Below are 57,671 nucleotides of genomic sequence, written 5' to 3'. Positions count from 1 at the left end.
GGCTCGGCGTTCCGATGCGGCTATCACGATCAGACCTCCTGGATGCGCACAAAGATCGAAAAAGTGCCCCTCACCCCATTGCGCAGATAGTCAGATTGTCTGACACTGTAGTGTGAGACGCACGCCACAGGAATCCACCGCCGACGAACCGCAGACAAACCATCGGTTAAACACCGACGCCCCCAGAACGACACGTTCGCGGTGTCCTGACCGAACTCGAGGAGATCAGTCCCATGTCCGCTGATGAGCTACCTGTCGAATATGGAGCCGCCGACAAACACCTGAAGAGATCCATCGGCCTCGTAGGCCTGATCGGTCTCTTCGTGAGCATCCAGGTCGGTTCCGGATGGCTCCTCGCCTGCCTCGCCGCGGTGTCCAAGGCAGGTCCGGCAGCAATCATCTCCTGGATTGTCGGCGCGTTGTTCTTCGCCGTGATCGGAGTGGCCTGGATGGAACTGGGCACGTCCATCCCCCGATCAGGCGGCGGCGTGCGGTACCCCCGCATGAGCCATGGCGCCTTCCTCAGCTGGACGAACGCCTGGGGATACATCATCTCGATGATCGCCCTACCGGTGATCGAGACAATGGCCGTCCTCACCTATTTGGGAGGCCACTGGCCGCAGCTGGGGTTCTTGAAAGAGGTCGACGGACAGAAGATGCTCGCATGGCCCAACGGCATTCTCGCCGGCTTCGGCGTGATGCTCGTCTTCCTCGCTCTCAACCTGTTCGGCGCCAAACTTCTGAGCGAATCGAACAAGATCGTCACAGTGTGGAAGCTGGTCGTCCCCACGATCACGTTCCTTCTGATGTTCACCGTATTCAAGATCGAAAACTTCACGCAGTACGGAGGATTCGACCCGATGGGCGTCGGAGCCATCTTCGGGGCAGTCTCCGGCGGCGGTATCGTGTTCGCCTACGCAGGTATCCGTCAGATCATCGACTTCGGCGGTGAGGTCATCAACCCCAAACGCAACATCCCGATCGCGATGATCGTCGGCGGCCTGATCTTCCCCCTGACGCTGTATTTATGCCTGCAGATCGCCTTTATCGGCGCGATCGACTGGCAGGACGCCGGAGTGACGCCCGGCGACTGGGCAGGCATGATCGAAAGCACATGGCAGGCCTCTCCGCTTCTGGACGCGGTGACCGCGGCCGGCTTTGCATGGTTCTCCCTGGTCCTGCTCAGCGACGCAGTGCTCTCACCCGCCGCCGCCGGCTGGGTAAACCTCGGCATCGGCGGTCGCATCGCGTACTCCATGTCCGTCAACGGCGAACTCCCGGGCGAAATGCAGCGGATCAACCGCTGGGGAGTCCCGTGGGTCGCCCTCGTCACCTGCACCGGTATCGGTTTTCTGCTGTTCCTTCCCGTTCCGAGCTGGTACGTCTTCGTCGGCATGGTCGCGACCGCGATGGTGCTGAACTACCTGATGGCCGGCCCCTGTGTGGCGGTATTCCGTCGGGTCGCCCCAGAACTGCCGCGCGCCCTCAACATCCCCTTCCTGAAGTTTTGGGTGGTCGCCGGATACGTGTGCAGCCTGCTGCTGATCTACTTCGCCGGATGGTCGACGTTGATCAACGTGATGACGGTCGTTATGTTCGGCCTGCCGATCTACCTGTCGTACACCAGCGTGCGCAGTGGCTGGACAACCAAGAACATCAGTGGCGCCCTCGCACTGGGGTGGACCCTGGCGTGGGTGTTCGTCGCGTTCGGCGGCGGCTGGATGTTCAAGGCGGGGAAGACAACCGAAAACCATTGGCCCATCGGGATCTACGCCGCGGCCTTCATCGGTCTGATCGGCGTGTTCATCGCCGCCATGTGGTTGATTAGCACAGAGGACGGTCGCCACCAGATCACGGCAGGGTTGTGGGTCTTCCCGGCTCTGGTGTTCACCACCTTCATCGCCTACTTCGGTGACGAAGGTCCCCAACCCGAGCTCACCTACGGCTCCGATGTCCTCATTGTGATCGTCCTCGGACTGGTCACATACGCATGGGCCGTGCGATCGGGATATCGCACCGACGAACTCGACCAAGTGGTCCGGCAACAACTCGAGATGGAAGAGTACGAGCGCGCGGCCGCGCACGCTGCCTAATCTCTTCACCCCGCCGCCGGCGACTCGACGATGCCGAGTCGCCGGCGGTCACGCACTGTCAATCGAGCCTTCGAGGCGCACTTCGACATCGCGTTCGCGCGGAACCAGTTCATCCCCGCAGATCCCCGCAGTGCGCCTTCACCGTCCACCACCAACTCATCGGAGCCAGCCGCTCGATCGCGACAAACTCGGTACGGCGCCCATACCCATCGGCAGGACCGAAGAACCTCGTGTGGCATTGATCGCCGACCACGACGCATCCCTCCGACCGCTCTACAGACGACAACGGACTTATCGAAACGAGCCCCTCGACGGACGTTCGCGTACCTCGAATCTCGCGAACCCATCGAGTGGTCCACACACCGAAGGGGGCGATGCCGATCCCGAATAGTCCTACCGCTCATACGCACCGCGAGGAAACCAGCGAGTGGGACTCGAACCGATCTCGGGGTGCACACCGATGTTTCGGCAGAAGGGCAGCCGCAATGCTAATTCGTCGCGATTTCACGGCATGCGGGCTCTCGCCTGATGATCTTGACGCGAGCAGTCGGCGTTTCCGGCCCGTTGTGCCAGCTCGCGACCGGGCGCGGGGGTGCGTGTTCGAGCTCGACATGCCGAGAACTGCTGCCACGACGCAGCATTGACATGTCCTACTTCTTCGTACATCGTTGCCAGCGAAGCCGGGCGAGCCGATTGCTCAGGCCCGCCTACCCCTCTTTGACTCGACCCGACTCTGAGCTCTCCACGCCTGGGGTGGCGAACCGATCCTCCGCGTGCGGGTTAGTCGAGTTCGTAGATCCGGCCCGTGTGAACACCTTCCACAGACTTCACGAACGCTCGCGCCACATCCGCGACCGGCACCGGTGCGAATCCCGGGAAATAGTCGCCGTACACGTCGAGGGCCTCGGTGACCACGGTCGGGCTGACAGCGTTGATGCGGATACCCCGCGGCAGTTCCGTCGCGGCCGCTCGCACGAACGATTCGAGCCCGCCGTTGACAGTCGATGCCACCGTCCCGGAACGGATGGGGTCGCGAGCGAGTACACCCGACACCAACGTGAAGGACCCACCGTCCGAGACGTGCGGCCGGCCCCGAAGCACCAGGTCGATCTGACCGACCAGCTTGTTGGCGATCCCTGCGCATACATGGTCGGCCGTCATCTCCTCGAACGGCGGGAAGGGCGTCGACCCCAGCACGCTCACTACCGCGTCCACAGGACCCGTGCGTTCGTACATGCGGTCGATCGAGACTCCGTCGCTGATGTCGACCTGAATTCCGCTAGACCGGGATGCCACGACAACGTCGTGTCGGGGACCGAGCGCGTCGACTACTGCCGCCCCGATTCGACCTGTACCGCCCACAACGAGAATTCGCATGACTTACTCCTGACATTCTTTGGTGAACAACTCCGGCCTGGCGTCCCCGACTCGTCAGTGGGGCTCGGCCATGGAGCGGATGTGCCGCGCGGCGACGGAGAGCGATGCGAGGTCGGAGACGGGTGTAGAGTCGATTTCGCTCAATGTCCGCCGCGCGCGGTCAATTCGTGCGTGGTTTCCTGTCTGCCACTGCTCGATTCGCATTTCCGGGGTATCGCCGGGGACCGCGCTGGTCAGAACGTCGCGAGTAACCAGTCGCACCGAACGGTAGAGGTCGTCACGCAGCGCGAGTCGGGCGAGGGTGTGCCACCGTTCGCCACGTGGGAGGGCGGAGATCCGGATCAGCCACTTGTCGACGCCGAGGTGATCGGACAGCGCGAAGTAGACCGGGGCGATCTCCGTGACATCGCGGCTCTGCTCCGCGGCCACGTCGACGATGTCGAGAAGGCTGAACCGGTAGAGCCCGTCCGCGACGCGCCGGGCCACCGATTCCTGCACCCCGGCCTCGCGGTATGCCTGGAAGGCCGCTTCCATCGCCCGACCCTCGGCTCCCCGCAACCAGTGTGCGACCGCCGCGGACTGGGTGTGCACCGTTGATCGGTAACGTGCGATCTCCTCGTCCACCGACAACGGCTGCTTCGGGTTGGCCAGGAACCATCGCGATCCACGGTCGAGCAGTCGGCGAGCCTCGACGACCAGCGCGTACTCGGTCGCCGGTGGCAGCTTCGCGGCCACGATGCCGGCCCACTGATCGGCGAGACCGAAAACCTCCGAGGTGATGACGAAGGCTCGCACCACGTCCGCGGGGCTGGCCCCGGTCTCCTCGCGCAGCCGGTGGGCGTAGGTCAGCCCACCACGGGCGAAGATCTCGTTGACCACCTCGGTCGCGAGAATCTCCCGACGCAGCGGGTGCTCGTCGACCGGCACGAGTGCACGCAGCGGCGCCGGGAAGTACGCGGCGAGTCGCGTAGTGAAATAGTCGTCGTCAAAGACATCAGACCCACCGAGCTCGGCCTTCAGATCGAGTTTCGCGTGCGCAAGCAGGGTCGCCAACTCCGGTGACGTCAGTCCCTGACCCGCCTCCGCCAACGCCGCGAACCCGTCAACAGACGGAAGAGCCTCCAGCTCTCGGTCCACTCCCCGATTCTCGACCAGGTCTGCGAGCATTCGCGCGTGGACGTCGATCATCCGGGACGCGTTCCAGCGGGCGTCGCCCAGGATCCGGTTCTGGGAGCGGTTGTTGGCGAGAACGAGCTCGGCGACGTCGTCGGTGAGCGAGGCCAGCACCTCGGCACGACGCTCCCCGTCGAGCTCGTGGTCCGAGGAGAGGACGTCGAGGAGGATCTTGATGTTGACCTCGCGGTCGGAGCAGTCGACGCCGGCGGAGTTGTCGAGGGCATCGGTGTTGATCCGGCCGCCACAGCGGGCGAACTCGATCCGGGCCAGCGGGGTGATCCCGAGGTTGCCGCCCTCGGTGACGACCCGAGCTCGCACGTGTGGCGCATCGATACGGACGGAATCATTTGCCTTGTCCCCCACCTCCGTGTGGGTCTCCGTCGAACTCTTGACGTAGGTGCCCACTCCGCCGTTGAACAACAAGTCCACCGGAGCGGCGAGGATGGCGCGGATCACCTCGGGCGGGGTCAGCGTCGTGACGGAGGAATCCAAGCCGAGTGCGGTGCGCATCTGCGGCGAGAGGGGAATCGCCTTGCTTTCGCGGGACCACACACCTCCGCCTGCGCTGATCACATCGCGGTCGTAATCGGCCCACGTCGAACGGGGCAGTTCGAACAACCGGCGCCGTTCCCGGTACGAGGATGCGGCATCGGGGCGGGGGTCGAGGAAGATGTGCCGGTGGTCGAAGGCGGCGACCAGGTGGATGTGCTCACTGAGGAGCATGCCGTTGCCGAATACGTCACCGCTCATATCGCCGATCCCGGCGACGGTGAATGCATCATGGTCGACATCGATACCGAGTTCGGCGAGGTGCCGGGTGACACTCACCCAAGCACCCTTGGCCGTGATGCCCATCTTCTTGTGGTCGTAACCGACCGAGCCACCGGAGGCGAACGCGTCACCGAGCCAGAACCCGTACTCGGCGGCGATGGCGTTCGCGACGTCCGAGAACGACGCGGTCCCCTTGTCGGCGGCCACCACCAGGTAGGAGTCGTCGCCGTCTCGGCACACCACTCCGTTCGGGTGGATCGGCTCTCCGGTCGCCGTGCGGTTGTCGGTGACATCGAGCAGCCCGGAAATGAACTGCCGATAACCGCCGACGCCCGACCGCGCCGGATTCTTCACTACGAAGCCGCCTTTCGCGCCGGCCGGGACGATCACGGCGTTCTTCACCGCCTGTGCCTTGACGAGTCCGAGGATTTCGGTGCGGTAGTCGTCGAGGCGGTCGGACCAGCGCAGGCCACCGCGGGCGACCAATCCGTAGCGCAGGTGCACACCTTCGATGTCGGGTGAGTACACGAAAATCTCGTACAGCGGGCGGGGGCGGGGAAGTTCGTCGATGTCCTCGGATCGCAGTTTCAGTGACAGCTGTGGTCGCTGCGAACCCAGAGCTTCGTCGCGGTAGAAGTTGGTGCGGGTAGTGGCGGAAATCAGGCTCACGTAGGCCCGGACGATGCGGTCGGCGTCGAGACCTTCGACCTCGTGGAGAAGCGAGTCGACCACAGCCGAACGCGTCTCGATCTCGCGCTGCCGGGAGTCTCCGTCCCGATCAGGGTCGAACTGGGCGTGGAACAGTGCCACGAGGGCGGCGGCGATGTCCGGCCGCGACAGCAGCACTGCCTCGATGCGTCCCTGCCCGTAGGGCAGCGCGGTCTGCCGCAGAAATCGGGCGTAGGCGCGCAGGAGCACGACCTCTCGCCAGTCCAGGCCGGCGGCGAGGACGAGGACGTTGAATCTGTCCGCCTCTGCGCGGCCCGCCCACAGTGCGCGCAGGGTGTCGAGGATCGCGTCGGTGCCGACCGCTCCGGTCGTCACTGCGGCGGACGGACCGGCCACCACCTTGAAGTCGTACAGTCGGCAGATCAGCCCGTCTGAGCGCCGGTACACCGAGCCTCGCTGATCGACCACCTCGAGGTCGAGGCTGCCGAGCAGACGCAACATCCGCTCGAGTGAGACTGTCGCGTCGCCGCTGTAGACCGTGATTTGTAGGTCCGAGCCGACCTGTTCCACCTGGAGGTCGACACCACCGGCGATCAAGCGGTCGAGAATCGACACGTCGGGAACTGGTGTTCGCTCCTCCTCCGCGACATAACCTTCCGGAATGCGAGCCGAGTACACAGACAGGGTCGAACTCATTCGATTCTCTCCATTGAGATCAAAAGGGAACAGTGGACGGATCGGTGCGGCATGCGATGGCGAGATCTATACGACAACCGTGGGCGGGACCCGGTACTAGAGGCCGACTAGCGAGAGCCGATGAATGTAGTGCAGCGGAAAGCAAGCCCTCCCTGTGGGCACCGTTGACCACAGGGAGGGCGATCTGGACATTCAGTTCGCGTGTGCGTCCGCGATGTCGAGGACCGTGTCGAGGATCGCGAGTCCTTCGCGGGCCTCGGCCGCGGTGACGGTGCACGGGGGCACGGTGTGGATGCGGTTGAAGTTGGCGAACGGCAGCATTCCTGCTGCCTTACATGCCGCGATCACCTCGTTCATCACCGGACTGGACGCGCCGTACGGCGCGAGCGGTTCCTTCGTGGCGCGGTCGGCGACGAGTTCGATCGCCCAGAACACGCCGAGTCCGCGGATTTCACCGATCGACGGGTGCCGGTCGGCGAGCCCGCGCAGTCCGGGACCGAGAATTTCGGCGCCGCTCCGGGCGGCGTTCTCGACGATCCGCTCGTCCTCCATCGCCGTGATCGTCGCGACGGCTGCGGCGGTGGCGAGCGGATGACCGGAGTAGGTGAGTCCGCCGGGGTACGGCCGGTTGGCGAACGTCGCCGCGATCTTCTCGCTGATTGCGACACCGCCGAGCGGGACGTAACCGGAGTTGACGCCCTTCGCGAACGTGATCAGGTCGGGGACGACATCGAAATGATCGATCGCGAACCACTTTCCGGTCCGACCGAACCCGGACATCACCTCGTCGGCGATGAACACGATGCCGTAACGGTCGCAGATCTCGCGGACGCCGGCCATGTAGCCGGGCGGGGGCACCATGATCCCCGCGGTCCCGGGAACCGATTCGAGCACGATCGCTGCGATCGAGTTGGGGCCCTCCAGCCGGATCAACTGGTCGAGGTGTTCGAGTGCGCGCTCGGTTTCCTGCTGCTCGTTCTCCGAGTGGAACTGCGAGCGGTACAGGAACGGGCCGTGGAAGTGGACGACCCCGCTGTTGCCGTAGTCGTTGGGCCACCGGCGCGGATCACCGGTGAGGTTGATCGCGGTGTCCGTGCCGCCGTGGTACGAGCGGTACCGCGAGAGCACCTTGTAGCGGCCGGTGTGCAGGCGCGCCATGCGCACCGCGTGCTCGTTGGCGTCCGCGCCGCCGTTGGTGAAGAACACCTTGTTCAGGTCGCCCGGGGTCCGCTCGGCGATGAGCCGTGCCGCTTCGGAGCGGGCGTCGTTCGCGTACTGCGGTGCGATGGTACACAACTTTGCGGCCTGCTCCTGAATGGCAGCAACGACTTTCGGATGCTGGTGCCCGATGTTCGTGTTGACGAGCTGGGAGGAGAAATCGAGCATCCGGTTCCCGGCGCCGTCCCACACGTACGAACCCTCGGACGCGAGGATCGTCATCGGGGTGATCTGCTCCTGCGCCGACCACGAATGGAACACGTGCGCGCGGTCGAGCGCGTACGCCCGCTCCCCCTCCACCCGGGCCGCGTCGAGGGGCTGACCGGTGGGCAGGAGTTCCTGCGAGACTGTCGTCGTCATGACCGTAGGTCCTTTCCTGCTCAGTTGTTCTGGGGGAAGCCGAGGTTGAGGCCGCCGTGGCTGGGGTCGAGCCAGCGGCTGGTGACGACCTTGCCGCGGGTGAAGAAGTGCACACCCTCGGTGCCGTGCGCGTGGGTGTCGCCGAACAGGGAGTTCTTCCAGCCGCCGAAGGAGTAGTAGGCGGTGGGGACGGGGATGGGGACGTTGATGCCGACCATGCCGACCTCGACCTCGTTCTGGAACCGGCGGGCCGCGCCGCCGTCGTTGGTGAAGATGGCGGTGCCGTTGCCGAACGGTCCGGAATTGATGAGTTCGAGTGCCTGCTCGTAGCTCTCGACCCGGATCACCGAGAGGACGGGTCCGAAGATTTCGTCGGTGTACACGCTCATGTCGGTGGTGACGTGGTCGATCAGGGTCGGTCCGAGCCAGAACCCGTCCGCCCCGCCGTCGGCCTGCACGGTGCGCCCGTCCACGACGATGGTGGCGCCGTCCTTCTCGCCGGCGTCGATGTAGGAGGCGACCTTGTCGCGGTGCACCTTCGTCACCAACGGACCCATGTCCGAATCGCGGGTGCCGTCGCCGATCTTCAACGTGTCGGTGCGCTCCTTGATCTTCGCGACCAACTCGTCGGCGATGTCGCCGACCGCGACGAGGGCGGAGATGGCCATGCAGCGTTCCCCGGCGGATCCGAAGCCGGCGTTGACCATGGCGTCGGCGGCCAGATCCAGGTCGGCGTCCGGCAGGACGATGGCGTGGTTCTTCGCCCCGCCGAGGGCCTGGACGCGTTTGCCGTGGGCGGTGCCGGTGGCGTACACGTACTGCGCGATCGGGGTGGACCCGACGAAGGAGATGGCCTTGATCGCCGGGTGGGTGAGCAGTTCGTCGACGGCGGTCTTGTCGCCTTGGAGGACGTTGAACACCCCGGCGGGCAGGCCGGCCTCGGCCCAGAGTTCGGCCATCCAGAGCGCGGCGGTGGGGTCCTTCTCGGACGGCTTGAGCACCACGGTGTTGCCGGCGGCGATGGCGACGGGGAAGAACCACATCGGGACCATGGCGGGGAAGTTGAACGGGGAGATGATCCCGACCGGCCCGACCGGCTGGCGGATCGAATGCACGTCCACGTTGGTGGACGCGTTCTCGGTCATGCCGCCCTTGAGCAGGTGCGCGATCCCACACGCGAATTCGACGACCTCCTGACCGCGGGACACCTCGCCCAACGCGTCGGAGACGACCTTGCCGTGCTCGGAGGTGATGATCTCCGCCAACTCGCCCTTGCGCTCGTTGAGCAGTTCCCGGAACTTGAAGATCACCTGGGTGCGCTTGGCGAGGGAGGTGTCCCGCCAGGCGGGGAACGCGGCGGCGGCGGCGTCGATGACGGCGCGGGCGTCCTCGACGCTGGCCAGCGCGACCTGGCCGGTGACCTCACCGGTCGCCGGGTTCGTCACCGGCGCACTGGCGCCGCTCGTGCCGGTAAAAGTCTTGTTGTCGAGCCAATGCGAGATCGTCCGGGCCGCGTCGTTGTGCGTCATGAATTCGAGTCCTTACCGAGTGAGCTGATCCGCGGGTACTCCGCGTGGAGGGCGATGACTTCACTCTGGCCCTCCGACAACCCCGAATGATCCGACGACCTGTAAGGATTTCACCCAGGTGTTTTACACTCGGTAAATGCAACCCACCATCGCCGACGTTCTCGCTCTTCCCGTCGTGCAGGCCGGGGAGCCAGAAATCATTGGCGGCGGCGACTCGCTCGACAAACCAGTTCGATGGGTTCACGTCAGCGACCTCACCGACCTCGCCGACCTGCTCTCCGGCGGTGAACTCGTCCTTACCACTGGGCAGCCACTCACTCACCACCCCGTCGCTTACCTCGAAGGGCTGGCCGCGGCGGGCGCTGCCGGACTCATCGTCGAACTGCGTGTGCACGTCGACACTCTGCCGACGGAGGTCACCGATGCCGCGGACCGCCTCGATCTGCCGGTCATCGCACTGCACCGTCAGATCCGGTTCGTCGAGGTCACCGAGGAAGTGCACCGATCGATCGTCGCGGAACAATACGACGAGGTCGCCTTCGCCCGGCACGCCCACGAGGTCTTCACCGACCTGAGCATGAGGCGAGCGACTCTGAGCGAGATCGTCGACGCCACCGCCGACATGCTGGACACCTCGATGGTCCTCGAAGACCTCAACAGGCAGGTACTCGCGTTCACAGCACGGGGCACCTCTGCATCAGCCCTGCTGGGCGACTGGGAACGCCGATCCCGGTTGACTCCGGTCGTGCAGCAGACGGCGATCGGCGGACCCCAGGCGTGGACGACGACACCCGTGGGACCGCATAGGCAGGAATGGGGTCGGCTCGTCGTCCCGTGCACTGTCGCGTCAGCAGGTCGGGCCCGGATGACTCTCGAGCGCGCCGCCCAGGCGCTCGCACTGCACCGGATGGTCGAACAGGACCGGACCGCGCTCGAGCAGCAGGCTCAGAGCGGACTTGTCGACGAACTCCGCCGTGGTCGGATTCCGGATGAAGCCGAGGCAACCGCACGTGCCCACGCCCTCGGCCTACGGCCCGGACTGACCTATCTGCCGATGACGGTCCGGACCAACGAGACCCCCAGCGCCGACCAAGTTCTCGCGCAGCGGCACCAGGTCCGCGTCCTCGACGCGGTCCGACATGCCGTGCACACCTCTCGGCAGACGGCACTCGCGGCCACCCCACGCACCGGCCGGATCGATCTGCTCCTCTCCCAGCCAGCGGCAACTACCATCACCGATGCTCTGCACACGGTCAGCTCCCAGATCCGCGCCGCCCTCGGTCGAATCGACGGGGTCGGCGACTGCACTATCGGTGTCGGGTCGGAATCCACCCGGTTGCTCGACGCCGCGCGGGGACTCGCCGAATCCGCACACGTCGCCGATGTCGCGCTGGCACTGCCTCCGGGGAACAAACCCTTTCATCGTGCCGCAGATATCCGGCTCCGGGGTCTCGTCGCACTGATCCGTACCGATCCGCGGGTCCAGGCGTTCGCGGAAACCGAGTTGAGAGGGATCCTCGAGCACCGGGCTTTGCACGGCGACGAGTCCTACGACATACTTCGCCAGTTTCTCGAACTCGGCGGCAACAAGACCGAACTCGCGAAACAACTGCACCTGTCCCGGCCGACGCTCTATTCCAAATTGGCGACGATCGAGCGGCTTCTCGGTGTCGACCTCGACGACGCCGAGTCCCGAACATCCCTCCACACGGCCGTCCTCATCGCCGACAGCGTCGCGAACCCACGCGCACATGGGCGTACAGACGATGGCGGGCCACCATCGTCTATAGGTGTTCAGTAGAGCAACAGACCACCCGGTCGCGCACCGACCGGGAAGACCCACCGAGGGGCTGTCAGGGTAACCGTGAAGCGGTCCGTCATCGTCACCGACAATTCTTGGCCCTGGATACTTCGGACAGAGCAGCCCAGCATCCATTTTGAGGTTACCTACCGCAAAAGAAGGTGTGCTGGTCGAGAACATCGGAAACGGATGAGCCGTCCGCCATACTGCGATCGTTGGCGGACGGCTCCCCGGTGAAGTGCTCGTCAGTTGCGTGAATGTCGGTTCGGTGCGTCTGACAAGCTGTGGGACCGCCCTCGGGGACGAGGCGGTGACCGCCGAAGGAACTGCCCTCATCCTGCCGACAGAACGTCGTTGGTCCGCCGGCGGAACGGTAGGTACCCGGTTGTCGAGCGGTAGAGACCGACCGGGCCGCGAAGGTAGTAGTAGCCGATGCGGTCCGCGTGTCTTCCGGACCTGTCGGATTCGTGAAAAGTGTTGTCGGAAGCGGGAAACGCGTGGTCGAGTTGCTCGGTGTGAAATCCGCTGCGGGCGGCCCGACCGCGGGCGTTGATGTTGATCCACCCAGCGAGGAAGACCGCCGAGATGCTCCAGCCCGGCTGGCTTACCGCCCCATCCGCGTGTCACCGACATGCACAAGCCGTAGATTCCAGAGTCCCCGGCTTCTCTTCAACTTGTGGTCGGGGCATCCTGGGATCCGGACGCGGTGATTGAAACCGGAAACTCCTCATTGAATTCTTCTCGAGATTCAGCCGCCCGCGACTTCCTGGTGTGAGGTTCGGCGGGCGACTGGGACCGATGTGTCCGGGGGTTGACCTCTGCGGAATCAGAGTCAACCCCTATCCCCGGTTGGTAACTGATCGGCGGGCTGTCGGTCAGGATCCGGTGAAGATGAGGTCGTGCCAGCCCTTGTGGGCGTCTCCGGTGATGTCGGACATCACGTGCTTGACGTTGGTGTACTCGTCGAACGAGTAGGTGGACATGTCCTTGCCGAATCCGGAGGCCTTGTAGCCGCCGTGCGGCATCTCGCTGATGATGGGGATGTGGTCATTGACCCACACGCAGCCCGCCTGGATCTCGCGGGTGGCTCGCTGCGCCCGGTACACGTTCGTCGACCACGCGGAGGCGGCGAGACCGTAGGGGGTGTCGTTGGCGAGGGCGATGGCCTCGTCGTCGGTGTCAAACGGGAGGCACACCAGGACGGGTCCGAAGATTTCCTGCTGGACGATCTCGGAGTCCTGGGCTGCATCGACGATCAGTGTGGGCTCGTAGTAGGCACCGGCCTGCGGTGCGTGTTCCGGGATGCGTCCGCCGCGAACGATTTTCGCTCCGGCGTCGCGGGCCCGCTCGACCATCGCGGCGACCTGATCGCGCTGCTTGATCGAGATCAGCGACCCCATGTCGGTGGCCATGTCGTGGGCCGGGCCGACCTTCACACTGTCCATCAGTGCGGCGACGCGCTGGACGAACTCGTCGTACAGGGGGCGCTGCACGTAGGCGCGGGTGGCGGCGGTGCAGTCCTGGCCGGCGTTGATCAGCGAACCGGCGACGGCGCCGCGGGCGGCCGCCTCGATGTCGGCGTCGTCGAACACGACAAACGGTGCCTTACCCCCGAGCTCGAGGTGGACACGCTTGACGCTGCCCGCCGCGGTCGCGGCGACCTGCTTGCCGACCGGGGTCGACCCGGTGAACGAGACCATGTCGACGTCGGGATGCTCGACCATGGCCTGCCCGGCGACCCGTCCGGCACCGGTGACGATGTTGATCACGCCGTCCGGGATCCCGGCTTCCTTGGCGGTTTCGGCGAATAGCAGTGAGGTAAGCGGAGTCAGCTCGGACGGCTTGAGGACGATGGTGTTGCCGGCGGCGACCGCGGGCAGGATCTTCCACGCCGCCATCTGCAGCGGGTAGTTCCACGGCGAGATCGATCCGATCACCCCGATCGGCTCGCGACGGATCGACGAGGTGTGATCGCCGGAGTACTCCCCGCTCGCCTTGCCCTCCAGATTGCGGGCGGTGGTGGCGAAGAACGTGACGTTGTCGATCACGCCGGGTATGTCGAAACCGTCGGCGAGTTTGATCGCCTTGCCGCCGTTGCGGCTTTCGAGGGCGGTCAGCTCCGTGCTGCGGGTGCGCAGGACCTCGGCCCAGCGCAGCATGATGTCCGACCGTTCGGCGGGGGTGGTGCGGGACCAGCCCGGGAACGCGGCGCGGGCAGCCGCGACGGCGGCGTCGACGTCTCCGGTGGTCGCGGCCAGTCCGGTGGTGATCGGCTCACCGGTGGACGGGTCGGTGATCGTCAGCTCCGTCTCGGAGCTGCCGTGCCGGCGCTTCCCGGCGATGAACTGCAGCTTCTCGTGGGTGGTCATCAATTCTCCAGATCGAGTTGGTCGAGTAGTTGCCGGGCGTTGTCGCCCTCGGTCTCCGGGCCCCACAGGTCGCCCAGGGTGTAGCCGCGCGGGAACGGGTCGTCCGCGTCGAGGACGTACTGGTTGAAGCCGGTGATCCAGCCGCGGCCGCTGACCGACGGCATCACCGCCCGGTGCGGTCCGATGTCGGTGATGTCGGTGAGGGTGCCGGTGAACGAGGTGCCGAGCAGGCTCTCGTGGACGAATTGCTCCCCGAGGGCCAGCTCGCCGCGGGCGTGTTTGGCGGCCATCCGCCCGCAGGTGCCCGTGCCGCACGGTGACCGGTCCAGTGCGCCGGTCCACGTCGTCGGATCGGCGAGGTCGACGGTGCCGTTCGGCAGGACGACGGTGTTGCGGCCGGAGACCCCCGGGGTCGGGGACGGGCCGTGGATCATCGTCAGTGCGACGTGGTCGATGTCCGGGTTGAACGGGTGCCGGACCGCGACATCGCGTTGCGCGACGGTGCGCAGCACCGCCCCTGCGCGGGCCAGGTCCTTCGCCGCGCCGGGCACCAGTTCGACCCCCAGGTCGGCGGCTTTGGCCTGCACGAAGAACTGTCCGCCGAAGACGATGTCCACCGGGACCGTGCCGTACTCGGGCAGCTCGAGCGGATGATCGATGGCTACGGCGAACGCGGGGACGTTGTCGAAGGTGACGCGCACGACCCGGCCGCCGGCGATGTCGGCGCGCACATGCACGACGCCGACGGCGGTGTCGACCTTCAGCTTCGTCACCGGCTCCTGCACCGGCAGGGTGCCGGTTTCCAGGAGCGCGGTGACGGCGCAGATGAGGTTGCTCCCGGACATCGGCCGGAATCCCCCTTGTTCGAGCACCACCATGCCGAAGTCGCTGTCCGGGTTGACCGGAGGCAGCACGAGGACCGCGCACAGTCCGGGATAGCCGCGCGGCTCGTGCAGCATCAGCAACCTCAGATCGTCGAGGTGCTCACGGCAGTACTGCAGCCGCTCCGCCATGGTGGCGCCTTTGACGTGCAGGTGGCTGCCGATCAGCACCCGTCCGGGCTCGCCGGCGGCGTGGACGTCGACGGCGTTGATGGTCTGCCTGGGGATCACGGTCTCGTCCTTCGGTTCTAGTTGTCGACGACGCTGACGCCGGCCGCGACGAGGAGGCGGCGGAACTCGTCCCGGTACTCCGGTGCCAACGGCAGCACCGGGCGGCGGGTCGGGCCCGCGTCCTGGCCGACGAGCTCGAGGCCGGTCTTGATAGCGCAAGCGTAGTTGTGCGATTCGAGGAATTCGCAGATCGGGAAGATCTTCGCCCACAGGTTCCGGGCGGCAACCAGATCGCCGCGGACGGCGAGCGCGTCGTAGAAGTCGGCGCACAGCTGCGGGATGACGCTCGCGGTTCCCCACACCGATGCCTTCGCGCCGGCGGCGAGTCCGGAAAACGAGAGGGTGTCCCAGCCGTTGAGGGCAGTGATGTCCGCAGCGTGGTTGTGCAGAATCGAGGCGAACTTCGGCGCGTCTCCACCGGTGTCCTTGAAGGAGTTGACCCGGGTCTTGCGGGCCAGTTCGGCGAACTGTGCCGGCGCCAGGTCCACCCCGGTGGCGGACGGGAGGTTGTAGTACATGATGTCGATGTCGACCGCGTCGGACACCGCACCGTAGTGTGCGAGCAGCTCGTCCCAGGACGGGGTGTCGTAGAACGGCGGGACGATCATCACCGCGGCTGCGCCGGCGTCGGCGGCGTGCTTGCTCAGTTCGATGGTTTCGGCGGTGCTCAACGCACCGGTGCCGGCGACGACGGGGACCCGGTCGGCGGCGGCCTCGATGTACAGCTCCGTCGCCTGCTTGCGTTCCGCGGTGGTCAGCGTGGTGAACTCACCCGTGCTGCCGCCGGGGACCAGGCCGTTGATGCCGCCGCCGATGATGTGCTCGACCTGCCGCTTGACACCGTCCGCGTCCACCCGGGAGGCGTCGGCGGTCAACGGGGTGACGACGGCGGCGAGGATGCCGCTGAACTGCTGCGTGCTCATGAATTGTCTCCTTGTTGGTCAGGGATGATCGAGTCGCCGATGATCGAGACGACTTCTTCTGCGCTGCTTCGGATGTGCCGGGCCACTTCGGCCCGGATGATGTCGGGGTCCCCCAACTCGATGACCTCGACCAACCGCGCGTGCATGGCGAGATCGCGGTCGGGGTCGTACCGGGTGGCCTGGTCTACCGTCATGGCCATGCGGATCTGCGCCGCCACGAGAGGCCAGATCTTGATCAGCATCTCGTTGCCCGATGCCAGCCACAGGGTGCGGTGGAACTCGAGGTGCGTCAGGTCGGACGCCACCACGTCGCCGGAGGCGATCGCCGTTCGGTGATCCTCGAGTGCACACCGGAGGGTGTCGAGTCCGCCGCGGGAGAAGTCGGCGGCCAGCCGTAGCGCCGCCGTGGTTTCCAGCGAGACCCGGACCTCGGCGAGATCGAGCAACGCGTGCGGGCTGGTCTGCGCCAACCGAATCCCCTTGTACGGCTCCTGGATCAGGGTGCCCTCGTGAATCAGCACGTGTACTGCTTCCCGCAGGGTGGGCCTGCTGACGCCGAGTGCGGCGGCGAGTTCGACTTCCTTGATCCGTTGCCCCGGTTGTAGCTCGCCCGTCAACAGGGCCCGGCGGATCGAGTCGGCCACTTCCTCTCGGCGGGTGCCGCTGCTGACCGGTTGCAAACCCCGGACAATGCTCGTGACGGCGCCCTGCTGTGCGTTCGTCATGGCAACGATTCCCCTTCTCCGAGAGTCTGCGGCGGTAGGTCGATCAGGCGCCGCGGCGGGCGCGGCGGGTGAGGAACCGGTTGGGAGAGATGTCGGCAGCGATCTCGGGAACCCGCTGGTTCACAATGGATTCGGTGATGATCTCGGCAGTGCCCGGGGCCAGGGTGAGACCCAGCATGCCGTGACCGGAGGCGATGTAGGCGTTGTCGAGGTTGCCGAACTTGCCGACGATCGGCAGGCCGTCGGGGGTCATCGGCCGCAGCCCGGCCCACGGCGCCGCCGCTCCGGGCGGGTTGTCCCAGCCGACGAAATTCTCCGCGGCGGCGCGCTGGATCGCCTCGACCCGGGTCTTGTTCACGCTCTCCTCGAAGCCGCCGAACTCCATGGTTCCGGCGAGCCGGACCATGCCGTCGAGTGGGGTGACCGCGACGCGGGCGTCCTCGAGCGTGAGGGAGGTGTTCAGCTTGATCGGTGCGGGGCTGTAGTCGACGCTGTAGCCCTTTCCGGGGCGGATTGGCATCGGGGCGCCGAGTTCCTTCGACAACGGACCGCTCCACACGCCGGCCGCCAGCAGCAAGGCGTCGCCGTCGATCTGCTCGCCGGCGTCGGTGACCACACCGGTCACCGTGGTGCCGTTGCGCAGGAACCGTCCCACCTTGGTGTTCTCGCGGATCTGCACCCCGAGCTCCTCGCAGCGCTTGACCAGCGCACGGGTGAGGGAGTCGGGTTCGAGCTGGCGGTCGTCGGCGAAGAACAGACCGTGCTTGATCTTCGACGCCAGGGCCGGCTCGGTCTCCTGCACGCCGTCGCGGTCCAGGTGGGTCGGGTGCATGCCGAAACCCTCGAAGATCGGCAGGGAACCGCAGTGCTCTTCGTACCGCTCCCGGGTCTCGAACGCCAGCAGCACACCGGCCTTGTGCATCTCGAACTCGATGCCGTCCTTGGTGTATTCGTCGAGCAGGTCGTTCGCGTCGGCGGCCAGGCGCAGGTGTGTCTCGAGCCCGAAACGGAAGTCCCGAGCGTTACAGTGCCGCGCCATCGTCAGCATGAACTTGAGGAAATCCGGTGCCACCGAGGGCTTCACGTACAGCGGGCTGTCCGGCTTGAGCATCCACCGCAGTCCCTGGAGGATCACGCCGGGCGCCGGGACCGGACCGCTCTCGGCGAGCGCGATCTTCGCGGCGTTGCCGTGTGTCGCGGCCGAACCCGCCGTGCGGGCTTCCAGTACGACGACCTCGCAGCCGGCCTTGGCGAGCCGGTAGGCGCTCGCCAAGGCAACGACGCCACCTCCGACAACAACGATTCGCATGATGTCTCGAACCTCCTGATTGCGCTGATTCAGCGGGTATTGATGCAACCGGCGGTTGCGGCGAATTGCTTGCAGTTTGTCTGACAATCTGCGCTTGTGATGGGCAACACTAAGCACTTGTGCGGCCCATGTCAACGGGTGGCCGGAAGCAGACCGTCACTGGGGCAGACCCCGTGCGGCTCGGACCGCTCCGGGACTCACCGGAGGCGGGCACCCGCGATTGTCAGGCAATATGCATAATGGGTCTAGGAAGCGTTCACTCGACCAAGGCGGATCATGGCGAAGTCACCGGCCACGGCCGACAGCGCGAGGGCCACACCGAGCGGCGGCGCAGCACTGCTGCCGGTCGCCTCGACGACCCGCCGCGACGGCGTCATCGCCGAGATCAAGCGGGGGATTGTCCTCGGCACCCTGCAGCCCGGCGAGAAGCTCACCGAGGCGCAGCTGTCCTCGTCGCTGAGCGTGAGCCGGCCGACCGTCCGTGAAGCACTCAACCAACTGGCACAGGAAGGGTTGATCGTCCAGGAGCCGTACCGCGGCCTGCGGGTGGCGTCGCTCGACGCCAAGGCGCTCGTCGACATCGCCGAGGCGCGCGTCGCGATCGACATGCAGGCGATGACCGCGATCCTCGCCGATGCCTCCGGACGCCGCCTCGCCGTTGTAATGGACAGCTGGCGCGAGTACGCGCGTCTCGCCTTCGACCCGGACCCTCTCGTCCAGCACGACGCCCATCTGCGATTCCACCGCAGCATCTGGGCGGCGTCGGAGAACTACCTGCTACTGAAGCTGTGGCCGGTCACCGAGGCGCACATCACGATCGCGCTCGCACAGGACCAGTTCACCCGGTCCGACCCCCAGCGCGCCTTCGAGGTCCACGAACGTCTGGTCGAGGCCATCCAGACTCGCAACCTGGACAAGATCCGGGCGGCCTTCGTCGCGCACACCATCGACAGCGCCGAAGAACTCGTCGCCTTGATGGCGGCCGCCGAGAGCTCGGACTGAATCTCCAGGCTCATCCCGTGGCTGCGGCGGCGGAGATAACCCGGAATTAACAAACCGTCGGCCCGACGCACAACGGCACGGTCCGTCGGGATATCCCCCAGCTCAGCAGTCCTCGGCGGCGATACTTTGTTTCCTCCAGGTGACGCCACTTCGCCGACGCCACGGCAATCTTCGTAGAACTATTGCGCTCCGTTTGGTTGTCTGACAATCTTACGCAGAAGGAAATGCGGCGTGGGTCACATTCTGCGCCAACTTCCGCACCATCCGAGCGATGGGGACACGCACTTCGAACGCGACCCGCCTCGTCGAACTCGGAATTCGGTCACAGGGCCGCCGCATCACACGGCGCCTGCACCCCTGCATACGAAGAGGGCACCTCATGCAAAAAAGCACCAACAGAGTTCTCGCCGTCGCCGGCATCTGCGTCGTCGCCGCGGCCTCCGGCTACTTCGGGGCCGGCCTGAGCAGCGGATCGGAGTCCGGCGGCACCGGAGGCCCACAGGGTTCGTTCATCGACGACATCAAGCAGCGCGGGGAACTGCGGGTCGGCGTGGCAGTTGCCCCGCCGATGACCGTGCAGGGATCCGACGGATCGCTCGGGGGCCCGAACCTCATTCCACTGCAGGATCTGGCCGATCAGCTCGGGGTGGAGTTGAAGCCGGTGGCGGCCGAGTGGAAGAACATCGTCGCCGGCCTCCAGGCCGATCGCTACGACTTCGCCGCCAACCTCGACTACACCGTCGAACGTTCGCTGGCCATCCAGTTCACCGACCCCGTTTACGAGTACCAGGGCGTGTACGTGGTGAAGGCGGACTCGCCGCACACCACCGCCGAGCAGATCAGGTCCGACGGCGGCGCCGTCGTCACCGCACAGGGCTCGGCACCCGAAAAGGCCGTTCAAGCAACAGGCTTGACCGTCATGCCGGTCGACAACTACTCCAACGCCATCTCCGCCGTCCAGGCCGGGCGGGTGATCGCCGAGTTCACCGACCTGCCGACCGCCGAAGCGCAGACACTCGCCGACCCCGGCCTGAAGATCGTCGTCCCCGACCCGGCGATCTACTCCGCGTCGGCCGCATACGGGATCCCCGCCGACACCGACGCGCGCTCGCTGCAGATCGTGAACATCGCCATCGAACGCGCCCGGGAGAGTGGACAACTCACCCGCGCCTACTCGGACGTCAACTACCGCGAGATCGACAATCTCGGCGATCTGGTCAAGAAGTAGGGACGGCTGTCATGAACGGATACGAATTCGACTGGACCATCGTCGCCGACGCGTTCCCCCTGATGCTCCGCGGCCTCGTCGTCACCCTGGAACTCACGGTGATCACCATCGCGATCAGCATGGTCCTCGCCGTCCCCGTGGCGGTCGCTCGCATGTCGGAGATCGAACTGGTCCGCTGGGGTGCGCAGGCCTACATCGAGGTGTTCCGGTGCACCCCGATGCTCGTCCAGCTCTTCTGGATCTTCTACGCCCTCCCGGCGCTCACCGGCCTGACGATCTCCGGTTTCACCTCGGCGATCATCGCCCTGTCGGCGAATCTGACCGCCTTCATGGCAGAGGCGTATCGAAGCGGGTTCCAGGCGGTGCCCGTCGAGCAGGTCGAGGCCGGGCAGATGTTGCGCCTGACGCGGCTGCAGCAGTTGCGTTACATCATTGTGCCCCAGGCCATTCGGCAGCAGACTCCGGTGATCCTCTCGCTGAACATCTCGATCTTCAAGGATTCCGCGCTGGTGTCGACGATCGCCGTCGCCGACCTGATGTTCGTCGCCAACACCATTTCCTCGGAGACCTACCGTTCACTGGAAGTCTTCACGCTCGCGGCGGTGATCTACTTCGCGGTCGCCTTCCCGGTCTCCCTGGCCACTAGCAACCTCGAACGACGCATGCAACAGAACTCCGCCCGCGGGGCGACCGGCGGCCAGAACTTCCTCAGCCGCATGATCCCCGGGCGACGGGTGGCGACCGCATGACGATCACGCACCCCACCCCCATCGATCGCACGAACCACACCAGAGGCCAGCGATGAAAACCCTCGAATCCACCGCACCGTTCCAGACCGAAATCGGCGAAGTCCTCGTCTCCGCCCGCGGCCTGCAGAAGAGCTTCCATGGCCGCACCATCATGCGCAACGTCGACTTCGACATGCACGCCGGCGACATCACCGTCATCATTGGCAAGAGTGGATCCGGCAAGAGCACGATGCTGCGCGCGCTCGCCGGTCTCACCGAGCCTGACGAGGGGACCATCGACTTCGACGGCGTCCGGGTCTTCGAGGACCAGCAGCGCACCGAAGCGTGGGCGGACAAGAGCTTTCACGTCGGCATGGTGTTCCAGACGTACACCCTCTGGCCGCACATGAACGTCCTCGACAACCTCACCCTCGCCCCCCGCAAACGCCTCGGCATGTCCGCCTCGGACGCACGTGACCGGGCCGAGTCCGCGCTCGGGGAGGTCGGGATGAAGCAGCACATCCTGAGCCGGTGCACCCAGCTGTCCGGCGGCGAACGCCAGCGCGTCGCCATCGCCCGCGCGTTGATGATGAAGCCACGACTGCTGCTGTGCGACGAGATCACCTCGGCGCTCGACCCGCCGGTGGCCGCGGAGGTCCTCGAGGTGCTGCGGCGCCTGAAGGCCGAGGAGGGAATTGCCATCGCACTGGTCACCCACGACATGGCCTTCGCTTCCAAGGCCGCCGATCGTCTGGTGTTCTTCCAGGACGGCGAGATCGCCGTGAACACCACGCCGGAACTCGCCTTCACCAGGTCCGACAACGACGAGCTGAACAAGTTCATCGACGCTGTCCGGTTCTGAGCGCACCACCACCGACACACTCCGACCGAACGGGAGCAACCAGACCATGTGCCCGAACCAGACCACTCGCAGGTTCGACGATCAGGTCGTGATCGTCACCGGTGCCGGCGGCGGCATCGGTGCGGCGATCAGTGCCCGGTTCGCAGTCGAGGGCGCCCGCGTCCTCGTGTGCGACGCCGACGACGCGGCAGCCAAGACGATCGCCGACGAACTCACCGGGCGGGGTTTGCTCGCCGAGGCCCGGGTCTTCGACGTCACCGACCCCGAGGCGTGCACGGTGCTCGCCGCGGACGTCGTCGACAGTCACGGCCGCATCGACGTCCTGGCGAACAACGCGGGTATCAACCGGCGCGGTGACCTGCTGTCGCTGAGCGCAGACGACTGGTCCGCCACTTTCGCCGTGAACGTCGACGCCCTGTTCCACCTGTGCCGCGCGGTGCTCCCGGCGATGATCGAGTCGGGCAAGGGTGCCGTCGTCAACACCGCGTCCCAGTGGGGTCTGCATCCCGCCCCGGGGCACGTCGCCTACAACGTCTCCAAGGCCGCGGTGGTCTCCTTCACCCGGAACCTCGCCCGCGACTACGCCCCGCGGGGCATCCGGGTCAACGCCGTGTGCCCGGGTGAGATCCATACCCCGATGCTCGAAGCCGGCCTCACCCGGAAGGGCCTCACCGTCGCCGACCTCGACAGGAAGGTCCCGTTCGGGCGAATCGGCCGCCCCGAGGAGGTCGCCGCACTCGTCGCGTTCCTGGCCTCGGACGAGGCCCCGTTCATCTGCGGTGCGGCCGTGGAAATCACCGGCGCGCAGGCCGTCTCGTGAGCGCCCCGCTCGCCGGAAAGGCTGTGCTGGTGACCGGCGCCTCCCGGGGTATCGGTGCGGCCACCGCCCGGGTCATCCACCGGGACGGTGGCACCGTCATCCTGCACTACGGCTCGAGTACCGTCGCCGCGGAGACGCTTGCCGCGGAGCTGGACGGCACACGCGTGCATCTCGTACAAGGAGATCTGACCGAGTCCGCCGGAGCGCGGACCGTGTGGGACGAATCGGTGCGCCTGGCCGGACGTGTCGACGTGCTGGTCAACAATGCCGGCGCCTGGATTGCATCGCCGATGGACGACGACGCCGCTTGGGAGGCGGGGTGGTCGCGCAACCTGACGCTCAACCTCACCGCTCCCGCAGACCTGTCGCGCTATGCCATCAACCATTTCCGCGACCATGGCGGCGGCGCAATCGTCAACCTCGCGAGCCGCTCGTCCCACCGCGGCGACGACGCAGAACACCTCGCCTACGGGGCAGCCAAAGGGGCACTCCTAGCCCTTACACGTGGAATCGCACGCGGGTACGCCCGCGAAAATATCCTCGCCTACGCGGTGGCGCCGGGATGGGTCGCCACCGATCTCGCCGATAATGCTCTATCCCGCGAAGCGGCAGCCGCTCTGCCACTCGGTGAGGTGACCCCACCCGACGATGTCGCCGAGACCATCGCGTTCCTCGCGTCGGGGCGCGCCCGGCACGCCACCGGAACCACCGTCGACATCACCGGCGCCGACTACGTCCGCTAGAACAGATCCGTCCCACCGTGAAAGCGCCCGCTCGAAAGGAACGATCCCGGTCAGGTGTGCTCGAACCAGGGTTGCGAGCGACTGGACGGATAATGCCACCGGGGCGAAGCGTGTGTGCCCCCAGCGGTCGATCGGCATCACTATCGGTCGGTCATCCTCACGCATGGCTTCAGCGAGCACAGAGAGATCCGCCCCCTCGCGGTCGAGGCACTGAGCCAGCATCTGAGTACTCGGATGGCTCTCACCTCGGTCCGTAAGGCGGGCGCCGCCGTCGGCGAACACTCCCGGATCGGTCTTCCGATCCCGGTCGCCGACCTCACCCTCTCCCAGAAGCGTCTGCAGGGCTGCCTCTTCGGCTCGACGAACGGCACGTGGGACGTCAACCGGCTGCTGAACATGTACAAGGCCGGACAGCTCAACCTCGACGACATGATCACGCGCACCTACCGGCTCGACGAGATCAACCAGGGATACCGGGACCTGAAGGACGGCAGGAACATCCGCGGCGTCATCCTGTTCGACTGACCACCCGCGCACACGAAGGGCCGCTCGGGAACTCCCGAGCGGCCCTTCCTCGTCCTGCGACTACTCGGTACCTGCGAACGCCGGGGCAGTCCGGCTCGGCGCACCGACCACGACGGTACGGGTGATGCGGGTGAGAGCCATCGCCGCGACGGCCGCGAGCACGATAGGGACGATGACCGCGAGGTACATCGCGCGCGGTGTCATGACGCTGAGCGCGTACCCCGCGACGATCGGCGACAGAATCGCACCCGCGCGGGCCACGCCCATCATCGCTCCGTAGCCCTTGGCACGTGCGAGCACCGGGTACGCTGTCGTCGACGTGGACGTGAACCCGGACATGGCCGCGAAGGTGCCTGCGCCGAGAAGCCCGGCCATGGCCAGTGCAAACGGGCCCTGCAGCGTGAGCGCGAACCCGGCGATCGCCGCGGCGGACACGGCCGAGGTGATCACCGCGATCCGCGCGCCGGGGAACCGCAACCCGAACGCGCCGAACAGGCATCCACCGACCACCGCACCGAAGCTGATCATGATGCCGGCCAGCGCACCGCTCCCCGCGTCGCCACTGGCGTCCTTGATCAGTTGCGGCGTCCAGGTGCCGACGAAGTAGTACCCGGCGGTGAGCATCGAGTATCCGAATGTCAGCAGGAGTGTGCGCGATCGCAGTTCCCGGCCGAGCAGACCGACCTCGCTCTGCGGCGCGGGGATCGCCCGATCAGCTTCCGTCTTCGTTCCCTTGCGTGCCAGGAAGTCGTCCGATTCGCGGAGGAAGGCGGCGGTCACCACGAACGACAGGACCCCCAGCGCGGCCCCGATCCAGAACATGCCCTGCCACGCCCCGCCTGCCAGTGCCACGAGTGCGGCGCCGGCGAAGCCCGCGAGCGTCGTGCCGAGCGGATAGCCGACCATGACCAGGCCGAGCGCCACACTTCGCCGGTTGGCGGGGACGACCTCCTGGCAGAGGACAACGATGACGACGCTGATGGTCCCGATCGCGATGCCGGTGACGAAGCGGGTCACCAGCAGCATTGCGAAACCATTCGACAGCGCCGACGCGGCCAGGCCCAGGGTGTTGGCCGCTAGGCCGACCAGCAGGATGCGTCGCCTGCCGATGACGTCCGCGAAGCGGGCGAGGCCGATCGCGCCGACTGCCATACCCGCGAGGGCGGCACTGATCAGGTAGCCCTTCTGCGGATTGGTCGCGAAGCCCTCCGGCAGGTGCGGCATCGCGAAACCCATCGCGAGGACGTCGTATCCGTCCAGCATGTTCAGGAACATGCAGAAGACCACGGATGCAATCTGATACGGGCGCATCCCCACGCGCGACGCCCAATCCTTCGTTGTGCTCATCAGGTCCCTCTCGCTCGTAGCACCGACAGTCGGTGCGACACAGATCACATTCAGAACAATATATGATGCGTCGTGGATTATGTCGACCGCGAGGCGACCAACCCGACAGTGGGGCCTGCGGAGAAGGCGTGAGCGCTCCCGTGCCCGGGAATCGGAGATTTCCGGCGGCACGGCTCCGGGCAGCGGTCGACTACGGGGGCGTGGATGGTACATTATGTCGAGTCTTTCGAATCCGGGAAGGTGCGACCGACGATGCCCCTGAATGACAGGTCAAGACGACAGCAACTGCCCGAGGAAGTTGCCACGTACGTCCGCGAGATGATCATCTCCGGCGAGGTGCGTGCCGGCGACTTCCTCCGCATCGAGCGGATCGCCGAAGCCGTGGGAGTAAGCACCACGCCCGTCCGCGAGGGACTCCTCGCCCTTCGGAGCGAAGGCTTCGTGGAGATGGTCCCCCGGCGCGGCTTCGTCGTGGCCCCGTTCACGAAGCAGGACGTGCGTGATCTGTTCTGGGCGCAGGCTCAGCTGGCCGCCGAACTGGCCGCACGGGCCGCGAAGAACATCACTCCGCAGCAGATCGCCGAACTCGAGGAAATCCTGAAGCAGCACGAGGACGCCATCGCCCAGGGCGACACCGAGAGCATCTCGTCCCTCGGGCACGCGTTCCACCGAAAGATCAACCTGATCGCGGATTCTCCGCGTCTCGCCCGCCTCCTCGGTTCCGTCGTCACGAATCTTCCCAACCGCTTCTACGCCACCATCGAGGGCCACATCACCACGACCCAGGAGGAACATCCCCTCCTGCTCGAGGCCCTGCGGAAGCACGCCGGCAAGAGGGCGAAGACGATCATGGAATCGCACATCCTGGACGGCGCGGATCACCTGATCGACGAACTCGAGCAGCGCGGGCTGTGGGATACCGACGCCGAGGCGAACGCCAGCTGATCGCCCGCGGCCCCGCGTCGGTCAGCTGGCCACCACCTGCTGACGCACCCGGCCGATGAGAAAGTCCTGCAGGTGAGCGGTGAAGACGTCGTTGTCGTCGTCGGCGACCATGTGACCGGCACCGACCTCGACCACCTCCGCGGTGGGTACCAGGTCGCGGATCTCGGCGGCCGCCTCTGCGGTGACCATGTCCGACTTCTTCCCGCGGACGAGCAGGGTGGGCACGGTGACGTTACGGGCCGCCCGTGACAACCGGTCGGCGTCGAAGTTCGCGCCGTCCGTCGTGAACTCGAGAAACCTCGGATCCCAGTGCCAGTACCAGCGGCCGTCGGCCCGCTGCCGGAGATTCTTCTTCAGCCCTTCCGGGTTCCGGCGTCGTCGCGGCGCGGAACGGTAGGCGTCGACTGCGGCGGCAACGTCCTCGAGAGTGGCGAACCCGTTCGGCGCGCCGCCCAGGAAGTCCTTCACCCGCTTCCGCCCGTCCGGGTCCACCCGGTGCGCGATGTCCACCAGCACCAGACCCGACACCGATCCGGGCCGCTCACCCACAGCCGCGAGCGCCGTCCGTCCGCCCAGGGACGCCCCGACGACGACCGGGGCCCTGCCGATCTGTGCGATCGTCGCATGGAGGTCGGCGACGAAGAAGTCCAGCGTGTAGCCGGCCTGTGACCATTCGCTGTCGCCGTGCCCGCGGGCATCCGCGGTGATCGCCTGCCATCCCGCGCCGGCCAGGCGTCGCGCGGTGCGCTCCCAGGAGTGCCGCGTCTGACCGCCGCCGTGCAGCAGCAGCACGGTTCCCCGATCCCGGCACGGGGACGTCCACCGGTCGCCGATCAGCTTGTCGCCGTGGGCTCCCCGGAATTCCAGGGCCTCCCGCCGGACGGATTCCGCCACGGTCATGCCGCCTCCGCACAGTTGAAACATTATATAGAGCGATCTCACCGTACACGCGCCGACCGAATCGGCACGTGACGAATCCCGCTCAGCGCCTGGAGCGCAGCACGGTCTCCGAGGGAAGAAATCCGAACCGGGCCCGGTACTGCTGAGCGAACCGGCCGGGGTGGTAGAAACCCCAGCGCGAGGCGATATCCGTGACAGAACCCGAAGAGCCACAAGCGAGATCGAGATGCACCCGGTCAAGCCGGACGCCGCGGAGATAGGCGGTCGGCGACATCCCGACCACCTCCCGGAAGCCCGCCTGCAGAGCACGTTCGCTCACTCCGGCCCTCGACGCGAGGTCGGCCGTGGTGATGTCGTCCTCCGGATGCCGGTCGACGTAGTCCACGATCTCGCGGATCTTGGACCGCCGGGTGTGGGCGGGTTTTCCGTGCAGTTCCGGGGTCAGCTGACTCGGCACCGTCATGAGCAGTTGGGTCATGAGGGCTGATTCGAGTTCGTGGCAGGCGGCGGGCATCGTGGAGATGCCGTCCGGCCGGGAGAGCTCTGCGTACAGGAACCCGGCGGTCGCGACGAGCGCCTGCGCGGCACTGGACCTCAGATCGAACGTCAGGTCGAAGCGGATCTCCTCCCCGATCGGGCGGCCCGTCAGTTTCGCCGCGTGCGCCTCGAGCGGATCCTTCGGCAACTTGATGTGGTACTGCCACGAATCCGCACTCCACTGCACCAGCACCGGCGCCCGCGGCCCGAACGCCACACCCGCCTCCCCCGCGATGAAGCTTCGGCGGGCGCCGCCCTGTTCGACCGTGCTCGCACCGGTGACGGGCAGATTCACGTGATAGCACAGGCGCATCGGCGGCCCGTTCAGCGTCACCGCCGCTCCGTACGACATCCGGGCGATCGTCAGGCGCGGGGCACGCGCGAGATCGAGTCGGAAATCCACTTCCCGATCGTCCGGCACGTGCACGTCGTGACCCGCGAACGCCTTCGTGACCTGGGCGTGCGCGGCATCGAGATCCGCCGTGCGGAAGTTCAGCTGTCGGTCGCTCACGCGCCGCCACCTCCTGAGACCCGGCGTGGCCGGATTTCACCCACGCCGCCGTAGTGCCGGTGAGAATAATACATCATATTGGGGCGAACCTGCAGGTAGTCGCGGATCACCACCGCTCGCGGCGTTCGGAAACTGGATCCCGACCTTCGCCAGAAGGATTGTGACGCAGATCCCATCCCCATAGCGTCGTGACGACCAGCGCACCTGCGCTCCCGTCTCCGAGAGCACCTGGAGTTGTGCCCACCATGACCGAAGAACACGACACCCCACCCACGCCGGTTCTCGAACGAATTCCCGTCCACGGCGACTGCCCGCGATGCGGCGCCGAGGAACTCCGCCGCTATCCGGTGGTCTCCGAAGGCGGCTGGTTCGAGGTCGTCAAATGCCAGCAGTGCCTGCTGTCGCTGGACCGCTCTCCCTGGTCCCGGCTCGGGCCGATCCAACTTCTCACCGACCTGCTCTGACGAAGGATTCCACGATGATTGCAGTCGATGTCGGCGGAACATTCACCGACGTAGTCGCCCTGCGCGACGGCAAGATCCAGACCGCCAAGGTCACCACCGACTACACCGAGGTGTTCGGGCCGGTCCTCGAAGGTGCCGCGGCACTCGGCGTCGAGGACGCCGCCGTGTTCAACCACGCCAGCACTCACGGCCTGAACGCGGTGATCACCCGACGGTTGCCCAAGATCGGTTTTCTCACGACCGAGGGTCATCGCGACATCCTCGACATGGGGCGGGTGTGGCGCCCGGCGCACGCCATCCTGGACTCACGCTGGCGGCGCAGCTTCGGTGACGCCTCCCGGCCGCTGGTCCAGCGGTACCTGCGGCGCGGCATCCACGAGCGGATCACCGCCGACGGCGGCGTCCTGTTCGAACTCGACGAGGCGCAGGCTCGCGCCGAACTGGACGTGCTCCGGCGCTGCGGCGTCACCGGTGTCGCGATCTGTCTGATCAACGCGTATGTGAACCCGGCGCACGAGATCCGGTTGCGCGAACTGGTCCGTGAGGTCCTCGGCGACGTGCCCTGCTCGATCTCGAGCGAGGTCTCCCCGCTGGCCAAGGAGTACGCGCGCGCCTCGACGACGGTGATCGACACCCTGATGAAGATCATCTACAGCGACTACACCGCGAAGCTGGAGAAGGGCCTGGCCGACCTCGGCTTCAGTGGGGAGCTCAACTTCGCCGACTGCGCGGCCACGCTGGTGCCGTCGAGTCGCGCGATGGAACTACCCTTCCGCATCGTCTTCTCCGGTCCGGCCGCGGGCACCGTCGGTTGCGCCCACTTCGGCAGCCTGATCGGAGAAAAAGACCTGCTCTGCGCGGACGTCGGCGGCACGTCGATCGACATCAGTGTCGTCACGGCGGGAGAACCGTTCGTCAACACCAGCTTCGAGCTCGAGCACGACCTTGTCGTGAACGCGTTGGCCAACGACATCTCCAGCATCGGCGCAGGCGGTGGCAGCATCGTCGCGATCGGGCCCACGGGTGAAATCCAGGTGGGCCCGGACAGCGCCGGATCCGCCCCGGGGCCAGCCTGTTACGGACGCGGCGGCACCCAGCCGACCACCACCGACACCTGCCTGATGATCGGGATCATCGACCCCGCCCGGTTCGCCGGCGGCGCGGTGAACCTCGACCCGGCGCTGTCCCGGCAGGCCTTCGAGAACCTCGATTCGGAGTTCACCCTCGCCCAGCGCGTCCGCTACGCCTACGAGATGGCGGTGAACAACATGGCGGAGGGCGTCTTCAACGTCGCGATCAAGAACGGCGTGGACCCCCGCGACTACAGCCTCGTCGCGTTCGGCGCCGCCGGCCCGATGCTGCTGCCCGCGGTGCTCGACACGGTGCACTGCAAGCAGGTGATCGTGCCGCCTAATCCGGGACTGTTCTCGGCACTGGGCCTGCTGTCCGCGGACCAGGTGTTCACCGCCAACCGCAGCGCGTACATGATCCTCACCCCCGACGCCGCACCGACCATCGACGTCCTGTTCGACGAGATGGAAACCCAACTGCGCGAAGGGCTGGACGAGGGAACCGGCGTGACGTTCCACCGCAGCATGGACGCCCACCTCGCCGGGCAGAGCTGGGAGACGCCGTTCGTCCCCGTGCCCGACGGCACCATCGACGCCGACGCGATCACCACCATGGTCCAGTCGTTCCACGACACCTACGAGAACCGTTCGAGCAACCGGTTCGAGTCGATGCCCGTCGAGGGCGTGACGTTCCGGGTGCGGGCGGTCCTCGACACCCCGAAGGTCGACTATCCCGAAGCCCCGCACCGCGGCGACACGCCGCTCGAGCCCGTCCGGACGACGGTGCTGCGCTTCCTCGGCGACATCGACGCCGACGGCAAGGGCGCCCAGACCGCCGACGTGTACGACCGCGACACACTCTGCGCGGACGATGTTCTGGAAGGCCCCGCCATCGTCGACGAGGGCCTGTCGACGACGCACATCGGCGTCGGCCAGCGGGCCACCGTCGGCCGCTACGGCGAACTGATCATCCGGAGGAAGTGAATCCCATGACCACTCTCGAAACGACCCCGTCCACAACGGGGTCCGAACAGACTCGCCTGCGCGACATCTCGGACGCCGAGTTCACCGGCGCCTACGGCTGCGACCGCTTCACAGCAGCGGTGATCCTCAACCGGCTGCGGTATGCGGTGGAACACATGTCGACCGGTTTCATGCGGGAGGCGTTCTCGCCGATCATCCGCGACTGGTACGACTTCGCGTGCACGATCAGCGGTCCGCCCCGGCACAACTATCCGATGGCCGTGGTCAGCAACAGTCTCGTAGTCTTCCTCGGCACGCTCGGCGACGCCGTCCGCAACACCGTCGAGGAGTTCGGTCCCGAAAACCTGTCCCCCGGTGATGTTCTCATCTGTAACGACCCCTACCGCGGTGGCACTCACGTCAACGACGTGTGCTTCATCCGCCCCGTCTTCGTCGACGGCGAGATCGTCTCGTTCGTGAACATGCGCGCCCACCAACTCGACATGGGCGGCACCGTGCCAGGCGGATTCTCCGCGACGAAGTCGAACGTATACGAGAACGGTCTCGTCATTCCGCCGATGCTGTTGTGGTCCAGGGACGAGCCCGTGCGCTCGACGTTCAGCCTGATCTTCGACAACACCCGGTGGGGCGGCATGCTGCTGCCCGATTTCAAGAGCATCTACCAGCAGCTCGCACTCGGCGAGCGTCTCGTGCTCGAGAACATCGAACGCTACGGTCTCGACGCCTACCTGGGCACGTTGACCTATGCCTGCGACACCTCGGCCGAGCGCATGCGCGACGCCATCGCACTCGTACCGGACGGCGAATACACCGGTTCGGCGCTGATCGACGCCGACGGCCTGGACGACAGCATCGATTACACGGTGCAGGTGACGCTGCGCAAGCAGGGCCAGGACATCGAGGTCGACCTGTCCGGCACGTCGGCGCAGGCCCGCACGTGCATCAATTGCGGTGTGCTCGACGCCAAAACCGCGGTCGGCGTCGCCCTCACGATGCTGCTGGACCCGGAGGTGCCGTTCACGTCGGGCACCTGGCGCAACATCGACCTCGCCACCCCGCCGGGCACGCTGGTGTCGTCCCTGCCGCCCGACGGCGGGATCATGATGTTCTGGGAAGCCTCCGGTGCCGTCGTCTCCGCCGTCTTCGACGCACTCAACCCGGCCCTCGGCGAGAAGGGTGTCGCCGGCGACTACGGTTCCACCAACACCCACAACGCCTCCGGCGTCACCGCCGACGGAACGCCGTGGACGAGCGCCACCCAGTGCGGCGGCGAACACGGGCCGTGGGGGGCCACCAAGGAAGGCGACGGCGACAGCTACACCGTCCTGTTCTTCCTCAACAACCTCGACCCTGCCACCGAGACGATCGAGCACGATTCGCCGGTCGTGATGCTTCGCAAGGAACACGCGATCGACACCGGCGGTCCCGGCACGTTCCGCGGCGGCGCCGCGAATCTCAAGGACACGCTGTGGTTGAGCGAGGGCAACCACTACCTGTCGCCGTTCCGCACCAAGGTTCCGAGCGGTGTCGGCGCGAACGGCGGCGAACCGGGTCCGAACGGCGCCATCTGGATCTTCCCGCCGCGTGACGGCGCGGACGACCGCCCCGCCATGTTGGGCACGACCCCGGATGTCTACGCAACCAGCACTCCCGTCGCCGGGGTGCTCGACCCCGTGACCAAGGCACTGGACCCGGTCGACGGCGAATACCACTACTTCGCCAGCCGGCAGGTGTGGCAGACGAAGACTGGGTCGATCCTGCGGTGCCTGACCAACGGCGGTGGCGGCTGGGGCGACCCGTTCGCCCGCGACCCCGAACGGGTTCTCGCCGATGTGCGCAACGAATACGTCAGCGTCGCCGGTGCCGCCCGCGACTACGGCGTCGTCGTGATCGGCGACCCGCGGTCCGATCCCGAAGGGCTGCGCATCGACGTGCAGGCCACCGCGGCGCTCCGCAACCAACCGAGCTGAATACGTCCGGACCGAGCAATTGCTCCGAACCGAGGAGGAAAGTCGACAATGCAGGGAATCACGTTTCCGGGGGATGGCCGAGTCGTACTCAAGGAATTCCCGGCGCCTCAACCGGGGCCGGGAGAAGTGGTCGTCCGGATGCGGGCGTCGGGGATGTGCGGCAGCGATCTCCATTTCTACCGGGGTGCAGTGTCTTTCGGGGGAAGCGCCGACACCATTCAGGGTCACGAGCCGTGCGGTGACGTACACGCCGTCGGAGAAGGGGTGTCGCCCGACACCGCTTCCGTCGGCGACCGGGTCATGATCCACCACTACTGGGGGTGCGATGTGTGCGAGCAATGTCGCTCCGGATGGCCACAGATGTGCGACCGCGGGAACGCCCAGACGATGAGCATCACCACCCACGGCGGTCACGCACCGTACGCCGTCGTGCCTGCCCGGACCCTTCTGCCGCTTCCCGACGGCCTCAGCTACAAGGCGGGCGCCGCAATCGGCTGCGGCACCGGAACGGCGTGGGGAGGCCTCATGCGGCTCGGCGACATCGGCGGGAAAACGCTGGTCGTCTTCGGGCAGGGGCCGGTCGGACTGTCGGGAACCATGCTCGCGTCGGCACTCGGGGCCCGGGTCATCGCGGTGGACGTCAACGATTCGCGACTGGAACGCGCGCGCACATTCGGCGCGAGCGAGGTGGTGAACTCGGCCGAGGTCGACCTGTCCGCGACGATCGCCGAACTCGCGGGTCGCAAAGGCGTGGAGATGATCCTGGAGACGTCGGGCGTGGCGGGCGCCGACGCGCTGAGCATCCTCGGCAAGTGGGGACGGGCGTGCTTCATCGGCCTCCCCGGCGAGGTGCACTTCAGGACGGAGGAACAGTACAAGAAGCAGTGGACGATCATGACGTCCTGGACGATGTCCACGATCCAGCAGCGGCGCTGCGCCGAGTTCGTCGTCGAGCACGGACTCCCCATCGACGACCTCTACACCCACAGCTGGTCGCTGGACCAGGCCGTCGAGGCATACCAGTGGTTCGACAAGCAATTGGACGGCAAGGGCGTCTTCGAATTCTGATCCCGCCCCGGTCACCGAATAGACGACAACGACCGCCTGCGGCCCGCAGCCGGACGGGAGGAGAACAAATGCTCACCCAGAACGAAACATCGCGTACGCTACCCGCTTTCATCCAGGGGTCGAAGAAAAACCTGATCGGCGGCAAGTGGGTCGACGCCGCATCCGGCCGGCAGATCGACACCGTCAATCCGGCGACGGGGCAGGTACTCTGCCGCATCGCCGGGGGTGACGCCACGGACGTCGACCGTGCCGTCGCGGCGGCTCGCCAGGCCTTCGAGGGCGAATGGAGTCGTTGGACGCCGCATCAGCGCCGCAAGCTGATACTGAAGATCCACGACGTCATCCTCGACAATTTCGACGAATTGGCGATGATCGAGACGCTGGACATGGGAGCGCCGCTGAAGCGAACGGCGGGACTCGCGGAGTGGACCTCACAGGTTCTGCAGTTCTTCGCATCCCAGTGCGATGCCGCGACCGTGTCGACACCCCCGAACTCGCTTCCCGGGGATTTCCTCACCCTCAAGTCCCTCGCCCCCGTCGGCGTGGTCGGCGGAATCATTCCGTGGAATGGCCCGCTGATCGGCCTGTGGTGGATCTTCGGCCCGGCCCTCGCCACCGGGTGCACCGCCGTCCTCAAACCTGCCGAGGACGCGTCGCTGTCGGTGCTGCGCGTGGCCGAGCTGATGATGGAAGCCGGTGTACCCGACGGCGTCGTCAACGTCGTGACGGGATACGGCGCCGACGCGGGCCAGGCCCTGGCTGAACACCGGGACGTCGACCGGATCGCGTTCACCGGATCGATCGGCACAGCGCAGAACATCGTCCGCGCGTCCGCCGGCAACCTCAAGCGTCTGCAACTGGAGTTGGGCGGCAAGTCTCCCGACATCGTCTTCGCCGACGCTGATCTCGACAAAGCCGTGCCCGGCGCCGCCATGGGTGTGTTCACCAACAGCGGGCAGGTCTGCGTCGCCGGCACCCGGATCTTCGTGCAACGTCCGATCCACGACGAGTTCGTCGAGCGCATCACGGAGTTCACGAAGACCATCCGGGTGGGAGACGGTCTCGACCCGAATACCCAATTGGGACCGCTGATTTCGGAGCGGCAGCTCGATCGGGTCATGCACTACATCGACGTCGGCGGCGGCGAAGGCGCGCAGCTGGCCAGTGGCGGCAAACGTCTCGGCGGCGAACTGGCATCGGGCTTCTTCGTCGAACCGACCGTGTTCGCCGGCGCGTCGAACGACATGACCATCGCCCGAGAGGAGATCTTCGGGCCGGTCGCGTCGGTGATCCCGTTCGACGACGTCGACGACGCACTGCAACTGGCGAACGACACCCCGTTCGGGCTGGCGGGCGGCGTATGGACCCGCAGTCTGTCTACGGCGCACAAGGTCTCGCAGAACATCAAGGCCGGAACGATTTGGGTGAACTGCTACGGCGTCCTCGACCCGGCCATCGGTTTCGGCGGCACCAAGATGAGCGGTTACGGTTGGAAGGGAGCAAAAGAACACGTGGAGGGCTATCTGTACCCGAAGGCTGTCTACATCAACCTCGACTAGCTAGGGCGAGGGCTCCACGACACGCTCGACACCGAGGAGGACCGATGCCCGCCCGCGGTGAATCGATGATCGAGCGAGTCGTCGAGGTGCTCGAGTCGTTCAAGGGGGCGGGCGGCCCCCTGACGGCGTCCGAGATCGCGCGCAAGACGGCGATCCCGATGCCATCGGCGCATCGGATCGTGGCCGAACTCGTCGACGTGGGTTTCCTCGAACGCGACCCCGACCGCAGGCTGCGCATCGGCACCCGCCTGTGGGAGGTGGTGGCCCGGTCGTCGAGTGCCCTCACGCTCCGAGAGGTCGCCCTGCCGTACATGGAGGACCTGCGGGCGGCGGTGCAGACCCCCACCTTGCTGTCGGTACTCGACCGCAACGACGTCCTCAACCTGGAAACCCTGTCGACGCGGAAACCGGGTGTCACCAACGTGACCCAGCCGGGTGTGCGGCTTCCCGCGCTGGCGTCTTCCCCGGGCATCGTGCTGGTCGCGTTCTCCCCGCCGGAGGTGCGGGAGCACATCCTGGCGACCGGCAAGATCACCCGATTCACCGAGCACACCGTCGTCGACCGGGCCGAACTGCTGCGGATCGTGAACGAGACCCGGCGCACCGGTTACGTCGTCGCCCGCCGCTGGATCGCCCCCGACTCGACGGCGGTCGCCGTGCCGATCCTCGCCGACGACGGCACCGCGATCGGCGCGCTGTCGGTCACCACCGCGTTCGGGGCCGACGCGCCGTCGACCTTGCTGCCCGCACTGCACGCCACCGCCCTCGGCATCTCACGCGCGACGCGCACCGCCGACGGGCCACGGTTGGCGCTGCTGAAGCAGCAGATCCGGCACGCGACCGAGGTGCCCTGACCGGACTCGCCTTCTCGGTAGGCGAGAATCCCCCTATCCCCGAGCCCGGGCATGCGCGACCTTCTGACATGAACCGGGACGCCGACTTGCGTTGCCGACAGCCACATCTCGACGCGGAAGAGGGACGACATGACGAAGTTCACGGTCCAGGGCTCGGAAGATCCGATGAGCACCCTGTGCCGGATGGCGGTGCAGACCGACTACGACGATCTCCCGGCCGAGGTCGTCCGGCATGCCAAGCACACCTTGCTGGACTGCATGGCCGTGATGATCGGCGGCTCGGGGATGGACGGGATTCCGGCGATCGTTGATCTGGTCAAGGACAAGGGCGGCGCACCGCAGTCGGTCCTGCCGTTCTACGGCGGCCGCGTTCCCGCAGCCGAGGCGGCACTGGCGATCGGCCCGATGCCGCGCGCGATGGACTGCGGCGATCTTCATGAAGAAGCAGGGCACATCAGCGAATACATCGTTGCCAGCCTGCTGGCGGCCACCGGGCTGCGGCCGGACGTCACGGGGAAGGAATTCCTGACGGCGCTGGTCGTCGGGCAGGAGACGCTGATCCGCGTGGGCTCGGCCTACAAGGTCATCAGCACCGCCGTGAAGTCCCACGATTGCGGCGGCCACTACATCTTCGGGGCTGTCGCCGCCGTCGGTAAACTCCTCGGCTTCTCCCAGGAACTGCTCGAGAATGCCCAGGGCATCGCCCGCACGATGACCCAGCCGCACACGATGGCGATCTATGCACCGGCCACCCTGATGGTCCGGGTGCACCACGGCCTCGTCTGTCAATCGGCGATCACCGCCTGCCTCCTCGCGGAGAAGGGCATCACCGGCCCCCGCCGGGAGGTGCTGACCGGCCCCAACGGATACCTGCGCACGGCCCGCTGGGAGACGGACCCCGAGCTACTCACCCGGGATCTGGGCGAGCGCTGGGAGACGACGAACATCACCACCAAGGGGTACAGCGCCTGCTATTTCTCACACTCCTCCATCGACGGCATCCTGGATCAGATGCGCACGCACGGCTTCGGCCCCGACGACATCGCCGCCGTCCACGTCGACGTCTCCACCTCCGGATGGCGCGCCGTGTGCGAACCGACCGACGTGAAGTGGCACCCGCGCACGGTCCCCGAATGCCAGTTCAGCCTCCCCTACGCCGTCGCGACCGCCGCGGTCGACAAGAGTGTCTTCGTGCAGTCCTACACGGACGAGGCACGGCACCGTGAGGACGTCCGAGAGCTGATGTCGAGGATCTCCGCTACCGAGGACCCGTCCGTGTCGGACTGGGGCGCACGGCTCACGACCGCGCTGCGCGACGGCCGCGAGATCACCACCGAACACGTCTACGTCAAGGGGCACCCGAACAACCCGTTCAGTGAGCAGGACTTCGTCGACAAGTTCCGCAAGTGCGTGCCGTACTCGGTGCTTCCGCTGCCAGAGCAGGTGGTCGACACGATGATTCACGACGTGCTGTACCTGGACAAGGTGGACGACGTGGTCGCCTCCCTGCTCCTGCCGCTGACGCCGGGAAACTGACCCTTCCCGGCGCCCGGTTCTTGTTCCTACTGTGGATCCATGGACATCGCCAAGGACCTCAAAGAGTTCTTGATGACCCGGCGGGCGAAAATCACTCCCGAGCAGGTGGGCCTGCCGCCCGGCCGCCGACGTCGGGTGCCGGGCCTGCGACGCGAAGAGGTTGCGCAGTTGGCCGGGGTCAGCATCGAGTACTACACGCAGATCGAACGCGGGAACGTCGCCGGTGTCTCCGACGACGTTCTGCACTCCGTCGCCCGGGCCCTGCGACTCACCGAGGAAGAAACGGCGCACCTGTTCGACCTGGTGCGGGCCGCCGGCTCCGCGCGGTCGCCGCGTCGGGTCGACCGGACGATCCCCGACGGCGTACAGGCGCTGATCGACGGCATGGTCGACTCGCCGGCGGTCGTGCTGAACGGGCACCTCGACATCGTCGCCGCCAACCCGCTCGGCCGCACGCTGTACGCGCCGGTCTTCGCGCGGGCGACGGGAGTGCCGAACCTCGTCCGGTTCATCTTCTTCGACCCGCACGCCGACGACGTGTTCCCGGAGTGGAACACCGCGGCCGACGACGCCGTGGCCCTGCTGCGGGTGGAGGCCGCACACTCACCCCACTCGACCGTCGTCACCGGGCTCGTCGGCGAACTCGCTACGCGGAGCGAGGAATTCCGTACCCGCTGGGCCGCCCACGACGTGAAGGCGCACCGGCACGGTGTCAAACAGTTCCGGCATCCGGACGTCGGTGACCTGTCGCTGACCTTCAACGTCTTCGACATCACCGGCGCGGCCGGATTGTCCCTCGTCGGGTACACCGCGGAACCGCAGTCGCCGTCCGAGCAGGCCCTGCGACTGCTCGCGGTCGTGACCGCGACCGATCGCGCCCCCGCCGGCCCCGCCACCGATACACCCTCCACGACAACCGAATAGGGCGCTATCGGTCCTGCCAAGTGACAACCTCGTCGAGTGACGCGCGTGCCGTCCGGTAGCTGTTCGCCGGGTGGTCGAGGTCGGCGTAGCCGAAAGAGATTCCCACCAGAATCTTGCGGTCGTCCGCGATGCCGAAATGCTCACGGATGAAAGGAGACTGGCTCGCCAGGGCGGCCTGCGGAATCGTGGCGATCCCCAGGCTCCGCGCCGCGAGCAGGAGTGTGCCCAGGTAGAGCCCGGAATCCACCGCGCCGTACACACCCTGCTCGGCGTCGGTCGTGATGATCGCGACGTGCGGAGCGCCGAACAGGCGGAAGTTCTCGAACGACTGGCGCGCGGACGCGGCGCGGTCACCGCGTTCGACTCCCACGGCCTGATACAGCTGCCACCCGCTCGCCCGGCGCCGGTCGCGGTAGACCCCGCGGTACTCCGCGGGCGGATCGAATTCGAACGAGGCACCGTGCTGCTGCGCGTACTCCGCGAGACCGTCCCGGAACCGCTCGGTTCCCGCACCGCTAGTCACGACGACCTGCCAGGGCTGCGTATTGCACCACGACGCGGACCGCTGCGCCAGCGTGAACATGCGCTCGATGAGCGGTTGCGGAACCTCGCGCGGCTCGAACGCGCGGCAACTCCACCGTGTCGCCAGCAGGTTCTCCAGCACGGCGGACTCGTCGTCGACGGGATCCACCACGATCCCTTCGGTCGATACATCGGCAGACATCGATTACTCACCCATCGTCGTTCGAATACGGAATATGTGTGCCCCGGGCACGATCAGGCTCCGGGCTCGACGAACAGAACGTCCGCCTGCACCAGGTCGTCGATCTGCTCGGCGGAATACACCTCCGAGGCGACGTCGCGGCTGTCGGCGCCGACCCGCGGCGCGGTGCCCGCTCGATCGGGGCGTTCACCCGCGAACCGCCACGGCGGCCGGATCAGCGCCAGCCCGTCCTGCTGCCGTTCGACCAGTTCGAGCCATTCCACCTGCTCGTGCTCGACGAATCCCGTCATCGACAGCACCGGGGCGAACGGCACGTCCGCAGCGGAGAGGGCGTCCTCCCAGTGCTGCAGCGACTGCTGCTCGAACTCGGCTTCGACGATCTTGGCCAGCTCGTGGTAGTTCGACTCCCGGGACCGGTACTCCGCGAAGCGGGGATCCTCGGTGAGATCCATCCGGTTCATCGCCGTGCACAGCGAGCGCCAGAACTTCTGCGAAGACGACAGGTGGACCGCCAAATACTCCCCGGTGGCGGTCTTGACGCAGAAGTTCTGCGCCTGCGGATGCCGGCTCTGCCGACTCGGGTCGTATCCCAGTTCGAAGGACTGCGTGATCCCATCGGTCGCCAGCACGCTGACGGCCTCCATGATCGACGTCTCCACGTGTTGCGGCGATCCGGTACGCAGCCGTCCGACCAGCGCCGCGAGGACGCCCGTGGCCGTGCTCAAACCGGTGATCAGGTCCGCGCTCAATCCGCCGGCCAGTTGTGGCCGGGCGTCGTCGCCGAACAGGGAGTAGAGTCCGCCGAACGCATGCCCGATCGTGTCGTAGGCGGGGCGACTAGCCAGCGGGCCACCCGAGCCGAACCCGGTCACCGACCCGTAGACGAGGTCGGATCGCAGCGCGCGGCAGTCGTCGGGCCCGAGGCCCAGCGCCGCCAACTTGCCGGGCCGCAGGTTCTCGAGGACCACGTCGAAGTGCGGGACGAGGGCCTTGACCAGCGCGACGCCTTCAGGACGCTTCAGGTCGATCGACAGGCTCCGCTTTCCGGTGTTGTACTGGCGGAAGTAGGGGCTGCCGTCGTTCTGGTGGCGGCGGAAGTCCTCCCCGACGACCGGCTTCTCCACCTTCACCACCTCTGCGCCGAGCGCGCACAGGATCGACGTGGCGAACGGAAGAGCGATGTAACCCCCGATCTCCAGGATGCGGATCCCGTCGAGCGGCTTGTGCTGCATGGGCGTGCCTCCGTGTGTCGCGAGTAACAATATAATACATTATCCACCATTCGGTGGATGTCAAGACGGGATCGCGTGCTTTCGATACCCCGCGCTTTCGATAGCCACAGTGCGTCTCCCTCGCGTGCGCGCGGGAGACCCTGCCTACAGGGGGGACCAGCAGCCTCTCCTTACCGCACCGGAACCGCTCTACGCTCTGACCAGGGAGATCGCCGCGGACCTCCGCACACCGACGTCAGGAGATGACGACATGGCATGGCACAGCGACCAACTCGACACCATCGGCCACACCGAGGAACTGCACATCAGCAGCTACCGAAACGACGGCTCCCTGCGCCACTGGATACCCATCTGGGTCGTGCGCGTCGCCGACGACCTCTACATCCGGTCCGCGTTCGGCCCCGACGGCGGCTGGTACCGGAACGCGATGCGGAACAACACCGCGCGGATCAGTGCCGACGGCGTCGAGACCGACGTGACCCTGCACCTGGCCAACGACCCCGCGACGAACGCCGCGGTCGAGGCGGCGTACAAGGCCAAGTACCGCAGCCAGCCCGCCGCGCTGGAACCGATGATCGCCGACACCGCCGCCGAAACGACCGTCCGCCTCGACGCCGCCGGATAGGATTCTGGGCGCCGAGGAGGAATTCATGATGGTCACGCGGGCACGCAGCACCCACCGTGAGGTCTCGCCGCTCGAGTTGTTCTTCGACCTGGTGTTCGTGCTGGCGATCGGTCAGCTCACGCACCATCTCGTCGAACACCTGACCTGGCACGGCGCCGCCGAAACCCTCGTGGCCCTCGTTGCGGTGTGCGGGGTCTGGGCGTTCACGACGTTCGAGGTCACCCTCCTCGACATCGAACGCACCGCCACCCGGGCCGTGACGATCACGGTGATGGGCCTCGGCCTGTTCATGAACGCCGGCATCGGGCATGCGTTCGACGAAAGCCCTTGGCTCTTCATCGTTCCCATGCTGCTGGCGCTGATCGGCCCGGCCGTCTACGCGGCGGCCACCGCCCCGACGCCGAGCCTCCGCACGCACTTCCTGCACGTGCTGATCTGGTTCGCGGTCTCGGCGCCGCTCTGGGTGGCCGGCGCCGCATTCGACCCGGAATGGCGCCTCTGGCTGTGGGCGGTTGCCGCGCTCGTCGACCTCGTCGGCACCTGGAGCGCACACCCGCTGCCGGGCGGACGCACACAGACGCAGCAACTTCCGTTCGACGCCGAGCACATGCTCGAGCGGATGCGACTGTTCCTCATCATCCTGCTGGGCGAGACGGTCCTCACCCTGGGACGCGTGATTGCCGCCCATCATTCCGATGCGCTGACGCTGGCGCTGGCGGCGGGGTGCTTCGTCGCGCTCGTCTGCCTGTGGGCGGTCTACTTCGGGCGTGCAGAACAGATCGTGGAAAGTCATATCGCCGCCACCGAGAACCCGATCCGATCCGTGCACATCGGGATCAACGTGATCTACGGCGTCGTCACCGGCCTCGTCATGTTCGCCGCGGGCAGCGAGTTGGTGCTCGCCTACGCCGGCGACGACCGGGCAGGGGTCGGCGGCGTCCTGATGCTCGCGGGTCCGGCGATCTACCTGCTCTCGCACGCGATCTACTTCCGGCTCACCACCCACACCGGCTGGGTTCCGCGCGCCGTCGGCGCCGCCGTGCTCGGGTCGGCCTCCGTCGCGGCGTACTGGCTGCCGTCCTACGCCGTCGTCCTCGCGCTGGTCCTCATCCTCCTCGCGGTGGCTGTGACCCTCTCCAGGGACACGTCGCCGAGCGAATCCTGAACTCGCCGTAGCTCCCTTCAGGAATGCTGGTGTGCCGAGCTGTCGGTGGCGATCCAGCTGGACAGCAGGCGGAGGGCCTCCTCGGAGGAGGAACCCGGCGCCGCGGTGAATCCGTACAGGGTGAGACCGGCCGCGCTGGCCACGTCGAGAGCCTCGAACCGCAGCGTGAGGTCGCCGACGTCCCTATGATGGAACCGCTTGGTTCCGCGCCGGTGCGCCTTGATGTCGTGAGCCGCCCAGCGAGTGCGGAACTCGTCGCTGCGGGTGGCGAGCTCACCGACGAGACCGGTGATCGCCGTCGAGTACGGCGACCGCGCCGCCTCCACCCGCAGCATCGCGACGGCGTCGTCGGCCGCGTTGTTCCAGTCGGGGAACGTCTCGTCGGCGCGGCGGTCGAGGAAGATGAACCGGGCCAGGTTGGGCGCGCCGTCCGTCCGGTCGAACACGTCGGCGTACAGCGCGCGACCGAGCGCATTGGCGCCGACGATGTCGAGGTGACCGTTCTGCACCACGGCGGGGGCGGTGATCATCGCATCGACGAGCGCCTGGACCGGCTCCGGCATCTCGACGCGCGCCCGGGCGGGCTTACGCCTGCGGGGCTTCGTCGCCGCGGCGCGGGCGAGGGTGAACAGATGCTTCGTCTCCTCGTCGTCGAGTCGCAGCGCCGTCGCGATGGCGTCCAGCACCTCATCGGACACGCCCGACACGCCGCCGCGTTCGATCTGTACGTAGTACTCCGCGCTCACTCCGGCGAGCAGTGCGACCTCCTCGCGACGCAACCCGGCGACCCGACGTCGGCCACCGGCGGGCAGGCCCACCTGGTCGGGCGTGATGCGTGCGCGACGGGTCGTCAGGAAGTCCTTGATCTCCTTGGCGATCTCCATACCAGCAGCCTAGGGACCTCCGACGGCCCGAGGGAGAGGCTGCCGGTACCCCCGATAACCGGCCTCTGGTAGCGCCCCGCGGATCGCAGCAGGGTGATGAGTGCGGGTCGAGGACATCGTCTACGACCCCCTGAGATTCAGACCGTCGGGCTCCGGCGGACGACGAAGGGAAATCAGTTCATGGCCACGGAGAGGATCGAGACCGTCAGCGTCAAGACCCCGTACTGGGACATCGCGGCGGACATCTACTTCCCGCGCGGATTCGACGACACGAACAAATACCCGGCCATCATCAGTGCACACCCGATCGGCAGCTGCAAGGAACAGACGTCCGGCAACGTGTACGGCACCGCCCTCGCCGACGCCGGGTACGTCGTCATCGCATTCGACGCCAGCTACCAGGGCGCCAGCGGCGGCGAACCCCGCTTCATCGAAGACCCGGCGCAACGGGTCGACGACTTCGGCCACGTCGTCGACCACCTCGTCACACTCCCGTACGTCGACGCCGACCGGATCGGCGTGCTCGGCATCTGCGGCGGCGGGGGATACTCCATCAGCGCCGCCAAGACGGAACGGCGGATCAAGGCCGTCGGCAGCGTCGTCGGCGTCAACTTCGGCCACCTGCTGCACGAAGCCTTCAGTGCCTACGACCCGATCGCCACGTTGGACGCGATCGCCGCACAGCGCACCGCCGAGGCCCGCGGCGCCGAACCGAACGTCGAGAACCTGCTTCCGCCCACCGTGGACGCGGCGGCCGGGATGGACCTCGACGTCGCCGAGGCCACCGAGTACTACAAGACGTCCCGCGGCGAGAAGCCGAACGGCGCCACCCGAAGCCTGATCTCACGGCGAGCGGCGGGATACGGATGGGACGCCTTCACCCACGCCGAAGTGCTTCTCACTCAGCCGCTGTGCGTCGTCGTCGGCGACAAGCCCGGCGCGTTCGGCTCCTACCGCGACGGCCTCGAGATCTACCGCCGCGCCCGCTCCGAAAAGAAACAACTCGTCGTGGCCGAAGGCTTCTCGCACTACGACCTGTACGACCAGCCCGAGCCCGTCAAGATCGCCCTCGACGCCCTGATCCCGTTCTACGACACCAACCTCTGATCGAACATCACAACCCCGTCAGAAAGAGACACAGCAATGGATAGCATCACCTTCCCCAACGGCCCGATCGCCATGGCCGGCAACCTGTTTCTGCCCGAAAACTTCAATCCGCAGAGCAGCTACGCGGCGGTCGTCACCGTGCATCCCGGCGGCGGTGTGAAGGAGCAGACCGCGGGTCTGTACGCCGCGAAGCTGGCCGAGGAAGGCTTCGTGGCACTCGCCTACGACGCCTCGTTCCAGGGTGAGAGCGGCGGCGAACCCCACCACCTCGAGGACCCGGCAGCGCGAGTCGAGGACGTGCGTGCGGCCGTCGACTTCCTGCAGAGCCTGGACTACGTGGACGCCGAGCGGATCGGTGTTCTCGGTGTCTGCGCCGGCGGTGGATACGCCGTGAACGCGGCCCTCACCGACTACCGGATCAAGGCTGTCACCACCGTCAGCGCCCTGAACATCGGCGCCTCGTTCCGACGCGGTTGGTACGGAACCGATTCCGATGCGGCCGCGGTGCCCACACTGCAGGCAGTCGCGCAGCAGCGGACCGCCGAGGCGCAGGGCGCCGACCCCGCCTACATCCCGTACGTTCCGGAACAGCCGGACGAGAGCACTCCGCGCGACCTGGTCGAGGCGCACGACTACTACCTCACCCCGCGGGCGCAGCACCCCAACGCGAAGAACAAGCAGCTGTTCACAAAGAGCATCTCGCGGATCTTCACGTTCGACGCGTTCCACCTGGTCGAGGACCTGTTCACCGCACCGCTGCTGATCGTCGCGGGCAGTGAAGCCGGTTCGCTGTGGATGTCCACCGAACTGCACAGCCGGGTCCGCAGCCCGAAGAAGCTGGTGGTCGTCGAGGGCGGCGCCCACATGGACTTCTACGACGTGCCGAAGTACGTCGACCACGCCGTGGCGGAGGCGACCCCGTTCTTCCGGGAGAACCTCGCCGCTCGCGCAGTCGAGAACTGACACAAGAGAACTGACACACCGGTCAATCAGATCCGCCCGGGCTCCCCGGATCCCCAGGAGCTCGGGCGGACTCGGCTCAACCGCCGCTGACGGTCTGCCGGTTCCGGCTCCGGTCCTTCACCGGATCCGCAATCACCACGGCGAGCAGCGCCAGAACCGCGCTGACGGCGCCGATCAGCTGAAACGCCGTCTGATAGCAACAGTCTGATAGCAACAGGACGGTGGCCCGCCAGCCGTAGGCGTTCATGACGAAGGCCAGTGCGGGGACGACGACGATCTTTGCGATGGTCGTGCCCGAGGTGCTCATTGCGCCCGGTAGTTTCCAATCTGATCGTGTGTGGTTTCCGCACTTGCCGCAAGCTGCACATCGCGTGCGAGACCGGCTGTCCGGCGTAGTCGTTCGTCCGGAAGGGTCGCGCGGTGATTATGTATCACACATTATCCATTTTTGTGAACTGGATCGCAGCGACGGCGCATTGAGACCGTCCTCACTCTTTTCTTCTCGGTGGCCGAGAAAGCTACTTCCGTCGGTGTCGTCTCCGGGCAACTCTCGGACCCACCAGATCGGGCGTCGAGAACGGAGTGTGCGCATGCGGGACGAAGGCCCCACGGTGACGAAGAACGGGATTCCGCACTATCGGATGTTCATCGACGGCGGATGGGTCGACACTGCGGATCGCTACGAGATCGTGAACCCGGCCACCGAGGACATCACGGCGACCGCGGCGAAGGCGACGATAACCCACGTCGATACCGCGGTCGCCGCCGCGCGACGCGCGTACGAGGAGGGTTCCTGGCGCCGGACACCACCTGTCGAGCGAGCCTCCGTACTGGACAGGGCCGCAATCGCTCTCGCCACCCGGATAGAGGGGATCGCGACGATCAGCTCACGCGAGACCGGCATGCCCATCCGATCTGCACTCGCGATCGCCGTGGGATTTCCACAGATGCACCTGCAGTACTACGCCGAGCTGACACGCTCGTTCGAATGGGTACGGCCGTCACCGATTACCGGCCAGGTTCTGCACAGTGGGCTCGTCAAGAAGGAACCAGTCGGAGTCTGCGCCGGAATCTGTCCGTGGAACTTCCCGGCGGCCATCGCGGTGTGGAAGTCGGTCCCCGCGTTGGCAGCCGGCAACAGCGTCGTCCTGAAGGTGGACGAGAAGACTCCGAGTTTCGCCCTCGAACTGGCGGCGATACTGCGCGACGCGGGCCTCCCCGACGGGGTGCTCAACGTCGTGATCGGCGACGGTCCGACCGTCGGTGAGCACCTCGTCAAGCATCCCGATGTGCGGCTCGTGTCCTTCACCGGAGGACCGCCACCGGCCGCCGGGTGATGGCCAACGCGTCCGACACGATCAAGCGCGTGCTGCTGGAACTGGGCGGCAAGGGACCGAACATCGTCCTCGACGACGCCGACATCGACCTCGCCGTCGACGGCACGATCTACGGGTTCGTCCTGCACGCCGGTCAGGCCTGCGAGTCCGGCACCCGACTGCTCCTTCCGACCTCGATTCACGACGAGTTCGTCGACCGTCTCGTCGCGCGGTTGGAAACACTGAAAATCGGTGACCCCCTCGATCCGTCGACCGACGTCGGCGCGGTGATGAGCGCGGCGCAGCGCGAGCGCATCCTCGGCTACATCGAGAGCGGCAAGACCGAAGGAGCCCGGCTCGTCCACGGCGGCGGAACCTCTGCGGGTCCCGAGTTCGCCCGGGGCTTCTGGGTCGAGCCGACGGTGTTCACCGGCGTCACCAACGACATGCGTATCGCGCGCGAAGAGATCTTCGGACCGGTGTTGTCGATCATCGCCTACGACTCGGTGGATGAGGCCGTCAAGATCGCGAACGACACCGAATACGGCCTGGCCGCGGGCGTCTGGAGCCGGGACAACCAGCGTGCACTGGACGTCGCAGACCGACTCGAGACCGGCTCGGTGTGGATCAACGACTGGCACAACATGTCTCAGCACCTTCCCTTCGGCGGCTACAAGCAGAGCGGGATCGGCCGCGAGCTCGGCCCGGACGCACTCACGGAGTTCACCCAGGACAAATCCATCACGGTCGACATGTCCGGCGACCTGAGCCGCCGCGCCTACGGCCTGGTCCTCGGGACACCGCCGAAGCACTGAACAACCGACAACCCATTCAGGACACGAGAAGGGACAGCAGATGCCGAGACTCGAGGGAAAGGTCGCATTCGTCACGGGGGCGGCGCGTGGTCAGGGGCGGGCCGAAGCGCTTCGGCTGGCACAGGACGGAGCCGACATCTTCGCGGTCGACGTCGCTGCACCCGTCGAGACCAACGTGGCCCCGGCGGCGACACCGGCCGACCTGGAAGAGACCGAGCGGGGGGTGAAGGCGCTGGGCCGCAACGTCGTCACCGCCCAGGTCGATGTGCGCGACTACGACGCCCTGAAGCATGCGCTCGACGAAGGCGTGCGGCAACTGGGCCGGCTGGACATCGTCGTCGCCAATGCGGGGATCTGGTCGTACGGGCTCAGTGAGGAGGTCTCCGACCTCGAATGGCAGGTCACGCAGGACGTCGTTCTCAAGGGCGTGTGGCACACCGCCAAGGCCGCGATCCCGATCCTCAAGCACCAGGGAAGCGGCGGGTCGCTGATCTTCACCAGTTCGACCATGGCCATCAAGGGGATGCAGAACCTGTCGCCGTATGTCGCTGCCAAGCACGGCGTCGTCGGACTGATGAAGTCGCAGGCGCTGGAGTTGGCCCCGTTCGGGATCCGGGTCAACTGCGTCGCGCCGACGTCGGTCAACACGAAGCTGATCCACAACGCGCCGACGTACGCGTTGTTCGCGCCCGACATCCCCGAGGCGGAGCGCACCCCCGACAGCGTGGCCGACCGGTTCGCCACCATTCCCGTCATGGACGTGCCGTGGGTGGAGCCCGAGGACATCGCCAACGCGGTCGCGTTCCTCGCGTCGGACGAGGCGCGCTACGTGACCGGCCTCGAACTCAAGGTCGACGCCGGACAGACGCTCAAGTAGGTGGAAATTTCCCCGGGCGAAGCCTCGTATCATTCCGGATGCGAGGCTTCGCCGCGATCGGTGCGGGACGGGTCAGGCGTGGGCCATGACAGCTTCGGCCTGCGCGATGATTCCCTCGGCGGTCTTCACGTGGGCGATGTCGATGTGCTGGCCCTCGAAGTCGACGGCCGCGCTGCCTGCGGCCTCGGCCACCTTGAACGCCTCGATCATGCGGCGGTAGAAGTCGACCTGCTCGGGGGACGGCGTGAACACGTCGTTGGCGATGGCGATGTGCGACGGGTGGATGCACACCATGCCGCGGTAGCCGAGCTGCTTGTTGTCCAGGCAGAACTGACGGGCACCGTCGAGGTCCTTGATGTCTTGCCACACGCCGGCGACGGGGTGGTGCAGGCCTGCCGCGCGGGCGGCCAGGACGAGTCGACTCCGCAGGTACAGGGTCTCCAGGCCGGCCGGGGTGAATTCGAAGCCGAGTTCGCGTCCCACGTCCGCGCTCGGGCCGGTGGCGCCCAGCAGGCTGGAGATGCGCGGGGTGGCGGCGGCGATCTCCTCGCAATGCGCCATCGAGACCGCGGTCTCGTAGCTCACGATGAGTCCCACGCTGCCCGCCTCGAGCCCCTCCCGGGCCTCGATGTGCGACACCACGGCGTCGATCCGCACAAGTTCCTCGGCGTCGAAGACCTTGGGCAGGAACAGACCGGTCAGCCCCGGCCGGATCACCGCCTCGAGGTCACTGCCCTGGATCCCAGTCACGAATGCATTGGGCCGCACCCACACGTCGGCGCGAACACCCTCGGCGTGCAGACGGTCGATGGTGGCGGCGGTGACGCCACGCGCCTCGTCCTTGTCTGCGACGGGAACCGAGTCCTCCAGGTCGAGGATCAGGGCGTCGGCGCCGGAGGCCAGCCCCTTGTCGGCCCAGGAAGGCTTGTGACCGGGCACGAACAGCATGGAACGGTACGGATTCATGAACTCTCCTCAGTAGTGAGTACGGGAAGTAGTGGGTGTGCGAAGTAGCGGGTCAGGATTCGTCGGCGTAGAGGACGCCGGACGCCAGCAGCTCGTCGACCTTCTCGGCGGAAAGCACCTCGCCCGCCACCGAACGGGTGTCGGCGCCGACCTTGGGCGCACGGTCACCGCGGTCCGGGCGCTCGCCGTCGAACGTCCACGGCGGCCGGATCAGGGCCAGGCCGTCGGGTTGCCACTCGACCAGGTCCAGGTGCTCGACCTGCTCGTGCTCGAGGTAGCCGGTCATCGACAGCACCGGCGCGAACGGCACGTCGGCCTCGGTGAGGACCTTCTCCCAGTGGTCCTTCGACTTCGTGGCGAACTCCGCCTCGACGATCGGCACCAGCTCGAAGTAGTTCGACTCCCGCGGGCGGTATTCGGCGAACCGGGGATCCTCGGCCAGGTCCATGCGGTCCATCGCTCGGCACAGCGACTGCCAGAACTTCTGCGAGGACGACAGGTGGACGGCCAGGTACTCGCCGGTCGACGTGGGGACGCAGAAGTTCTGCGCCTGCGGATGCCGGCTCGTGCGGGCCGGGTTCCTGCCGAGTTCGAAGGACTGCGTGATGCCGTCGATGGTCAGTGCGCTGACGGCCTCCATGATCGACGTTTCCATCCGCTGCGGCTGCCCGGTCTTCAGCCGCCCGACGAGGGCGGCAAGGACGCCGGCTGCGGTGCTCAGTCCGGTGACGAGGTCCGCGCTCAGGCCACCGGCCAGCTGCGGGTGGTCGCCGTCGCTGAACAGCGAGTACAGGCCGCCGAAGGCGTGGCCGATCGTGTCGTAGGCGGGACGGTTGGCCAGCGGACCGCCGGCGCCGAATCCGGTGACGGACCCGTACACGATGTCGGGGCGCAGCGCGCGGCAGTCCTCGGGGCCGAGCCCCATGGCCGCCACCTTGCCCGGGCGCAGGTTCTCGAGCACCACATCGAAATGCGGCACCAGCGCCTTGACCAGCGCGACGCCCTCCTCCGACTTCAGGTCGACCGACAGACTGCGCTTGCCGGTGTTGTACTGCCGGAAGTAGGGGCTGGCGTCGTTCTGATGGCGCCGGAAATCTTCTCCGACCACCGGGCGCTCGACCTTGACCACTTCGGCGCCGAGGGCGCACAGCATCGACGTCCCGAACGGGAGCGCGATGTATCCCCCGATCTCGAGGATCCGAATACCGTCGAGCGGCTTGTGCTGCATGTTGCCTCGCCTTCGTCTCAGCAAAATATTATATATCGTTTACAGTGGGGTCAAGCCCCGCCGGATCGGGGTACCCCATCGAGGCGACTCCCAGTCGGGTGGATCACGGCAAGGCACTTCCATGGAGCTATGCAACATTATATACTTTGCATGGTGCAGCTCACATATCGAGCAGAAGGCTCCGCCCACCAAGCCGGACACTTCGGTCCCGCCTGCGATCCGGACCATTTCCACCCCTTATCGACCAAAGAAGGAGCAGCACCGTGAGTGTGCAGACAGAAATTTGGCAGGGACAGTACGACAAGCTGTTCATCGGCGGACGGTGGGCGCAGCCGGCATCGGAGCGCACCTTCGACGTGATCTCGCCGGCCACCGAAGAGCTCGTCGCGCGCGTCCCGGAAGGCGTCGAAGAAGACATCGACGCGGCGGTGAACGCGGCACGCGAGGCGTTCGATAAGGGGCCCTGGCCGCGGATGGCACTCGAAGAGCGGATCGCGGTCCTCCGGAAGCTCAGCGCGGAACTCGCCGCGCGCGAGGCCGACGCCGCCAGGCTCGTCAGCGCCGAGATGGGATGCCCGATCACCCTGTCCACGAAGATGCAGTCCATCGGACCGCGCCTGCTCCTGGACTCCTTCCTGGACCTCGCCCCCGCCTACCCGTGGACCGACACGCGGTCGTCCGCCACCGGCAGCGCGCTGGTGACCCGGGAGCCGGTCGGGGTCGTCGCCGGCATCGTGCCGTGGAACGCCCCGCTGCTCATCACCATGATCAAGCTCGCCCCGGCACTGCTGGCGGGTTGCACCATGGTCATCAAGCCCTCCCCCGAGACCCCGCTCGACGCGTACCTGCTCGCCGACATGCTCGACGAGATCGGCCTCCCCGCCGGCGTCGTGAACATCGTCCCCGCGCAGCGCGAGGCCAGCGAATACCTCGTGCGGCACCGCGGCATCGACAAGGTCTCCTTCACCGGATCGACGGCCGCGGGCCGGCGGATCGCCTCACTCTGCGGCCAGGACCTGCGCCGCGTGACCCTCGAGCTCGGCGGCAAGTCCGCCGCGGTCCTGCTCGACGATGCGGACCTCGACGCCGCGGTCGCCGCCATCCGCGCGGTCTCGCTCCGCAACAGCGGCCAGGTGTGCAGCAACAAGACCCGGATCGTGGTGGCGCGCTCGCGGCGCGACGAACTCCACGACCGGCTGGTGGACCTGATCCAGTCGATGCCCGTCGGTGACCCGTTCGACCCCGCCACGGAGATCGGCCCGATGGTCAGCGCCAATCAGCGGTCCCGGGTCGAGGGCTACATCGACGACGCGAAGGGATCCGGAGCCTCTCTGCTGGTGGGCGGCGGACGCCCCGACGGTCTCGACCGCGGCTGGTACGTCGAGCCCACGATCTTCACCGACGTCGACCCTGCCGCGAAAATCGCGCAGGAAGAGATCTTCGGCCCCGTTCTCACGGTGCACACGTTCGACACCGAGGCCGAGGCGATCGACATCGCCAACAACTCGGAGTACGGCCTCAACGGATCGGTGTTCGCCGCCGACCCCGAGCACGCGCTGGCAGTGGCACGCCACATCCGCACCGGCACAATCGAAGTCAACGGAAACCCGGCGGGCTTCAGCGCCCCGATGGGCGGTTTCAAGAACAGCGGCATCGGCCGCGAGGCGGGCCTCGAGGGCTTCGACGCCTACGTCGAGCTCAAGTCCTACGGAATCCCGGGCGGCCTGCTCGGTTCGCTCTCCTGACCCAGATCTACCGAAAGGCACCACACATGGGCACAATCCCCCCCGTCGAAGAAGCTGCCGCACGGCTCGTCACGGATCTGACCTTCGACTCCATCCCCGCCGACGCGCTCGCCGGTGCGCGCCGCCTGATGCAGGATCAGCTCGCCCTCCAGGTCGGGAGTGCCTCGCTGCCCTGGAGCAAGGCACTGCTCGAGCTGACGCGCGCGGCGCACGTACCGGGCAAGTCGCACGTCGCCGCGGCAGGCGACGAGATGAGCGCCGCGGACGCGGCATTCGTCAACGCCTCCTTCGGCCACGGCTTCGAATACGACGACGCCCACCGGGCCAGCTCGTCGCACCCGGGCAGCTGCGTCGTGTCGGCCGCACTCGCCGTCGGTGAGGAACTCGGCGCCACGATGCGCGAGGTGATCACCGGCATCGTCGCCGGCTACGAGGTCTACACCCGCATCGGCAACCTGGCCGCGCCCCAACTGCTCGAGCGCGGCTTCCACCCGCACGGGTTGCTGTCGAACTTCGGTTCGGCCGCCGTCGTCGCGAAGATGCGCGGCTTCGACGTCGAAACGACCGTGCACGCGCTCGCCATCGCCCTCAGCCATGCGTCGGGCACCACCGAGTACACGTCGTCCGGTGGCTCGATCAAACGCATCCACTCCGGCATCGGCACCCGCAACGGGATCCGCGCCGCCGAGATGGCCGCCGCGGGCATCACCGGGCCGACGACGTTCCTCACCGGTGGGAAGGGCTTCTACCGCACGTTCGTCGGGCGCGCCGTCGCCGACGACGCCGCGGCCACGTTCAGCCTCGACAAGACGTTCGAGATCACCCGCGTGTGGGTCAAGCCCTACTGCTGCTGCGGCATCAACCACGCCTACATCGACGGCGCCCGTCAACTCGCGGCCCGCGCCGCGGACGTCGACTCGGTGCTGCTGGGCATCCAGACCGGCGGCGACGTGGTGATCGGCAACAAGAATGCGAACGCCTACGCCCCGAAGATCATCGAGCACCTGCAGTACAGCCTGCCGTTCCAGTTCTCGCTGTCGCTGCTCGGCAAGGGCAACGGGTTCCGCACCCACCACGAGTACATGGCCGGCCGGCTCGACCTCGGCGCCGGCAGCGACGTCGCCGCCCTCGCCCAGAAGGTGAAGATCGAGGTCAAGCCCGAACTGGACACCGCCTACCCCGGCCGATGGGTCGGCGACATCACCGTCAACTACACGGACGGCACCAGCGAGAGCCTGTTCGTCGACAACCCCACCGGCACCGCCGAGAACCCGATGTCGCAGGAAGACCTGGACGCGAAGTTCCGCGACCTGACGGTGACCGCGATGGGCACCGAGTCCAGCGAAGCCCTGCTGCACGCCATCCAGGGCGGCGATCTCGACCAGCCCGCGTCCGACTTCGCGGCCCTGCTTCACGTCTGACCCTCGAACGACACCCACACCAGCCCCACCACAAGGAGTGAACGATGAGCGGAGAACACCTCAACGCCCAGGCCCGTGTCGTGCTGACCGGCCTCGACGCCGACGGTAAGTCGGCCTTCATCTCGGACGGCAACACCACCACCCGCACCGCCCAGCCGGGCTTCACCGTCATGGACGTCTGGCAGTTCGACAGCCTGCCCGTCGACGTGCTTGCCCCGTCGACCCTGGGCGCCGACCCCGTCATCGACCCGCCGAAGAACGGCCTCGTGGTCCGCCTCGCCAGCTTCCCGCCGGACTCGGAGTTCGACGCCGAGGGCTACAAGGAGTCGCTGGACGCGTTCCACGGCGCCGACTCGCACGACGGCGACGCCAGTACCGAAGGCGGAGTGTGGCATCTGACCGACACGATCGACGTCGTCACTGTCCTCACCGGTGAACTGTGGGCCGTCACCGAGACCGGTGAAACCCTGCTGAAGCCGGGCGACACGGTCGTCAATCGCGGCATCAAGCACATCTGGAGCAACCGGACCAGCGAACCGGTCCTGATCATCGCCACCATGATGGCGGGCACCCGATGAGCGCCGTACCCCCCACGTACCGGATGGAGACCTCCTGATGCGCGGTGTAGTTTTTCGCGGTAATCGCGAACTCGAAGTCCTCGACTTCCCCGATCCCACACCGGGACCGGGCGAGGTGGTCGTCGAAATCAAGGCGTCGGGCCTGTGTGGCAGCGACCTGAAGTTCTACCGTGACCCACCGGAGGCGGCGCTCAAAGCGCTCGGTTTCAAGGACTTCGCCTCCCGGGGCCTCGGCGAGAATCCGGCGATCATCGCCGGTCACGAACCGTGCGGCGTCGTCGCCGAGATCGGACCGAACGTGGACCCACGCGCGTTCACCGTCGGTGACCGCGTCATGGTGTTCCACTACAAGGGCTGCGGATTCTGCGACCTCTGCCGCACCGGCTGGACCCAGATGTGCACCCACGGCGCCACGATCTACGGCGCCACCGCGCACGGCGGTCACGCCACCTACATGGTGGTCCCGGCGGAGACCCTGGTACCCATGCCCGAAGAGATCAGCTTCTCTGCGGGCGCCGCAATCGCATGCGGCACAGGCACTGCCTTCGGCGCACTCCGGCGGGCGGACGTCACCGGGCGAGACACGGTCGCCGTGTTCGGACTCGGCCCCATCGGCCAATCCGCCATCCAGTTCGCCTCCGCTCTCGGCGCCGAGGTGATCGCCGTCGACATCGCCGCGGACCGCCTCGCGCGGGCCGGGGAACTCGGTGCGCACCACGTCGTGGACTCCAGCAGCACCGATGCGGTGGAAGCGATCCGGGAGATCACCGGCGGTCGCGGTGCGACAGTGTCGATCGAAAGTTCCGGCGCCCCCTCCGCTCGCGTCGCCGGCACCCGGTGCCTCGGCCCGTGGGGCCGCATCGCCCTGGTCGGCCTCGGCGGGAACATCGAACTCGATGTGTCGCCCGACATCGTGATCAAGCAGATCTCGATCATCGGTTCCTACACGTTCTCGAACGTCGGGATGGGCGAATGCGCGCGCTTCGTCGCCAAGCATGGCATCGACGTCGACGCCCTGTTCACCGACCGCTGGAAGATCGAGGACGCGGAAACCGCGTACAAGGAGTTCGACCAGCAGGTGCGCGGTAAGGCCGTCATCGAGTTCTGACACGGCAGTGTTCTGACGCTGCCGTGTCTTGTCACGGCGGTGTTTTGACACGGCGGGTGCCCCGCATCCGAGTTGGGGGAGCTCGGATGCGGGGCGTCTGTGGGTGATGGAGTTGTGTTGCGGCGCTGTGCCGGTCAGGCCGCGGCCGGGCCGACCCACCGGTTGTGGGGGGCAGTGGTTGCCGGAAGGGGTCGACACTGGGTGGTGGAATGAACCACGGGTGCCGGTCTGCGCCCATTTGCACCTCCCACCCGTCGTGGTGGATGAGCCGGTGGTGGAAACCGCACAGCAGGACGAGGTTGTCCATGTCGGTGAGGCCACCGTCGACCCAGTGGCCCGCGTGGTGCGCCTCGCACCACGACGCCGGCGCTCCGCACCCGGGGAAAGCGCACCCACCGTCGCGCACGGCCAACGCCCGACGCTGCTTTCCGGTGGCCGTCCTGCTGGTCAACCCGACATCCAGGGGTGCGCCGTGATCGTCCAGAATCACCGTGCTCACCTGCGCATCACACGCCAGATGCCGGGCCGCGGTGATCGTCAGCGGTCCCATCCAGGCCGCCCAGGCCACCCCCGTTTCCGCCAGCACCGCCGCCCAGTCCTCCCCAGAGGTGGGCCGGTCGCCAAAGGTTGGGTCGGCGGGTCCGGATGGACCGGTTGGTCTTGCGCCTGAAGCGTGCGCGCCGGTGCCACCGGTGCAGTCCGTACCCCCCATCCCGCCGGTGCCGCCCGTTCGTCCCATGCCACCGCTGCGGTCGGTGCCGCGGGTATAGGCGAGGTCTCGCACCCGCACTTGTACGCTGATGTGGGGGCGTTCGCCGGCTTCGGTGCCGTTCAATCCTGCTGCGAGATAGCGGCGCCAGCAGTTCGGTGAACGCGTCGGCACGCCGCCCTCCCGGGGTGCGCTCGTCGCAATTCTCCTGTGCCGAAACACATTCAGCACGGCGCAACCCGAACCCCGAGATGGATGTACAGCAGAGTGTCCAGATAGTTGGACACTTCCGCCCCCGCTTGCCGGTCTACGTTCAGCATGGGGAAGCGACAGTCCCCGCGCGATCAGGTGCCACTCACCGACACGAGGAACCACGGAGGTTGCATTGACGACTCGGAACCCACAGGCGACCAGACGAATACCGTCGACCCGGGAGCTGCTGCGAGTGCGAATACGTACGACTGCAATGGCGACCGGACTTGCTGCGGCCATGACCTCGGCGCTGTTTTCATTCCCACAGCTGTTGCCGCTCCCGCAGCCGGCGCGGCTCCGGCGGACGATGCGACGGGATCGAGCTATCTTCTGGTCGGCGGCACGGGTTCGTCGAACATCGGAGTGTTGAGCGAATCGAACGGCCGGTTGACGCCCGTCGGGCCGCCGGTGCCCATCGATACGGGCACGCTGTCAATCACGGTCACGCCGAACGGCCGATTCGCATATGTCGCACACACTGTTTCGGGAACTCTGTAGGGATTCCACGTCGGCGACGACGGTGCACTCGTGCGTCTGGAGGGGGCGCGACTGTCCCCGGGTGCAGTGCCCTCCGACTGCCGTTCCTGTTCCTTCCCCGTGTCCGGAAGACGGTGGCGCAGCGGTTCGTCGATCAGTTCGAGGTCCGCACACTCGCGCCGGACAAGGCCACCCTCGAGGAGTTGAGCGGCGGAAATCAGCAGAAGGTCGTGCTCGCCAAGGGACTGGCCCGCAAGCCGCTGGTCGCGATCATCGACGAGCCGACCCGCGGTGTGGATCTGGGCGCGATCCCCGAGATTCACGCGATGATTCGCGCTCTCGCCGACGACGGAGTCGAGGTGGTGGTGATCTCGTCCTACCTGCCGAGATCCAGGCACTGTCCGATCGGGTCCTGGTGGCACGCGCGGGCAGCATCGCAGCCGAGTTCTCACCGGAGGAAGCCGACGAGGAGAGCCTCATGTTCGCGGCGGTTGCACTGACAGGTGGCGCCACGCCCCCGTCAGAACACCCGTCAGGGCACCCGTTCGATCAGGTTCACCTTGACGTGGTCCGGTCGCGCGAGGGTGAGTTCGGGCACGAGTTCGACCACCGCCTTGACGCCCAGCGCCGACCGGACCCGCTGCTCGATCGTCGACCGCAGTTCGTCCTGCTGTTCGGCACGGAGTCCGTCGGCGTGCTCCACGAGGAGCATGAGCGGCTTCTGGGTGGAGTGCCCCTCGAAGTCGACGCGGATGCGCATCTCGCCGGTGGTGG

48 protein-coding genes and 1 pseudogene (1 of these 49 running past the window's edge) are annotated in these 57,671 nt (G+C 66.8%); 29 read left to right on the top strand and 20 right to left on the bottom strand.

What is annotated here, in order from left to right; all coding sequences use genetic code 11:
• The first annotated feature begins 233 nt into the window (after positions 1-233).
• Entirely contained in the window at positions 234-2,093 is a 1,860-nt protein-coding gene (locus H0B43_RS19210; RefSeq protein ID WP_185726478.1) for an APC family permease, read from the top strand.
• A gap of 780 nt (positions 2,094-2,873) precedes the next feature.
• Here the strand turns inward: H0B43_RS19210 and H0B43_RS19205 are convergent.
• The 4 genes from H0B43_RS19205 to H0B43_RS19190 form a co-directional block, all read right to left on the bottom strand.
• Positions 2,874-3,470 (bottom strand): short chain dehydrogenase, encoded by a 597-nt coding sequence (locus H0B43_RS19205; RefSeq protein ID WP_185726479.1) that lies wholly within the window; start codon positions 3,468-3,470, stop codon positions 2,874-2,876.
• A 54-nt stretch (positions 3,471-3,524) separates the two neighbouring features.
• Complete coding sequence (locus H0B43_RS19200; protein WP_185726480.1) at positions 3,525-6,782, bottom strand: NAD-glutamate dehydrogenase domain-containing protein; 3,258 nt, start codon at positions 6,780-6,782, stop codon at positions 3,525-3,527.
• Between the two features lie 192 nt (positions 6,783-6,974).
• Complete coding sequence (locus H0B43_RS19195) at positions 6,975-8,360, bottom strand: aspartate aminotransferase family protein (protein ID WP_185726481.1); 1,386 nt, start codon at positions 8,358-8,360, stop codon at positions 6,975-6,977.
• A gap of 20 nt (positions 8,361-8,380) precedes the next feature.
• A complete protein-coding gene (locus tag H0B43_RS19190; protein WP_185726482.1) occupies positions 8,381-9,889 on the bottom strand; it encodes a CoA-acylating methylmalonate-semialdehyde dehydrogenase in 1,509 nt (502 codons plus the stop codon).
• A 136-nt stretch (positions 9,890-10,025) separates the two neighbouring features.
• On the opposite strand from H0B43_RS19190, the gene H0B43_RS19185 reads away from it, so the two are divergent.
• The gene (locus H0B43_RS19185; RefSeq protein WP_185726483.1) at positions 10,026-11,690 is read left to right on the top strand and encodes a PucR family transcriptional regulator; all 1,665 of its coding nucleotides are present in this window, start codon (positions 10,026-10,028) and stop codon (positions 11,688-11,690) included.
• An 875-nt stretch (positions 11,691-12,565) separates the two neighbouring features.
• Here H0B43_RS19185 and H0B43_RS19180 read toward each other — a convergent pair.
• The 5 genes from H0B43_RS19180 to H0B43_RS19160 are packed head-to-tail and all read right to left on the bottom strand — an operon-like array spanning position 12,566 to position 18,128.
• Positions 12,566-14,059 carry a gamma-aminobutyraldehyde dehydrogenase gene (locus tag H0B43_RS19180; RefSeq protein WP_185726484.1) on the bottom strand — a complete coding sequence of 498 codons (1,494 nt, stop codon included), beginning with the start codon at positions 14,057-14,059 and terminating at the stop codon, positions 12,566-12,568.
• A complete protein-coding gene (locus H0B43_RS19175) occupies positions 14,059-15,171 on the bottom strand; it encodes a proline racemase family protein (RefSeq protein ID WP_185726485.1) in 1,113 nt (370 codons plus the stop codon). The genes H0B43_RS19180 and H0B43_RS19175 overlap by 1 nt, the downstream gene beginning before the upstream one ends.
• Positions 15,172-15,188: 17 nt before the next feature.
• Entirely contained in the window at positions 15,189-16,094 is a 906-nt protein-coding gene (locus tag H0B43_RS19170) for a dihydrodipicolinate synthase family protein (RefSeq protein WP_185726486.1), read from the bottom strand.
• Complete coding sequence (locus H0B43_RS19165; RefSeq protein ID WP_185726487.1) at positions 16,091-16,819, bottom strand: GntR family transcriptional regulator; 729 nt, start codon at positions 16,817-16,819, stop codon at positions 16,091-16,093. Before H0B43_RS19165 ends, H0B43_RS19170 begins: the two co-directional genes overlap by 4 nt.
• Before the next feature lie 43 nt (positions 16,820-16,862).
• Positions 16,863-18,128, bottom strand: coding sequence for an FAD-binding oxidoreductase (locus H0B43_RS19160; RefSeq protein WP_185726488.1), 1,266 nt, complete (start codon positions 18,126-18,128; stop codon positions 16,863-16,865).
• A 276-nt stretch (positions 18,129-18,404) separates the two neighbouring features.
• Here H0B43_RS19160 and H0B43_RS19155 point away from each other — a divergent pair, with 276 nt between their 5' ends.
• The 7 genes from H0B43_RS19155 (at position 18,405) to H0B43_RS19125 (ending at position 24,036) form a co-directional block, all read left to right on the top strand.
• Positions 18,405-19,130 carry a GntR family transcriptional regulator gene (locus tag H0B43_RS19155; protein ID WP_185726489.1) on the top strand — a complete coding sequence of 242 codons (726 nt, stop codon included), beginning with the start codon at positions 18,405-18,407 and terminating at the stop codon, positions 19,128-19,130.
• A 379-nt stretch (positions 19,131-19,509) separates the two neighbouring features.
• Positions 19,510-20,358: an ABC transporter substrate-binding protein gene (locus H0B43_RS19150; protein WP_185726490.1), complete on the top strand. Its 849-nt coding sequence runs from the start codon at positions 19,510-19,512 to the stop codon at positions 20,356-20,358.
• 11 nt (positions 20,359-20,369) lie between these two features.
• Positions 20,370-21,107 (top strand): amino acid ABC transporter permease, encoded by a 738-nt coding sequence (locus H0B43_RS19145; protein ID WP_185726491.1) that lies wholly within the window; start codon positions 20,370-20,372, stop codon positions 21,105-21,107.
• A gap of 52 nt (positions 21,108-21,159) precedes the next feature.
• Positions 21,160-21,948 (top strand): amino acid ABC transporter ATP-binding protein, encoded by a 789-nt coding sequence (locus H0B43_RS19140; RefSeq protein ID WP_185726492.1) that lies wholly within the window; start codon positions 21,160-21,162, stop codon positions 21,946-21,948.
• 46 nt (positions 21,949-21,994) lie between these two features.
• Positions 21,995-22,768: an SDR family NAD(P)-dependent oxidoreductase gene (locus H0B43_RS19135; RefSeq protein WP_185726493.1), complete on the top strand. Its 774-nt coding sequence runs from the start codon at positions 21,995-21,997 to the stop codon at positions 22,766-22,768.
• On the top strand, positions 22,765-23,511 hold the full coding sequence (locus H0B43_RS19130; RefSeq protein ID WP_185726494.1) for an SDR family NAD(P)-dependent oxidoreductase: 747 nt from the start codon (positions 22,765-22,767) through the stop codon (positions 23,509-23,511). Before H0B43_RS19135 ends, H0B43_RS19130 begins: the two co-directional genes overlap by 4 nt.
• 234 nt (positions 23,512-23,745) lie before the next feature.
• The gene (locus H0B43_RS19125; protein WP_252189761.1) at positions 23,746-24,036 is read left to right on the top strand and encodes a hypothetical protein; all 291 of its coding nucleotides are present in this window, start codon (positions 23,746-23,748) and stop codon (positions 24,034-24,036) included.
• 60 nt (positions 24,037-24,096) lie between these two features.
• On the opposite strand, the gene H0B43_RS19120 is transcribed toward H0B43_RS19125, so the two are convergent.
• Positions 24,097-25,383 carry an MFS transporter gene (locus tag H0B43_RS19120; protein ID WP_185726495.1) on the bottom strand — a complete coding sequence of 429 codons (1,287 nt, stop codon included), beginning with the start codon at positions 25,381-25,383 and terminating at the stop codon, positions 24,097-24,099.
• 252 nt (positions 25,384-25,635) lie between these two features.
• On the opposite strand from H0B43_RS19120, the gene H0B43_RS19115 reads away from it, so the two are divergent.
• Positions 25,636-26,328: a GntR family transcriptional regulator gene (locus tag H0B43_RS19115; protein WP_185726496.1), complete on the top strand. Its 693-nt coding sequence runs from the start codon at positions 25,636-25,638 to the stop codon at positions 26,326-26,328.
• Positions 26,329-26,349: 21 nt separating this feature from the next.
• Here the strand turns inward: H0B43_RS19115 and H0B43_RS19110 are convergent, their stop codons facing one another.
• The gene (locus tag H0B43_RS19110) at positions 26,350-27,228 is read right to left on the bottom strand and encodes an alpha/beta fold hydrolase (protein WP_185726497.1); all 879 of its coding nucleotides are present in this window, start codon (positions 27,226-27,228) and stop codon (positions 26,350-26,352) included.
• An 82-nt stretch (positions 27,229-27,310) separates the two neighbouring features.
• On the bottom strand, positions 27,311-28,276 hold the full coding sequence (locus H0B43_RS19105; RefSeq protein ID WP_185726498.1) for an AraC family transcriptional regulator: 966 nt from the start codon (positions 28,274-28,276) through the stop codon (positions 27,311-27,313).
• Between the two features lie 245 nt (positions 28,277-28,521).
• Between H0B43_RS19105 and H0B43_RS19100 the strand changes: the two genes are divergently transcribed.
• The 8 genes from H0B43_RS19100 to H0B43_RS19065 all read left to right on the top strand — a co-directional run bounded on the left by H0B43_RS19100 (position 28,522) and on the right by H0B43_RS19065 (position 38,705).
• On the top strand, positions 28,522-28,740 hold the full coding sequence (locus tag H0B43_RS19100) for a hypothetical protein (RefSeq protein WP_185726499.1): 219 nt from the start codon (positions 28,522-28,524) through the stop codon (positions 28,738-28,740).
• A 14-nt stretch (positions 28,741-28,754) separates the two neighbouring features.
• The gene (locus tag H0B43_RS19095; RefSeq protein ID WP_185726500.1) at positions 28,755-30,794 is read left to right on the top strand and encodes a hydantoinase/oxoprolinase family protein; all 2,040 of its coding nucleotides are present in this window, start codon (positions 28,755-28,757) and stop codon (positions 30,792-30,794) included.
• 5 nt (positions 30,795-30,799) lie between these two features.
• Positions 30,800-32,764: a hydantoinase B/oxoprolinase family protein gene (locus tag H0B43_RS19090; protein WP_185726501.1), complete on the top strand. Its 1,965-nt coding sequence runs from the start codon at positions 30,800-30,802 to the stop codon at positions 32,762-32,764.
• A 48-nt stretch (positions 32,765-32,812) separates the two neighbouring features.
• A complete protein-coding gene (locus H0B43_RS19085) occupies positions 32,813-33,832 on the top strand; it encodes a zinc-binding dehydrogenase (protein ID WP_185726502.1) in 1,020 nt (339 codons plus the stop codon).
• A gap of 68 nt (positions 33,833-33,900) precedes the next feature.
• Positions 33,901-35,391 (top strand): aldehyde dehydrogenase, encoded by a 1,491-nt coding sequence (locus H0B43_RS19080; RefSeq protein ID WP_185726503.1) that lies wholly within the window; start codon positions 33,901-33,903, stop codon positions 35,389-35,391.
• 44 nt (positions 35,392-35,435) lie between these two features.
• Positions 35,436-36,245 carry an IclR family transcriptional regulator gene (locus H0B43_RS19075; protein WP_252189762.1) on the top strand — a complete coding sequence of 270 codons (810 nt, stop codon included), beginning with the start codon at positions 35,436-35,438 and terminating at the stop codon, positions 36,243-36,245.
• A gap of 129 nt (positions 36,246-36,374) precedes the next feature.
• Positions 36,375-37,781, top strand: a complete 1,407-nt coding sequence (locus H0B43_RS19070; protein ID WP_185726504.1) for an MmgE/PrpD family protein — start codon at positions 36,375-36,377, stop codon at positions 37,779-37,781.
• 39 nt (positions 37,782-37,820) lie between these two features.
• Positions 37,821-38,705 (top strand): helix-turn-helix domain-containing protein, encoded by an 885-nt coding sequence (locus H0B43_RS19065; RefSeq protein WP_185726505.1) that lies wholly within the window; start codon positions 37,821-37,823, stop codon positions 38,703-38,705.
• Between the two features lie 4 nt (positions 38,706-38,709).
• On the opposite strand, the gene H0B43_RS19060 is transcribed toward H0B43_RS19065, so the two are convergent.
• Together H0B43_RS19060 and H0B43_RS19055 are read right to left on the bottom strand one after the other, a co-directional pair.
• Positions 38,710-39,429, bottom strand: coding sequence for a nitroreductase (locus H0B43_RS19060; RefSeq protein ID WP_185726506.1), 720 nt, complete (start codon positions 39,427-39,429; stop codon positions 38,710-38,712).
• Positions 39,430-39,482: 53 nt separating this feature from the next.
• Positions 39,483-40,661, bottom strand: a complete 1,179-nt coding sequence (locus H0B43_RS19055) for a CaiB/BaiF CoA-transferase family protein (RefSeq protein WP_185726507.1) — start codon at positions 40,659-40,661, stop codon at positions 39,483-39,485.
• Between the two features lie 250 nt (positions 40,662-40,911).
• On the opposite strand from H0B43_RS19055, the gene H0B43_RS19050 reads away from it, so the two are divergent.
• Entirely contained in the window at positions 40,912-41,286 is a 375-nt protein-coding gene (locus H0B43_RS19050; protein ID WP_185726508.1) for a DUF2255 family protein, read from the top strand.
• 25 nt (positions 41,287-41,311) lie between these two features.
• Positions 41,312-42,451, top strand: coding sequence for a low temperature requirement protein A (locus H0B43_RS19045; RefSeq protein WP_185726509.1), 1,140 nt, complete (start codon positions 41,312-41,314; stop codon positions 42,449-42,451).
• Between the two features lie 17 nt (positions 42,452-42,468).
• Here the strand turns inward: H0B43_RS19045 and H0B43_RS19040 are convergent, their stop codons facing one another.
• The gene (locus tag H0B43_RS19040) at positions 42,469-43,335 is read right to left on the bottom strand and encodes a helix-turn-helix domain-containing protein (protein ID WP_185726510.1); all 867 of its coding nucleotides are present in this window, start codon (positions 43,333-43,335) and stop codon (positions 42,469-42,471) included.
• A 180-nt stretch (positions 43,336-43,515) separates the two neighbouring features.
• On the opposite strand from H0B43_RS19040, the gene H0B43_RS19035 reads away from it, so the two are divergent.
• Positions 43,516-44,442 (top strand): alpha/beta hydrolase, encoded by a 927-nt coding sequence (locus H0B43_RS19035; protein ID WP_213015186.1) that lies wholly within the window; start codon positions 43,516-43,518, stop codon positions 44,440-44,442.
• A gap of 36 nt (positions 44,443-44,478) precedes the next feature.
• On the top strand, positions 44,479-45,405 hold the full coding sequence (locus H0B43_RS19030; RefSeq protein ID WP_185726511.1) for an alpha/beta hydrolase: 927 nt from the start codon (positions 44,479-44,481) through the stop codon (positions 45,403-45,405).
• Positions 45,406-45,481: 76 nt separating this feature from the next.
• On the opposite strand, the gene H0B43_RS19025 is transcribed toward H0B43_RS19030, so the two are convergent.
• Positions 45,482-45,712 (bottom strand): hypothetical protein, encoded by a 231-nt coding sequence (locus tag H0B43_RS19025; RefSeq protein WP_185726512.1) that lies wholly within the window; start codon positions 45,710-45,712, stop codon positions 45,482-45,484.
• A gap of 283 nt (positions 45,713-45,995) precedes the next feature.
• Here H0B43_RS19025 and H0B43_RS19020 point away from each other — a divergent pair.
• A pseudogene (locus H0B43_RS19020) lies at positions 45,996-47,536 on the top strand (aldehyde dehydrogenase family protein).
• 40 nt (positions 47,537-47,576) lie between these two features.
• A complete protein-coding gene (locus H0B43_RS19015; RefSeq protein ID WP_185726513.1) occupies positions 47,577-48,413 on the top strand; it encodes a mycofactocin-coupled SDR family oxidoreductase in 837 nt (278 codons plus the stop codon).
• Positions 48,414-48,485: 72 nt separating this feature from the next.
• On the opposite strand, the gene H0B43_RS19010 is transcribed toward H0B43_RS19015, so the two are convergent.
• The gene (locus H0B43_RS19010) at positions 48,486-49,379 is read right to left on the bottom strand and encodes a CoA ester lyase (protein WP_185726514.1); all 894 of its coding nucleotides are present in this window, start codon (positions 49,377-49,379) and stop codon (positions 48,486-48,488) included.
• A 52-nt stretch (positions 49,380-49,431) separates the two neighbouring features.
• Entirely contained in the window at positions 49,432-50,607 is a 1,176-nt protein-coding gene (locus tag H0B43_RS19005; RefSeq protein WP_185726515.1) for a CaiB/BaiF CoA-transferase family protein, read from the bottom strand.
• Positions 50,608-50,870: 263 nt separating this feature from the next.
• Here H0B43_RS19005 and H0B43_RS19000 point away from each other — a divergent pair, with 263 nt between their 5' ends.
• The 4 genes from H0B43_RS19000 to H0B43_RS18985 are packed head-to-tail and all read left to right on the top strand — an operon-like array spanning position 50,871 to position 55,459.
• Positions 50,871-52,352, top strand: coding sequence for an aldehyde dehydrogenase (locus H0B43_RS19000; protein WP_185726516.1), 1,482 nt, complete (start codon positions 50,871-50,873; stop codon positions 52,350-52,352).
• A gap of 26 nt (positions 52,353-52,378) precedes the next feature.
• Positions 52,379-53,773, top strand: a complete 1,395-nt coding sequence (locus tag H0B43_RS18995) for an MmgE/PrpD family protein (protein ID WP_185726517.1) — start codon at positions 52,379-52,381, stop codon at positions 53,771-53,773.
• Between the two features lie 44 nt (positions 53,774-53,817).
• The gene (locus H0B43_RS18990) at positions 53,818-54,351 is read left to right on the top strand and encodes a cupin domain-containing protein (protein ID WP_185726518.1); all 534 of its coding nucleotides are present in this window, start codon (positions 53,818-53,820) and stop codon (positions 54,349-54,351) included.
• A 37-nt stretch (positions 54,352-54,388) separates the two neighbouring features.
• Entirely contained in the window at positions 54,389-55,459 is a 1,071-nt protein-coding gene (locus H0B43_RS18985) for a zinc-binding dehydrogenase (RefSeq protein WP_185726519.1), read from the top strand.
• 31 nt (positions 55,460-55,490) lie between these two features.
• Here H0B43_RS18985 and H0B43_RS40910 read toward each other — a convergent pair whose 3' ends face one another.
• Positions 55,491-56,045 carry a DUF222 domain-containing protein gene (locus H0B43_RS40910; protein WP_397517459.1) on the bottom strand — a complete coding sequence of 185 codons (555 nt, stop codon included), beginning with the start codon at positions 56,043-56,045 and terminating at the stop codon, positions 55,491-55,493.
• Between the two features lie 986 nt (positions 56,046-57,031).
• On the opposite strand from H0B43_RS40910, the gene H0B43_RS18975 reads away from it, so the two are divergent.
• The gene (locus H0B43_RS18975; RefSeq protein ID WP_213015185.1) at positions 57,032-57,397 is read left to right on the top strand and encodes an ATP-binding cassette domain-containing protein; all 366 of its coding nucleotides are present in this window, start codon (positions 57,032-57,034) and stop codon (positions 57,395-57,397) included.
• A gap of 32 nt (positions 57,398-57,429) precedes the next feature.
• Here the strand turns inward: H0B43_RS18975 and H0B43_RS18970 are convergent, their stop codons facing one another.
• Positions 57,430-57,671, bottom strand: the 3' portion of a protein-coding gene (locus H0B43_RS18970; RefSeq protein ID WP_185726521.1) for a phenylacetate--CoA ligase family protein. Its footprint extends 1,105 nt past the window's final position; only the last 242 of its 1,347 coding nucleotides appear in the window; its start codon lies beyond the right edge, outside the window — the gene reads right to left on this strand; the stop codon is at positions 57,430-57,432.

Origin of the sequence: Rhodococcus sp. 4CII, from assembly GCF_014256275.1 — a bacterium.
GTDB classification, from domain to species: Bacteria; Actinomycetota; Actinomycetes; order Mycobacteriales; family Mycobacteriaceae; genus Rhodococcus_F; species Rhodococcus_F wratislaviensis_A.
The sequence above is the reverse complement of the archived record's forward strand: the minus strand, read 5'-3'. Positions and strand labels throughout refer to the sequence as shown.

Coding starts and splice junctions, on each gene's coding strand:
- H0B43_RS19210 (WP_185726478.1), top strand. CDS start 234: ATGTCCGCTGATGAGCTACCTGTCGAATATGGAGCCGCCGACAAACAC.
- H0B43_RS19205 (WP_185726479.1), bottom strand. CDS start 3,470: ATGCGAATTCTCGTTGTGGGCGGTACAGGTCGAATCGGGGCGGCAGTA.
- H0B43_RS19200 (WP_185726480.1), bottom strand. CDS start 6,782: ATGAGTTCGACCCTGTCTGTGTACTCGGCTCGCATTCCGGAAGGTTAT.
- H0B43_RS19195 (WP_185726481.1), bottom strand. CDS start 8,360: ATGACGACGACAGTCTCGCAGGAACTCCTGCCCACCGGTCAGCCCCTC.
- H0B43_RS19190 (WP_185726482.1), bottom strand. CDS start 9,889: ATGACGCACAACGACGCGGCCCGGACGATCTCGCATTGGCTCGACAAC.
- H0B43_RS19185 (WP_185726483.1), top strand. CDS start 10,026: ATGCAACCCACCATCGCCGACGTTCTCGCTCTTCCCGTCGTGCAGGCC.
- H0B43_RS19180 (WP_185726484.1), bottom strand. CDS start 14,059: ATGACCACCCACGAGAAGCTGCAGTTCATCGCCGGGAAGCGCCGGCAC.
- H0B43_RS19170 (WP_185726486.1), bottom strand. CDS start 16,094: ATGAGCACGCAGCAGTTCAGCGGCATCCTCGCCGCCGTCGTCACCCCG.
- H0B43_RS19165 (WP_185726487.1), bottom strand. CDS start 16,819: ATGACGAACGCACAGCAGGGCGCCGTCACGAGCATTGTCCGGGGTTTG.
- H0B43_RS19160 (WP_185726488.1), bottom strand. CDS start 18,128: ATGCGAATCGTTGTTGTCGGAGGTGGCGTCGTTGCCTTGGCGAGCGCC.
- H0B43_RS19155 (WP_185726489.1), top strand. CDS start 18,405: ATGGCGAAGTCACCGGCCACGGCCGACAGCGCGAGGGCCACACCGAGC.
- H0B43_RS19150 (WP_185726490.1), top strand. CDS start 19,510: ATGCAAAAAAGCACCAACAGAGTTCTCGCCGTCGCCGGCATCTGCGTC.
- H0B43_RS19145 (WP_185726491.1), top strand. CDS start 20,370: ATGAACGGATACGAATTCGACTGGACCATCGTCGCCGACGCGTTCCCC.
- H0B43_RS19140 (WP_185726492.1), top strand. CDS start 21,160: ATGAAAACCCTCGAATCCACCGCACCGTTCCAGACCGAAATCGGCGAA.
- H0B43_RS19135 (WP_185726493.1), top strand. CDS start 21,995: ATGTGCCCGAACCAGACCACTCGCAGGTTCGACGATCAGGTCGTGATC.
- H0B43_RS19125 (WP_252189761.1), top strand. CDS start 23,746: ATGGCTCTCACCTCGGTCCGTAAGGCGGGCGCCGCCGTCGGCGAACAC.
- H0B43_RS19120 (WP_185726495.1), bottom strand. CDS start 25,383: ATGAGCACAACGAAGGATTGGGCGTCGCGCGTGGGGATGCGCCCGTAT.
- H0B43_RS19115 (WP_185726496.1), top strand. CDS start 25,636: ATGCCCCTGAATGACAGGTCAAGACGACAGCAACTGCCCGAGGAAGTT.
- H0B43_RS19110 (WP_185726497.1), bottom strand. CDS start 27,228: ATGACCGTGGCGGAATCCGTCCGGCGGGAGGCCCTGGAATTCCGGGGA.
- H0B43_RS19100 (WP_185726499.1), top strand. CDS start 28,522: ATGACCGAAGAACACGACACCCCACCCACGCCGGTTCTCGAACGAATT.
- H0B43_RS19095 (WP_185726500.1), top strand. CDS start 28,755: ATGATTGCAGTCGATGTCGGCGGAACATTCACCGACGTAGTCGCCCTG.
- H0B43_RS19090 (WP_185726501.1), top strand. CDS start 30,800: ATGACCACTCTCGAAACGACCCCGTCCACAACGGGGTCCGAACAGACT.
- H0B43_RS19085 (WP_185726502.1), top strand. CDS start 32,813: ATGCAGGGAATCACGTTTCCGGGGGATGGCCGAGTCGTACTCAAGGAA.
- H0B43_RS19080 (WP_185726503.1), top strand. CDS start 33,901: ATGCTCACCCAGAACGAAACATCGCGTACGCTACCCGCTTTCATCCAG.
- H0B43_RS19075 (WP_252189762.1), top strand. CDS start 35,436: ATGCCCGCCCGCGGTGAATCGATGATCGAGCGAGTCGTCGAGGTGCTC.
- H0B43_RS19070 (WP_185726504.1), top strand. CDS start 36,375: ATGACGAAGTTCACGGTCCAGGGCTCGGAAGATCCGATGAGCACCCTG.
- H0B43_RS19065 (WP_185726505.1), top strand. CDS start 37,821: ATGGACATCGCCAAGGACCTCAAAGAGTTCTTGATGACCCGGCGGGCG.
- H0B43_RS19060 (WP_185726506.1), bottom strand. CDS start 39,429: ATGTCTGCCGATGTATCGACCGAAGGGATCGTGGTGGATCCCGTCGAC.
- H0B43_RS19055 (WP_185726507.1), bottom strand. CDS start 40,661: ATGCAGCACAAGCCGCTCGACGGGATCCGCATCCTGGAGATCGGGGGT.
- H0B43_RS19050 (WP_185726508.1), top strand. CDS start 40,912: ATGGCATGGCACAGCGACCAACTCGACACCATCGGCCACACCGAGGAA.
- H0B43_RS19045 (WP_185726509.1), top strand. CDS start 41,312: ATGATGGTCACGCGGGCACGCAGCACCCACCGTGAGGTCTCGCCGCTC.
- H0B43_RS19040 (WP_185726510.1), bottom strand. CDS start 43,335: ATGGAGATCGCCAAGGAGATCAAGGACTTCCTGACGACCCGTCGCGCA.
- H0B43_RS19035 (WP_213015186.1), top strand. CDS start 43,516: ATGGCCACGGAGAGGATCGAGACCGTCAGCGTCAAGACCCCGTACTGG.
- H0B43_RS19030 (WP_185726511.1), top strand. CDS start 44,479: ATGGATAGCATCACCTTCCCCAACGGCCCGATCGCCATGGCCGGCAAC.
- H0B43_RS19025 (WP_185726512.1), bottom strand. CDS start 45,712: ATGAGCACCTCGGGCACGACCATCGCAAAGATCGTCGTCGTCCCCGCA.
- H0B43_RS19015 (WP_185726513.1), top strand. CDS start 47,577: ATGCCGAGACTCGAGGGAAAGGTCGCATTCGTCACGGGGGCGGCGCGT.
- H0B43_RS19010 (WP_185726514.1), bottom strand. CDS start 49,379: ATGAATCCGTACCGTTCCATGCTGTTCGTGCCCGGTCACAAGCCTTCC.
- H0B43_RS19005 (WP_185726515.1), bottom strand. CDS start 50,607: ATGCAGCACAAGCCGCTCGACGGTATTCGGATCCTCGAGATCGGGGGA.
- H0B43_RS18995 (WP_185726517.1), top strand. CDS start 52,379: ATGGGCACAATCCCCCCCGTCGAAGAAGCTGCCGCACGGCTCGTCACG.
- H0B43_RS18990 (WP_185726518.1), top strand. CDS start 53,818: ATGAGCGGAGAACACCTCAACGCCCAGGCCCGTGTCGTGCTGACCGGC.
- H0B43_RS18985 (WP_185726519.1), top strand. CDS start 54,389: ATGCGCGGTGTAGTTTTTCGCGGTAATCGCGAACTCGAAGTCCTCGAC.